Here is a 56,455-nt window from a genome sequence, read left to right on the forward strand (position 1 = left end):
GAAAAGCACCCCGGAAGGGGAGTGAAAGAGATCCTGAAACCGTGTGCCTACAAATAGTCAGAGCCCGTTAATGGGTGATGGCGTGCCTTTTGTAGAATGAACCGGCGAGTTACGATCCCGTGCAAGGTTAAGTTGAAGAGACGGAGCCGCAGCGAAAGCGAGTCTGAATAGGGCGTTTAGTACGTGGTCGTAGACCCGAAACCAGGTGATCTACCCATGTCCAGGGTGAAGTTCAGGTAACACTGAATGGAGGCCCGAACCCACGCACGTTGAAAAGTGCGGGGATGAGGTGTGGGTAGCGGAGAAATTCCAATCGAACCTGGAGATAGCTGGTTCTCCCCGAAATAGCTTTAGGGCTAGCCTTAAGTGTAAGAGTCTTGGAGGTAGAGCACTGATTGAACTAGGGGTCCTCATCGGATTACCGAATTCAGTCAAACTCCGAATGCCAATGACTTATCCTTAGGAGTCAGACTGCGAGTGATAAGATCCGTAGTCAAGAGGGAAACAGCCCAGATCGCCAGCTAAGGTCCCAAAGTGTGTATTAAGTGGAAAAGGATGTGGAGTTGCTTAGACAACTAGGATGTTGGCTTAGAAGCAGCCACCATTTAAAGAGTGCGTAATAGCTCACTAGTCGAGTGACTCTGCGCCGAAAATGTACCGGGGCTAAATACACCACCGAAGCTGCGAATTGATACCAATGGTATCAGTGGTAGGGGAGCGTTCTAAGTGCAGTGAAGTCAGACCGGAAGGACTGGTGGAGCGCTTAGAAGTGAGAATGCCGGTATGAGTAGCGAAAGACGGGTGAGAATCCCGTCCACCGAATGCCTAAGGTTTCCTGAGGAAGGCTCGTCCGCTCAGGGTTAGTCAGGACCTAAGCCGAGGCCGACAGGCGTAGGCGATGGACAACAGGTTGATATTCCTGTACCACCTCTTTATCGTTTGAGCAATGGAGGGACGCAGAAGGATAGAAGAAGCGTGCGATTGGTTGTGCACGTCCAAGCAGTTAGGCTGATAAGTAGGCAAATCCGCTTATCGTGAAGGCTGAGCTGTGATGGGGAAGCTCCTTATGGAGCGAAGTCTTTGATTCCCCGCTGCCAAGAAAAGCTTCTAGCGAGATAAAAGGTGCCTGTACCGCAAACCGACACAGGTAGGCGAGGAGAGAATCCTAAGGTGTGCGAGAGAACTCTGGTTAAGGAACTCGGCAAAATGACCCCGTAACTTCGGGAGAAGGGGTGCTTTCTTAACGGAAAGCCGCAGTGAATAGGCCCAAGCGACTGTTTAGCAAAAACACAGGTCTCTGCGAAGCCGTAAGGCGAAGTATAGGGGCTGACACCTGCCCGGTGCTGGAAGGTTAAGGAGAGGGGTTAGCGTAAGCGAAGCTCTGAACTGAAGCCCCAGTAAACGGCGGCCGTAACTATAACGGTCCTAAGGTAGCGAAATTCCTTGTCGGGTAAGTTCCGACCCGCACGAAAGGTGTAACGATTTGGGCACTGTCTCAACCAGAGACTCGGTGAAATTATAGTACCTGTGAAGATGCAGGTTACCCGCGACAGGACGGAAAGACCCCGTGGAGCTTTACTGTAGCCTGATATTGAATTTTGGTACAGTTTGTACAGGATAGGCGGGAGCCATTGAAACCGGAGCGCTAGCTTCGGTGGAGGCGCTGGTGGGATACCGCCCTGACTGTATTGAAATTCTAACCTACGGGTCTTATCGACCCGGGAGACAGTGTCAGGTGGGCAGTTTGACTGGGGCGGTCGCCTCCTAAAGTGTAACGGAGGCGCCCAAAGGTTCCCTCAGAATGGTTGGAAATCATTCGTAGAGTGCAAAGGCATAAGGGAGCTTGACTGCGAGACCTACAAGTCGAGCAGGGACGAAAGTCGGGCTTAGTGATCCGGTGGTTCCGCATGGAAGGGCCATCGCTCAACGGATAAAAGCTACCCCGGGGATAACAGGCTTATCTCCCCCAAGAGTCCACATCGACGGGGAGGTTTGGCACCTCGATGTCGGCTCATCGCATCCTGGGGCTGTAGTCGGTCCCAAGGGTTGGGCTGTTCGCCCATTAAAGCGGTACGCGAGCTGGGTTCAGAACGTCGTGAGACAGTTCGGTCCCTATCCGTCGTGGGCGTAGGAAATTTGAGAGGAGCTGTCCTTAGTACGAGAGGACCGGGATGGACGCACCGCTGGTGTACCAGTTGTTCTGCCAAGGGCATAGCTGGGTAGCTATGTGCGGAAGGGATAAGTGCTGAAAGCATCTAAGCATGAAGCCCCCCTCAAGATGAGATTTCCCATAGCGTAAGCTAGTAAGATCCCTGAAAGATGATCAGGTTGATAGGTTCGAGGTGGAAGCATGGTGACATGTGGAGCTGACGAATACTAATAGATCGAGGACTTAACCATATAATATGTAGCAAATGTTATCTAGTTTTGAAGGAATATGCCTTCATAGTTTGGTGATGATGGCAGAGAGGTCACACCCGTTCCCATACCGAACACGGAAGTTAAGCTCTCTAGCGCCGATGGTAGTTGGGACCTTGTCCCTGTGAGAGTAGGACGTCGCCAAGCAACTAAGACACGAGTCATTTGACTCGTGTTTTTTCGTGTTTTCTTTTATAATTCATAGTAATTTAAAAAATCTTTACTTAAAGAACCGTCCTTTTGATTAAAGACTGTGAAATGTGGCTAGGATAGTGAATAAGCAAAAGAGTTGCAAATTTTTTTAATACGTATATAATTAAAGTCAAAGATAGTCAAAGTCAATAAAGGTGGCGGATAAATGAGAAATATATCTGATATCATTGAGAAATATCTAAAGCAAGTTATTGACTTAAGTAATAATAATGTGATTGAAATCAAGAGGAATGAGATCGCGGATCGATTCGATTGTGTTCCGTCTCAAATCAACTATGTAATCAATACCCGTTTTACGTTAGAAAGAGGATTCGTAGTAGAAAGTAAACGAGGTGGAGGAGGTTACATTCGCATTATAAAAGTCAAACTGCATGACGATATAGACATTATTGATCAAATGCTTCATATGATTGATCATAGCGTTGCACAAGGAAATGCAGAAAGTATGGTTATACGTTTAATAGAAGAGGGCATCATAACAAATCGTGAAGCTAAACTTATGTTAAGTGTACTAGATCGTTCTGTATTATTAATGGATGTTCCTTCTCGAGATGAACTTAGGGCTCGAATATTATGCGCAATGTTAAGAACACTGAAATATAAATAAATATAACTTTTGTAAAAATGATAACTAAGATAATGCAGTTTAATATTGTAGGGATTTTGAAGGGTAACATGTGCTTTTATTAAATAGATTAAGGCAAGAGAACAATCTAGTAATGTATGAAAAGTATCATGAGATAGATCGTTCCTGTTGTAAAGGTGGGGATAGCGATGACTTGTCAAAATTGTAATATAAGAACAGCAACTTTACATTATACAAAAGTAATCAACGAGAAAAAGGCGGAAGTTCATCTTTGTGAGCAATGTGCAGAACAAAGTGGCTATACGTCTTTCTTTCAATCACAGCACTCTAATTTTTCATTCCATGAACTATTAGCCGGATTATTACATGGTGAATCAGCAATGTTTGAAGAAGGACAAAATACATTTTCGAATATAAATATACTAAGATGTCCAGATTGTAAGATGACATATGAACAATTTACAAAAGTGGGACGCTTTGGTTGTGCTTCTTGTTACGATACATTTAAAGAGCATTTAAAACCACTATTAAAACGTCTACACGGTGGACATACAGATCATTGTGGAAAAATTCCAGAGCGTATAGAAGGAAATATCCACTTAAAGAAAGAATTAGATGAACTAAAACTTACTCTGAAGCAATCTGTGCAAAAAGAGGAGTTTGAGAAAGCAGCTGAAATACGAGATGAAATTCGAGGTCTTGAAAATCGGCTTAGTGAGCATAGAGAGGGGGAATAGTTCTATGTCACTGGACAGAATTATGAACGAAGCAATTAGTCCGTGGATGAAGGGAGATGGCCCTGATTCTGATATTGTTTTAAGTAGTCGAATTCGTTTGGCTCGTAATTTAAAAAAATATCAATTCTCTACTATGCAAAACGAGAAAGAAGCTAAACAGATTCATGAATTATTTAAGAAGAAGTTTGTAAATAAACCGGTAGAACCTTTTGGGAAGTTTGAACTATTAAAAATGGATGAATTAAATCCTCTTCAAAGGAGGGTTTTAGTTGAGAAACATTTAATTAGTCCAAATCTTGCAGGAACAGAATACGGAGCATGTTTACTATCAGAAAGTGAACATATTAGTATCATGCTTAATGAAGAGGATCACGTTAGGATTCAGTGTTTATTTTCAGGGTTACAGTTATCAAAGGCGCTTCAGAGTGCCAATCAAATAGATAATTGGATCGAGGAAGAAGTTGAATACGCTTTTGATGAATCACTTGGATATATTACGAGTTGTCCTACTAACGTTGGTACAGGATTAAGGGCCTCTGTAATGATTCATTTACCGGGACTCGTTTTAACGAAAAGGATTAACCGTATTATACAAGTAATTCAAAAATTAGGGTTAGTAGTAAGAGGAATATACGGTGAAGGTAGCGAAGCGTTAGGTAATATATTTCAAGTGTCCAATCAAATGACACTAGGTAAAGCAGAAGAAGATATTATTGCAGATTTAAAGAGTGTCATTCAACAAATTATACAACAAGAAAAAATAGCTAGAGAATTAATCGTACAAAATTCGAGTGTTGAGCTTGAAGATAAAGTATATCGTTCTTACGGTATACTCTCTAATAGTCGTTTAATCCAATCTGCGGAAGCGGCTACTTGTTTATCCGATGTACGAATTGGTATTGACCTAGGATATATAAAAGGGATATCAAGAAATATTTTGACTGAGTTAATGGTCCTTACTCAGCCAGGCATTTTGCAGCAATATGCAGGAGGACCTTTAGGGCCAGAAGAAAGAGATTATCGAAGAGCAACCTTAATCCGTGAGCGATTACGTATTGAACAAAACTAAGCGCAAGTAGGAGGCGATTTCTATGATGTTTGGAAGATTTACAGAACGAGCACAGAAAGTATTAGCTTTATCTCAAGAGGAAGCAATTCGCATTGGGCATAATAATATTGGTACAGAACATATTTTACTTGGGCTTGTACGCGAAGGCGAAGGGATTGCAGCAAAAGCGTTAATTGCTCTTGGATTAAGTCCAGAGAAAGTTCAAAAAGAGGTAGAAGCATTAATTGGGCGTGGAACAGAAGCTTCACAAACAGTACATTACACACCTCGTGCTAAAAAGGTTATTGAGTTGTCTATGGATGAAGCGCGTAAGCTGGGCCATTCCTACGTGGGAACAGAACATGTTTTACTGGGTTTAATCCGTGAAGGTGAAGGGGTAGCGGCACGTGTTTTAAATAATTTAGGTGTAAGTCTAAACAAGGCAAGACAACAAGTACTGCAACTTCTTGGAAGTAACGAAGCTAGTTCAGGTCACCAAGGTGGTTCATCAACAAATGCAAATACACCGACGCTTGACAGTTTAGCACGTGATTTAACAGTTGTGGCACGTGAAAATCGTTTAGATCCTGTTATTGGACGTAGTAAAGAAATTCAACGCGTAATTGAAGTGTTAAGCCGTAGAACAAAAAACAATCCAGTATTAATTGGAGAACCTGGTGTAGGTAAGACAGCAATTGCAGAAGGGTTAGCACAGCAAATTGTAAATAATGAAGTTCCTGAAACTTTAAGAGATAAGCGTGTTATGACATTAGATATGGGAACAGTTGTAGCTGGAACGAAATATCGTGGTGAATTTGAAGACCGTTTAAAGAAAGTGATGGATGAAATTCGTCAAGCGGGCAATATTATTCTATTTATTGATGAGCTTCATACATTAATTGGTGCAGGTGGAGCAGAAGGTGCAATTGATGCGTCAAATATTTTAAAACCATCTTTAGCTCGTGGTGAATTACAATGTATTGGGGCGACAACTTTAGATGAATATCGTAAATATATTGAAAAAGACGCAGCTTTAGAGAGACGTTTCCAGCCAATCCATGTTGATGAGCCGAGTTTAGAGGAATCAATTCAAATTTTGAAAGGTTTACGTGATCGTTACGAGGCGCATCACCGTGTATCTATTACAGATGATGCAATCGATGCGGCTGTAAAACTTTCAGATCGTTATATTACAGATCGTTTCTTACCTGATAAAGCAATTGATTTAATTGATGAGGCTGCATCAAAAGTACGTTTACGTTCTTACACAACACCACCGAACTTAAAAGAGCTCGAAGTGAAACTTGAGGAAATTAGAAAAGAAAAAGATGCAGCTGTACAAAGTCAAGAATTTGAAAAAGCTGCTTCCTTACGTGATATGGAACAACGTTTACGTGAAAAGTTAGAAGATACAAAACGCCAGTGGAAAGAGCAACAAGGAAAAGAAAATTCAGAAGTAACAGTAGAAGACATTGCAAATGTCGTTTCCACATGGACACGTATCCCAGTTTCTAAACTTGCACAAACAGAGACAGATAAATTATTAAACTTAGAATCAATTTTACATGATCGTTTAATTGGTCAAGATGAAGCAGTCGTAGCTGTGGCAAAAGCTGTTCGTCGTGCAAGAGCAGGATTAAAAGATCCGAAGCGCCCGATTGGTTCATTTATTTTCTTAGGACCAACAGGTGTAGGTAAAACGGAACTTGCAAGAGCGTTAGCAGAATCTATGTTCGGTGATGAGGATGCGATGATTCGTATCGATATGTCTGAATACATGGAGAAGCATTCTACTTCTCGTTTAGTTGGATCTCCTCCAGGATATGTTGGATATGAAGAAGGTGGACAATTAACAGAGAAAGTTCGTCGTAAGCCATATTCGGTTGTCCTATTAGATGAGGTAGAGAAAGCTCATCCTGATGTGTTTAATATTTTACTACAAGTATTAGAAGATGGTCGTTTAACGGATTCTAAAGGGCGTACAGTTGATTTCCGTAATACAATTGTTATTATGACGTCTAACGTCGGTGCAGATGCGTTAAAACGTAATAAACATCTTGGCTTTAACGTACAAGATGAGAGCCGCGATTATTCAGATATGAAAGGTAAAGTAATGGATGAACTGAAAAAGGCATTCCGTCCAGAATTCTTAAACCGTATTGATGAAATTATCGTGTTCCATATGCTTGAGAAAAAACATATTCAAGAGATTGTAACACTTATGGTTAATCAGTTAGTGAAACGCTTAAAAGAACAAGAGATTGAATTACACCTAACAGAAGGAGCGATTGCAGCGATTGCTGATAAAGGGTTTGATCGTGAATACGGTGCTCGTCCACTTCGTAGGGCAATTCAGAAGCACGTGGAAGATAGACTGTCAGAAGAACTGTTAAAAGGCGCTATTGAGAAAGGACAAAAAGTTATCTTTGATGTAGAAGGAGAATCATTTGTCATTCATAGTGCGGAAAAGGTAAAATAAGTATAGACAAACAAAGAGGGCTACGCGATAGCCCTCTTTCTTGTACGAGAAGGATAAACGTTTATAGATGAAAGTGAAGTGAAATATAAAAAGATATGGCTAAAAAGAAAACAAAGTTTACATGTCAAGAATGTGGTTATCAGTCACCAAAATATATGGGGAAATGTCCTGGATGTGGTCAATGGAATACGCTTGTTGAAGAGATGGAACCGGTTGTATCATCAAGACGCCTTAATTATGCCAATGCAATCCAATCAGAAGTAACAAAACCAAGACGCCTAACAGAAGTAGAAACAAAGTCAGAGGCGCGTATTGAAACGAAATTCCAAGAGTTTAACCGTGTACTTGGTGGTGGGATTGTAGATGGGTCCTTAGTACTTATTGGTGGAGACCCTGGGATTGGAAAATCAACATTGCTATTACAGATTTCATCGCAATTAGCAGATTCTTCATATGATGTACTATATATATCGGGTGAGGAGTCGGCAAAGCAGATTAAACTTCGTGCAGATCGTTTGCATGTAAAGGGTAGTAATCTATTTGTTGTAGCAGAGACTGATTTACAGCGAATTGCATCGCACATTGAAGAGATGAATCCAGCTTTTGTTGTTATTGACTCCATTCAAACGATACATTTACCTGAAGTGACGTCAGCACCAGGAAGTGTCGCGCAAGTACGTGAATGTACAGCGGAATTAATGAAACTTGCAAAGACGAAAGGGATTCCTATTTTTATAGTCGGACATGTGACAAAAGAAGGGGCAATTGCAGGACCACGTATGCTAGAACATATGGTTGATGCAGTTCTTTACTTTGAAGGAGATCGTCACCATACATATCGTATTTTGCGAGCTGTGAAAAACCGTTTTGGTTCCACAAATGAAATGGGTATCTTTGAAATGAAGGAGCTAGGTCTTGCAGAAGTACTAAACCCTTCTGAAATTTTCCTTGAAGAACGTCCAGTTGGAGTTGCAGGATCCACAGTGGTTGCTTCAATGGAAGGAACAAGACCGGTTTTAGTAGAAATACAAGCATTAATCTCTCCTACTAGTTTTGGAAATCCTCGAAGAATGGCGACGGGAATTGATCATAACCGCGTTTCACTTATTATGGCAGTGTTAGAAAAAAGAACCGGTTTATTGTTGCAAAATCAAGACGCGTATTTAAAAGTCGCGGGTGGTTTGAAATTAGATGAACCAGCAATCGATTTAGCCGTTGCATTAAGTATTGCTTCAAGTTTCAGAGATAAACCTACTGCACCAACCGATGCGGTAATAGGAGAAGTAGGCCTAACTGGAGAAATAAGAAGAGTATCAAGAATTGAACAACGTGTACAAGAAGCAGCGAAATTAGGATTTCAACGTGCTATTATTCCTAGAAAAAATTTGGGAGGATGGACAATTCCAGATGGGATTGAGGTAGTGGGTGTTTCTAATTTAGGAGAAGCGCTTCGTTTGACATTAGGAGGCTAGGCTATGGAGGAAAACAAGCAACGTGTCAAAAGTATGATTAACATTCTACAGCTCGTTGCCCCAGGAACACCACTACGCGAAGGGATAGATAACGTACTTCGTGCGCAAACTGGAGGGCTAATTGTTCTTGGGTATAATGAGCAGATTAAAAGTATTGTTGATGGAGGATTTCACATTAATTGTGCATTCTCACCGGCTAGTTTATATGAATTAGCAAAAATGGATGGGGCACTTATTTTAAATGAAACTGGGAGCAAAATTTTAATTGCAAATGCACAATTAGTTCCAGATCCATCCATTGATTCTATTGAAACAGGTATGCGTCATCGAACGGCAGAGCGTGTAGCAAAGCAGACGGCTAGCCTTGTTGTGGCTATTTCACAAAGACGTAACGTAATTACACTATATCAAGGTAACTTACGTTATACACTAAAAGATATAGGTGTAATTTTAACGAAGGCAAATCAAGCTATTCAAACGTTAGAAAAATATAAAGCTGTATGGAATGATGGGATTACGAATTTGGGCATTCTAGAATTTGAAGAGGTCGTTACAATGTCCGAGGTAGTTCATGTTTTACATAGTGTTGAAATGGTACTGCGTATTAAAAATGAAATATTGAGCTATATTCATGAGTTAGGAACAGAAGGAAGATTAATTCGTTTACAACTCACAGAATTACTAGCTGATTTAGAAGCAGAGGCAGCGCTATTGATTAAGGATTACTACCAAGAGAAAACGCAAGATCACCATCAAATTTTGAAGAAGTTACAAGATCTTGCAAATACACAACTTCTAGAGGATAGCGATTTAGTTAAGTTGCTTGGTTATCCAGGACAAATGAGCTTAGAGGAAAGTGTGACACCGAGAGGATACCGAATCGCAAGCAAAATTTCTCGCGTTCCACCACTTATCATTGAAAATTTAATTAATCGCTTTAAAACGTTGCAAGGTGTTTGTCGCGCAACTATTAATGAATTGGATGATGTGGAAGGAATTGGAGAAGTTAGAGCGAAGAAAATACGAGAAGGCCTAAAAAGAATTCAAGAGCATCTCTATATGAGTAGACACAATTAAGAATATTACATTGATTCCATAATATAACGACACTAGAACATTTTTGGTATATGATATGGTATATTGGTAAATAAAACTATTTACAAAAAAAACACGTCCGCTTTTGCATTCGGCGTTTTGATTAGCAAAACAATGGTTAATAATGAGTAGGAGGTGGTTGGATGTTAAAACGGATCGTACAGCTCTTCTTTTTAGTGATCGGGGGAGCGTTAGGGATTTTCTTGATCCCAAAAGTTATTAATGTATTGGACATAGGTGCTGTTCCATGGCTTGAAGGATCGTATGTTCGGGCAGTTATTGGTGCAATTATTTTATTTTTAACAACATTTTGGCTTGTAGATTATATTGTTCAACTTATTAAGCATATCGAAGAGGCCCTTGTAAAGGCGCCTGTAGCAGATGTTTTATTTGGTACATTAGGGTTGATCTCTGGTCTTATTGTTGCATATTTAATTTTAATACCAATTCGTGAATTTACAATCCCAGTCATTAGTACAGTATTGCAAGTGTTCTTTACCCTTTTGCTTGGATATTTAGGGTTCCAAGTAGGGTTTAAAAAGAGAAATGAATTGCTAGGATTATTTACATTACCACAACGTGGTGGTAAGAAAAAGAACAATAGTGAGACTGAAGAGGCCGAGGGAGAAGTAGAGAAGTCTACAGCTCACTGGAAGATTCTCGATACGAGTGTAATTATTGATGGACGTATTGCTGATATTTGCCAAACAAAGTTTTTAGAAGGAACAATTGTGATTCCACAATTCGTATTAGAAGAGCTTCAGCATATTGCCGATTCTTCCGATGCGTTAAAGCGTAATCGTGGTCGCAGAGGGTTAGACATTTTAAATCGTATTCAAAAAGAGATGCCAATTCCGGTAGAAATTTATGAAGGCGATTTCGAGGATATCCAAGAGGTGGATAGCAAGCTTGTAAAGTTAGCGAAAATCACCGGTGGAACTGTTGTAACAAATGATTTCAACTTAAATAAGGTTTCTGAATTACAAGGGGTAACAGTGTTAAATATTAACGATTTAGCAAATGCAATTAAACCAGTTGTACTTCCTGGCGAAGAACTAAGTGTTTATGTTGTGAAAGATGGTAAAGAACAAAATCAAGGTGTTGCATATTTAGATGATGGCACGATGATTGTAGTAGAAGACGGTAGAGAATATGTCGGTTCACAACTCAATGTACTTGTTACAAGTGTATTGCAAACATCGGCTGGTCGTATGATATTCGCGAAACGTAAATTTTTAGAAAAAGCATTATAAGTAGAGGATTTTTAATATGTATACATTAATTATTCCAGCAGCGGGTCAAGGAAAACGGATGGGTGCTGGCAAAAATAAGTTGTTCTTACTTATAAATGAAGTGCCGATTATTGTGCATACATTACGTGCTTTTGAAAAAGATAGAGCATGCAAAAGTATTATTATGGCAATTAACGAAGAAGAACGCCCGTATTTTGAGGAGTTAATGCAGAAGTACCCAGTTGAAAAACAGGTGCAATTTATTCAAGGCGGGGCTGAAAGGCAAGATAGCGTATATAATGCGCTTCAGCATGTGAGCGGAGTCGAGTATGTTCTCGTACACGATGGTGCGCGCCCGTTCGTAACGAATAAAATGATTCAAGATGTATTAACTGCAGCAGAAAAATATGGTGCTTCCATTTGTGCAGTACCAGTGAAGGATACAGTTAAGAAAGTAGAACAGAGTGTTGTTGTTGAAACGGTAGAACGTTCTCAGCTTAAAGCAGTTCAAACGCCGCAAGGGTTCTCTGTTCCTCTGTTATTAGAAGCTCATAGAAGTGCAAAGCAGAGTTGTTTCCTTGGTACAGATGATGCAAGTCTCGTAGAACGTATCGGGAAGCGAGTAGGTGTAGTGGAGGGGAGTTACTATAATATTAAGGTGACGACTCCGGAGGATTTGTTAATTGCTGAAAGTTTCCTTCATGTTCAGAAGAAATAGTAGTGATGGCATTATAGTAAAGAAAAGCTCGGCAACGGCCGGGCTTTTCTTTATAGGGATAGCAATATAATATAGAATCATAAAGCTCAGTAGTTTAGCTTGAGGAGGATGCAAAGAATGTTTCGAATTGGACAAGGTTTTGATGTACATGAATTTGCGGAAGGTAGACCATTAATTATCGGCGGAATTACAATTCCTCATGAGAAAGGATTAATCGGTCACTCGGATGCGGATGTATTGTTACATACGATTGCTGACGCGTGTTTAGGAGCAATTGCAGCAGGAGATATTGGAAAGCATTTTCCTGATACAGATCCTGCCTTTAAAGATGCAGATTCAGCTATATTGTTACAGAAAGTTTGGGAATTTGTGCGTGAACAAGGTTACGAGCTAGGGAATCTAGATTGTACAATTATTGCCCAAAAGCCAAAAATGGCACCGCATATTGAAAGCATGCGCAAACGTATTAGTGAACTATTAGAAACGTCTGTTGATAATATTAATGTAAAGGCAACAACAACAGAAAAATTAGGATTTACAGGTAGAGAAGAAGGGATTGCTTCTCAAGCAGTCGTATTATTGCAGAAAAAATAATGGTTTTTAATTCGTAAGATGGATAATCACATTTTTTTGTTGTACAATTATAGAATGTGTAGACATTAAGAATGGAAGGTGTACCAATTATGGAAAAGCAAGTGAGAGTGCGCTATGCGCCAAGTCCAACAGGACACTTACATATCGGAAATGCGCGTACGGCATTATTTAATTATTTATTTGCTCGTCATCAAGATGGTAAGTTTATTATTCGTATTGAAGATACTGATGTAAAACGTAATGTTGCTGGTGGAGAAGAAAGCCAATTAAAATACTTGAAATGGCTCGGTATGGATTGGGATGAAGGTGTTGATGTTGGTGGTGAGTTTGGACCATATCGTCAAACAGAGCGTTTAGATATTTATAAAAAATTATATGTAGATTTATTAGAGCGTGGTTTAGCTTACAAATGTTATATGACAGAAGAAGAGCTAGAAGCAGAGCGTGAAGGTCAAATCGCTCGTGGTGAAACACCGCGTTATGCTGGAAATCACCGTGATTTAACTGAGGAACAAATGAAAGGGTTTGAGGCTGAAGGCCGCATTCCAAGTATTCGTTTCCGTGTACCTGCTGATCGCGACTACACGTTTAAAGATATCGTAAAAGACGAAGTGGCATTCCATTCAAATGATTTTGGCGATTTCGTTATCGTGAAAAAAGATGGTATTCCAACTTATAACTTTGCGGTAGCAGTAGATGATCACTTAATGGAAATTACACACGTACTTCGTGGTGATGATCATATTTCAAACACGCCAAAACAAATGATGATTTACGAAGCTTTCGGTTGGGATATCCCGAGGTTCGGTCATATGACTTTAATTGTAAATGAAAGCCGTAAAAAATTAAGTAAGCGTGATGAATCTATTATTCAATTTATTGAGCAATATAAAGAGCTTGGATATCTTCCAGAAGCAATCTTTAATTTTATTGCACTACTAGGTTGGTCGCCGGTAGGAGAAGATGAAATCTTCTCTCAAGATGAGTTTATCAAAATGTTTGATGCAGCTCGTTTATCGAAATCACCTGCATTGTTTGATTCTCAAAAACTAAAATGGATGAACAACCAATATATGAAAAAGCAAGAATTAGATACGGTTGTTGAACTAAGCTTACCGCATTTAGTGAAGGCTGGTCGCGTAGGTGAAAACTTAAGCGGACAAGAACAAGCTTGGGTTCGTGATGTAATTGCTTTATATCATGACCAAATGAGCTTTGGAGCTGAAATTGTAGAGCTTTCTGAAATGTTCTTTAAAGATCATGTTGATTATGAAGAAGAAGGACAAGAAGTATTGAAAGGTGAACAAGTACCTGAAGTGCTTCGTGCATTTGCTGGTCAATTAGAAGCTCTAGAAGCGCTGGAGCCAGCAGCAGTTAAAGCTTCTATTAAAGCAGTTCAAAAGGAAACAGGACATAAAGGTAAAAACTTATTTATGCCAATCCGTGTTGCTACTACTGGACAAACGCATGGCCCAGAACTTCCTAATGCGATTGCTCTTCTTGGAAAAGAAAAAGTTTTAAATCGTATTCAAAAAGTAATTGGTTAACATTTTCTAGATTTAGAAATATAATAAGTATACTTAAAACCTAATAAGGAAAAGCGACGAGAAGGAGAAGTAGAAAATCAGGCTTTTTACAGAGAGAACCACCTTTAGGCTGGAAGTGGTTTATAAGCGGATTTTTGAAATGCCCCTTCGAGTCTTCTGTTGAACAGCGAATTATTTCGTAGAACGTCTTAGGGCGGAAAGTAAACAGAAGCGGTGTACACCGTTATCATGGATGAGTTTGAGGCTTTCTTTAGCCTAAACAGAGTGGAACCGCGCTTATAAGGCGTCTCTGTCGATATGACAGAGGCGTCTTTTTTTTATACCAAAATAGGGTATGAGTATAAGTTTTATCTCCTTGTATAAAGATTTAGGGGGAAGTGGGGAGTTAAGGGAGTTAGTTCATTCGAAAAAAGCAGCCCATAAAGGGGAGGGAACATCGATGTTTAAGAGGCTTCGGGAAGATATTGGAGTCGTTTTTGAACAGGATCCAGCGGCACGAAGTTATTTCGAAGTCATTTTAACTTACTCTGGATTACATGCAGTTTGGTCCCATCGAATTGCACATGCTTTTTATAAAAGGAATTTTTTCTTTATTGCACGCTGGATTTCACAAGTAAGTCGTTTTTTTACTGGCATTGAGATTCATCCAGGAGCAACTATTGGTCGTCGTTTTTTCATTGATCATGGAATGGGAGTTGTGATTGGAGAAACGTGTGAAATTGGTGATAATGTAACAATTTATCAGGGTGTTACATTAGGTGGCACCGGTAAAGAAAAAGGAAAGAGGCATCCTACAATTCAGGATAATGTATTAATTGCAACAGGTGCTAAAGTACTAGGATCGATTACGGTTGGAGAGAATTCTAAAATTGGAGCAGGATCTGTCGTATTAAAAGAAGTCCCTGCGCATTCTACAGTTGTAGGCATACCTGGTCGAGTCGTTATTCAAAATGGAGTAAAGATTGGTCAAGAATTAAATCATTCTGATCTTCCGGACCCAATTTTTGATAAATTAAAGGTTATGGAAGCAGAACTTGATAAATTGAGAAAGCAACTCGAAGTAAAGGTAGAAAGGAAGGATAAAAATGACTATTCACATTTATAATACGTTAACGCGTCAAAAGGAAGAGTTTATTCCACTAGAAGAAAATAAGGTAAAGATGTATGTGTGCGGACCTACAGTTTATAACTACATTCACATTGGGAATGCAAGACCACCTATGGTATTCGATACGGTACGCCGTTACTTAGAATATAAAGGATATGATGTGCAGTATGTATCTAACTTTACTGACGTGGATGATAAATTAATTAAGGCTGCAAATGAATTAGGCGAAGATGTGCCAACAATTGCGGATCGTTTTGTTGAAGCTTACTTTGAAGATGTAACGGCACTGGGTTGCAAACATGCGACGGTTCATCCGCGTGTAACGGAAAATATGGATATCATTATTGAATTTATTCATGAACTTGTGAATAAAGGGTATGCATATGAATCAGAAGGTGATGTGTACTTTAGAACAAAAGAATTCGAGGGTTACGGTAAATTATCGCATCAACCAATCGCAGACTTACGTCACGGTGCACGTATTGAAGTAGGAGAAAAGAAACAAGACCCTCTTGACTTTGCTTTATGGAAAGCTGCGAAAGAAGGAGAAATCTTCTGGGAAAGCCCATGGGGGAAAGGACGCCCAGGATGGCATATTGAATGCTCAGCGATGGCACGTAAATATTTGGGGGATACAATTGATATTCATGCTGGTGGTCAAGACTTGGCATTTCCTCATCATGAAAATGAAATTGCGCAGTCCGAGGCGTTGACTGGAAAAACATTTGCACGTTACTGGATGCATAATGGATATATTAATATTGATAATGAGAAAATGTCTAAGTCACTTGGGAACTTCATTTTAGTTCACGATATTATTAAGCAATATGATCCACAGTTAATTAGATTCTTTATGTTATCAGTGCATTACCGTCATCCAATTAACTTTAGTGAAGAGTTATTACAAAGTACGAATAATGGGCTAGAAAGAATTAAAACAGCTTACGGTAATTTAAAACATCGTATGGAAAGTAGTACAGATTTAACAGATCATAATGAGAAATGGTTAGCTGAAATGGAAAAATTCCAGGCTGCATTTGAAGAGGCAATGGATGATGATTTCAATACGGCTAATGCGATTACTGAATTATATAATGTAGCAAATCATGCAAATCAATATTTATTAGAAGAACATACTTCTAAAGTTGTAATTGGAGCATACGTGAAACAACTTGAAACATTATTTGATATTTTAGGATTAGAAATAGCGCAAGAAGAATTACTTGATGAAGAAATTGAGGCGCTTATCCAAAAGCGTATTGAAGCTCGTAAAAATCGTGATTTCGCATTATCCGATCAAATTCGCGATGATTTAAAAGAACGTAATATTATTTTAGAAGATACCGCTCAAGGTACAAGATGGAAAAGAGGATAAAAATGATTGATGCAAAGCAATTGAACAGCTTAGCGTTAGCATATATGGGTGATGCGGTATATGAACAATATATCCGCTATCACCTTCTTCAAAAAGGAACAGTTCGCCCTAATCAATTACATCGCTTAGGGACGAGCTTTGTTTCGGCAAAAGCACAGGCGAAAGTTGTTTATCATTTATTAGAGACGGCATTTTTGACAGAGGAAGAAGAGGCAGTACTAAGAAGAGGGCGAAATGCGAATTCGGGTACTGTTCCGAAGAATACGGATGTACAAACATACCGATATAGTACAGCTTTGGAAGCTTTAATCGGTTATCATCACTTATTAAATAATCGTGAAAGATTAGACGAAATTGTATATAAGGCAATTGCTGTTTTAGAAGAAAAGGAAGGGAGCACATCATCATGAGTAGTGAATATATTATCGGACGTAACCCTGTAATTGAAGCGTTACGGTCAGGGAGAGATATTAATAAAATTTGGATCGCAGAAGGTGCTGCCAAAGGGCAAGTACAGATTGTACTGGCATTAGCGAAAGAAAATAAGGTTATTTTGCAACACGCACCAAAGAAGAAATTAGATCAATTAGTTGAGGGAAATCATCAAGGTGTAATTGCTCAAGTAGCTGCATATCAATATGCCGAGCTAGAAGATTTATTTAAAGTAGCAGAAAAACGTAATGAAGATCCGTTCTTCTTAATTTTAGATGAAATTGAAGATCCACATAATCTAGGTTCTATTATGCGTACAGCTGATGCGACGGGAGCTCATGGAATTATTATTCCGAAAAGAAGAGCGGTAGGACTTACAGCGTCAGTTGCGAAAGCGTCGACTGGGGCAATTGAATATATTCCGGTTGCGCGTGTAACAAATCTATCTCGTACAATTGATGAATTAAAAGAACGTGGACTTTGGATTGCTGGTACAGATGCCAAAGGGAAAACAGATTACCGCAATTTAGATGGTAAAATGCCAATCGGATTAGTAATCGGTAGTGAAGGAAAAGGTATGAGTCGTATTATTGGTGAAAAATGTGATTTCCTAATTACTTTACCAATGGTAGGTAAAGTTACATCCTTAAATGCTTCAGTAGCCGCAAGTTTGTTAATGTATGAGGTATATCGTAAACGTCACGAAATTGGTAAATAAAAAATGAACGATATTTTAATCGTTGACGGCTACAACATTATCGGGGCTTGGGGAGACTTGAAGGAACTACGGGATGTAGATTTGCAATCATCAAGAGACGCGCTTATTGATAAGATGGCGGATTATCAAGGTTATACAGGAACGAAAGTAATGATAGTCTTTGATGCCTATACAGTGCATGGTATTGAAAAAAAGATGAAACAATCGCGGGTGGAAGTAATATTCACGCGTAAGAATCAAACTGCGGACGAAAAGATAGAGAAACTTGCAATCGAGCTTAGAAATATTAATACACAAATATATGTTGCGACTTCTGATTATACGGAACAATGGGTTATATTTGCGCAAGGTGCCCTTCGGAAATCTGCGCGTGAATTAGAGTTAGAAGTACAAGCGATGGAGCAACAAGTAAGAAGACGTACGAAAGACACGAAAGAAAAGCAACCAGCCATGCGAAAGATATTTAGTAAAGATGTTACAGAAAAGTTAGAAAAATTAAGAAGAGGAGAGCGTTGAAGCATTGACGCTCTTTATCTTTTTACTGTATAATATTGCTAAATCAATAGCGGTCGGAGGGATCAAGGTGGAAGCAGGCTTCGTAAGTGTAGGCGACGTTACATTTCGTGATTTAGAGGATGAGGCAATTGTTGAGTTAGTTCGAAAAGGTAATACTGACGCTCTAGAATATTTAATTCACAAATATAAGAACTTTGTTCGCGCGAAATCAAGATCTTATTTTTTAGTGGGTGCCGATCGAGAAGATATTGTTCAAGAAGGTATGATTGGATTGTTTAAAGCTATTCGTGATTATAAAGAGGACAAGCTGTCTTCATTCAAAGCATTTGCTGAACTGTGTATCACTCGACAAATTATTACCGCTATTAAAACAGCAACAAGGCAAAAACATATTCCATTAAATTCGTATGTGTCTTTAGATAAGCCAATTTACGATGAGGAATCTGATCGAACACTGTTAGATGTTATTTCGGAAGCGAAAGTAACTGATCCTGAAGAAATGATTATAAGTCAGGAAGAATATAGCGACATAGAATCTAAAATATCTGAATTATTAAGCGATTTAGAAAGAAAAGTACTCTCTTTATACTTAGATGGTCGTTCCTATCAAGAAATTTCAGAACAGTTAAACAGACATGTGAAATCCATTGATAATGCATTGCAGCGTGTGAAAAGGAAGTTGGAACGATATATGGAAATGAGAGAGAGTACAAATTTAAATTCATAGAAAGTACCGCAGGTGTAAATTAATTCACCTGTTTTCTTTTTGTAAAGAGAGTACGAGTCATGACATTGACATTGTCTTTTGTTGTATGATACATTTTTAGGGACATAACGTTACAAGGCTGGTGTAACTAATGAGAAAAAAAGTTGTACTCTCATGTGAAGAGTGTAAAAATCGAAACTACTCTACGATGAAAGATACGAGCTCAGTAGAGCGACTTGAGATAAAGAAGTTTTGTAAAACATGCAATAAGCATACAGTTCACAAGGAAACAAAATAAATAATTGAAATAATACACTGGAGGTCCCGTAGATGCGTTTAACGAACTTTTTCGGCGATGTAGGTCGCGAAATGAAAAAAGTAAGTTGGCCTAAAAAAGATGAATTACTCCGCTCAACAGCGACTGTTATCGCTACAGTTGTGTTCTTTGCGATTTTCTTCGCAGTAGTTGATATGGGCATTTCTTCTTTAATTCGGTTAATTCTTGGTTAATTCTTGAATAAGAAGCACTTATCCATGATATAATGTTATTTATAAGAACTGTGTAAAAGCCCGGTGAACGGGTTTTTTCATTTGCGCAAAAAAATGTACGTCAGGGAGGGAAGGACGCTCGTCCTAAATGAATGGAAAAAAGTTGGTATGTTGTCCATACTTATTCTGGATATGAAAATAAAGTAAAAGCAAACCTAGAGAAACGTGTAGAATCGATGGGTATGCAAGATAAAATTTTCCGTGTTGTTGTCCCGGAAGAAGTAGAAGTAGAAATGAAAAATGGTAAAGAAAAATTAATGAAAAGAAAAGTGTTCCCAGGTTACGTGTTAGTGGAACTAATCATGACTGATGACTCTTGGTATGTTGTTCGTAATACACCGGGTGTAACAGGCTTTGTTGGTTCTTCGGGTTCTGGATCTAAACCATCTCCTCTATTAGAAGAGGAAGTTGTTTCCATTATGAAACATATGGGAATGGACAACGAAGTGGTTGATTTCGACTTTGAACTTCATGAGACAGTACGTGTAAATGAGGGTCCATTCGCAGATTATACAGGTGCTATTGAAGAAATTGATGTGGAGAAGAAGAAAGTTAGTGTACTTGTAGACATGTTTGGTCGCGAGACTCCAGTTGAACTTGACTTCCATCAAATTGAAAAATTATAAAATGAAACTTGAAATGAATTGTAAAAAGTGATAATATCTTTTAAGTCAGTACGTCTTCGTTATCGGAGACGTTTTTTGAAAGATTTTATCGTTACAGATAAAATATGACGTGGGAGGGCAAATCACTGTCCAATTGACCACATCACGGACTTAAGGAGGTGTGTCTCGTGGCTAAAAAGGTAATTAAAATGGTAAAGCTTCAAATTCCTGCAGGTAAAGCTAACCCAGCTCCACCAGTTGGTCCAGCATTAGGACAAGCAGGTGTTAACATCATGGGCTTCTGTAAAGAGTTCAACGCTCGTACAGCAGATCAAGCTGGTCTTATCATCCCTGTTGAAATTACGGTATTTGAGGACCGTTCATTCACTTTCATTACTAAAACTCCTCCTGCTGCTGTTCTTCTTAAGAAAGTAGCTGGTATTGAGTCTGGTTCTGGTGAACCAAACCGTAATAAAGTGGCAACTGTTAAGCGTGATAAAGTACGCGAAATCGCTGAAACTAAAATGCCTGACCTAAACGCTGCTAGTGTAGAAGCTGCAATGCGTATGGTTGAAGGTACTGCACGCAGTATGGGCATCGTTATCGAAGACTAATTCGATTTGTTTTTAAAAAAAGGTTGCGGGTCTGGAATTCCAATTCGCAACCTTTATTATCGTAAATGATTATCGTTTTTTAAATAAAAGGATGGCGCGCATCCTCAGGTGAGCCCTGAAAAAAAGGCGTAAACGTGGGAGGTTATTCCGCTAAAACCACATTCGAGGAGGAAATAAAAATGGCTAAAAGAGGTAAAAAGTACGTAGAAGCTGCGAAGCTTGTTGATCGTGCAGCTGCTTACTCTGCAACAGAAGCAGTAGAATTAGTAAAGAAAACAAACACAGCTAAATTTGATGCGACTGTAGAAGCTGCATTCCGTTTAGGTGTTGACCCTAAGAAAGCTGACCAACAAATTCGTGGCGCAGTTGTTCTTCCACACGGTACTGGTAAAGTACAACGTGTATTAGTATTCGCTAAAGGCGAAAAAGCAAAAGAAGCTGAAGCTGCTGGCGCTGAATTCGTAGGCGATGCTGATTACATCGGTAAAATCCAACAAGGTTGGTTCGATTTCGATGTAGTAGTAGCAACTCCTGACATGATGGGTGAAGTTGGTAAACTTGGTCGCGTATTAGGACCTAAAGGTTTAATGCCAAACCCTAAAACTGGAACAGTTACTTTCGATGTAACTAAAGCTGTTAACGAAATCAAAGCTGGTAAAGTTGAATACCGCGTTGATAAAGCTGGTAACATCCACGTTCCAATCGGTAAAGTATCTTTCGAAGATGCTAAATTAGTAGAAAACTTCAAAACAATTGCTGACACGCTACAAAAAGCTAAGCCAGCTGCTGCAAAAGGTACTTACATGAAGAATGCAACTGTTGCTTCTACAATGGGACCTGGCGTACGCGTAGACGTTTCTACACTTGCGTAAAAATTGGAAGTTGACTTCATAAAGAAGTTTTAATATAATTATTTATGTTGTGAATTTAAATAGTGTACCGTAGACAGTAGGTGTCATTCGACTTAATTTCCTACCTAGGTGTTAATATACGAAGCGGAATCTTTTTTCTGTGACTATATGCCTCCATGTCTACAAGTTGGGCATGGAGGTTTTTAGTGCACTTTCGGTACATCTTCTATATAATCTACAGGAGGTGTAATAACATGAGCAAAGTAATCGAAACTAAACAACAAGTTGTAACTGAAATCGCTGAAAAACTTCGTGAGAGTAAATCTACAATCGTTGTTGACTACCGTGGTTTAACAGTTTCTGAAGTAACAGAATTACGTAAAAACTTACGTGAGGCTGGCGTTGAGTTCAAAGTTTACAAAAACTCTTTAACTCGTCGTGCTGCAGAGTCTGCTGAAATGGCTGAGTTAAACGAATTCTTAACAGGACCAAACGCAATCGCGTTCAGTAACGAGGATGTAGTTGCTCCTGCGAAAGTATTAAACGACTTCGCTACAAAACATGAAGCTTTAGAAATTAAAGCGGGCGTAATCGAAGGTAAACTTGTAACACTTGATGAGGTTAAAGCTATCGCTACTCTTCCATCACGTGAAGGCTTACTTTCTATGCTTCTTAGCGTTCTTCAAGCTCCAATCCGTAACCTTGCACTTGCTACTAAAGCAGTTGCAGAGCAAAAGGAAGAGCAAGGCGCTTAATTTTTTAAAAGATAATTACTTGTTATCTATAAAACAATACAAACCTATTTAAGGGAGGATATTTACAATGACTAAAGAACAAATCATTGAAGCAGTTAAATCTATGACTGTATTAGAACTTAACGACTTAGTAAAAGCTATCGAGGAAGAATTCGGCGTAACTGCTGCTGCTCCTGTAGCTGTAGCTGGTGGCGCTGGTGAAGCTGCTGCTGAGAAAACTGAATTTGACGTAGTACTTGCAAGTGCTGGCGCTCAAAAAATCAAAGTTATCAAAGCTGTACGTGAAATCACTGGTCTTGGCTTAAAAGAAGCTAAAGAATTAGTTGACAACACTCCAAAAGCAATCAAAGAAGGCGTTTCTAAAGAGGAAGCTGAAGAAATGAAAGCTAAACTTGAAGAAGTTGGCGCTGCTGTAGAAGTTAAGTAATTAACTTTTGATGCTTTAAAAAAGCTCGCTCTCATGCGAGCTTTTTTTTTAACTGTAAAGAAAAGAGGTGGCCATATGGCAGACCATTATTTTTCTAACGACCCTTCTAGTAAAAGTGATCGTAAACGATGGGAATTTACACTTCGTGAATCTCGATTTACTTTTTTATCTGACCATGGGGTGTTCTCGAAAAACGAAGTGGACTTTGGTTCTCGTCTTTTAATTGAAGCGTTTCAAATGCCGGATATTAAAGGTGATATATTAGACGTAGGTTGCGGATACGGTCCTATTGGTTTATCGTTAGCGAAAGAGTTTCAAGGTCGTGACGTTCACATGGTGGATGTGAATGAAAGGGCGCTTGGGCTTGCGAAAGAAAACGCCGCTAATAACAGAATCGAGAATATACGTATTTTCCAAAGTAGCGTCTATGAAAATGTAGATGGCAAGTATGCTGCTATTCTATCTAACCCTCCAATTCGTGCTGGTAAAGATGTCGTGCACGAGATTTTAGAAAAGGCTGTGGAGTATTTGGTTTCAGGTGGAGAATTGTGGATTGTTATTCAAAAGAAACAAGGTGCACCATCTGCGCTGAAGAAACTAGAAGAAGTATTTTCTGAAGTTGAAGTTGTAGAAAAGAAAAAAGGATATTATATCATAAAATCAAAAAAGCGTTGACGGTTATTTTTGGCTATGTTAACATTATACAATGCCAATATATGATTTTCTGCGTTGAGAAAGATGTATATTTTTGTTTCTCTTGGAAAAGATAGTAAAATCAGCAGATTATGAAACAGAATGATGGTTTTCTTAAAGAAGCCATTTTTCTTTTTTGAGCAGGTAGAAAGACTCAACGTATCTATCTTTAAGAGAAAAAACTACGCTAATAGCAGTAGTTGTATTTATTTGTGATTTTGCACAAATTTTTTTGTGCATTTATAATACTCATGATTTGAGGGGTGAAGCAGTTGACAGGTCAACTAGTTCAATACGGACGCCACCGCCAACGAAGAAGTTATGCCCGTATTAGTGAAGTATTAGAGTTACCAAATCTTATCGAAATTCAAACCTCTTCTTATCAGTGGTTTCTTGATGAGGGTTTGCGAGAAATGTTCCAGGACATTTCTCCGATCGAAGACTTTACGGGAAATCTATCGCTTGAATTTATCGACTACAGCTTAGGTGAACCTAAATACTCTGTAGACGAATGCAAAGAGCGTGATGTGACGTATGCAGCACCACTTCGTGTAAAAGTGCGTCTAATCAACAAGGAAACTGGTGAAGTAAAAGAACAAGATGTGTTCATGGGAGATTTCCCACTCATGACAGAGACTGGAACATTCGTAATTAACGGTGCAGAACGTGTTATCGTTTCCCAGTTAGTTCGCTCTCCAAGCGTATACTATAGTGGCAAAGTGGATAAAAACGGAAAACGTGGTTTTACTGCTACTGTAATTCCAAACCGCGGAGCTTGGTTAGAGTATGAAACAGATGCTAAGGATGTTGTATATGTGCGTATTGACCGTACGCGTAAACTTCCTGTAACTGTTTTGTTACGCGCATTAGGGTTTGGCTCTGATCAAGAAATCACCGAGCTTTTAGGTGATAACGAATACTTAAGCAATACGTTAGAAAAAGACAACACAGATAGCACAGAAAAAGCATTGCTTGAAATTTATGAGCGTCTACGTCCTGGTGAACCACCAACAGTAGAAAATGCAAAGAGCTTACTTGTGTCTCGTTTCTTTGATCCAAAGCGCTATGATTTAGCAAATGTAGGTCGCTATAAGATCAACAAAAAGCTACACATTAAAAACAGATTGTTTAACCAACGTTTAGCTGAAACATTAGTGGATCCAGAAACTGGTGAAATTTTAGCGGCAGAAGGAACAATCTTAGATCGTCGTACACTGGATCGCATTTTACCTTACTTAGAGAAAAACATTGGATTCAAAACAGCGAAACCAATGGGTGGAGTGGTAGAAGGCGATGTTGAGCTGCAATCTATTAAGATTTATGCTCCAGAATCAGAAGGCGAACGTTCTATCAACGTAATTGGGAATGCAAATATTACTCGCGATGTAAAACACATCACACCAGGTGATATTCTGGCTTCTATTAGTTACTTCTTCAACTTACTATACAAAGTAGGGGATACAGATGATATTGACCACTTAGGAAACCGTCGTCTGCGTTCAGTAGGAGAACTATTACAAAACCAATTCCGTATCGGTCTTTCTCGTATGGAACGTGTTGTTCGTGAGAGAATGTCGATTCAAGATACAAATGCAATTACACCACAGGCATTAATCAATATTCGTCCTGTTATTGCATCTATTAAAGAGTTCTTCGGAAGTTCTCAGTTATCTCAGTTCATGGACCAAACAAACCCATTAGCAGAGTTAACTCACAAACGAAGACTATCTGCATTAGGACCCGGTGGTTTAACGCGTGAGCGCGCAGGCTTTGAAGTACGTGACGTTCACTACTCTCACTATGGTCGTATGTGTCCAATTGAAACACCAGAGGGACCAAACATCGGTTTGATTAACTCATTATCTTCGTTCGCGAAAGTAAATGAGTTTGGTTTCATCGAAACACCATACCGTCGTGTTGACCCAGAAACTGGTCTCGTAACAGGGCATGTTGATTATTTAACAGCAGATGAAGAAGATAATTATGTTGTAGCCCAAGCGAATATGAAATTATCTGAAGAAGGAGAATTCCTTGATGAAGATATCGTAGCTCGTTTCCGTGGTGAAAACATTGTCACAAATAAAGAGCGCATCGACTACATGGATGTATCTCCAAAACAAGTAGTGTCGGCAGCGACAGCTTGTATTCCGTTCTTAGAAAACGATGACTCTAACCGCGCACTTATGGGAGCGAACATGCAACGTCAGGCGGTTCCGTTAATGAATCCGGAATCTCCGATTGTAGGTACAGGTATGGAGTACGTATCAGCAAAAGACTCAGGTGCTGCAGTAATCTGTAAATACCCTGGTGTTGTTGAGCGCGTAGAAGCACGTGAAATTTGGGTACGTCGCTATGTAGAAGTTGACGGTCAAACAGTAAAAGGCGATTTAGATCGCTACAAAATGCAGAAATTCATTCGTTCTAACCAAGGAACTTGTTACAACCAACGTCCAATCGTAAGTGTTGGAAATGAAGTTGTAAAAGGTGAAATCCTTGCGGATGGTCCTTCTATGGAACTAGGCGAATTAGCACTTGGACGTAACGTGCTTGTTGGCTTCATGACATGGGACGGTTATAACTACGAGGATGCGATCATCATGAGTGAGCGCCTTGTAAAAGATGATGTGTACACTTCTATTCATATTGAAGAATATGAGTCAGAAGCTCGTGATACGAAGCTTGGACCAGAAGAAATTACACGTGATATTCCGAATGTTGGAGAAGATGCACTTCGTAACCTTGACGAGCGCGGTATTATTCGCGTCGGTGCTGAAGTAAAAGATGGAGACCTACTTGTTGGTAAAGTAACACCAAAAGGTGTAACAGAATTAACGGCAGAAGAACGTCTATTACATGCAATCTTCGGTGAAAAAGCGCGTGAAGTACGTGATACATCACTACGTGTACCACACGGTGGTGGCGGTATTATCTTAGACGTAAAAGTATTCAACCGTGAAGATGGCGATGAATTGCCACCAGGCGTGAATCAACTTGTACGTGCATATATCGTTCAAAAACGTAAAATTTCTGAAGGTGACAAGATGGCCGGACGTCACGGTAACAAAGGTGTTATCTCTCGTATTTTACCAGAAGAAGATATGCCTTACTTACCAGACGGTACGCCAATCGATATCATGTTAAACCCATTAGGGGTACCATCTCGTATGAATATCGGTCAGGTATTAGAGCTTCATCTTGGTATGGCAGCAAGATATCTTGGTATTCACATTGCAACACCAGTATTCGATGGTGCTCGTGAGGAAGATGTATGGGGCACAATTGAAGAAGCTGGTATGGCAAATGACGCGAAAACAATCCTGTATGACGGACGTACTGGTGAACCATTCGATAACCGCGTATCTGTTGGTGTCATGTATATGATCAAACTTGCGCACATGGTTGACGATAAACTTCATGCTCGTTCTACTGGACCATACTCACTTGTAACGCAGCAACCTCTTGGAGGTAAAGCTCAGTTCGGTGGACAGCGTTTCGGTGAGATGGAGGTTTGGGCACTTGAAGCTTACGGTGCTGCTTATACTCTTCAAGAAATCTTAACAGTGAAGTCTGATGATGTTATTGGACGTGTTAAGACGTATGAAGCAATTGTTAAAGGCGAAAATGTTCCAGAGCCAGGCGTTCCAGAATCATTCAAAGTATTGATTAAAGAACTGCAAAGTTTAGGTATGGACGTTAAAATGATGTCTAGCGACGACACAGAAATTGAAATGCGTGATACGGAAGATGACGATGATCATCAATCAGCAGATAAATTGAATGTCGAAGTTGAGACAACTAAGGAATAATTGGGATAACCTGTAGACTAAAAGGGAGGTAGGCCCCTTGATAGATGTAAATAACTTTGAATATATGAAGATTGGACTTGCTTCACCTGACAAGATTCGTTCTTGGTCATACGGTGAAGTTAAGAAACCAGAAACGATTAATTATCGTACGTTAAAGCCTGAAAAAGACGGCTTGTTCTGTGAGCGTATTTTCGGACCACAAAAGGACTGGGAATGTCATTGCGGAAAATATAAACGTGTACGTTATAAAGGTGTAGTTTGTGATCGATGTGGCGTTGAAGTAACGCGTGCAAAAGTTCGTCGTGAACGTATGGGTCATATCGAATTAGCTGCTCCTGTATCTCATATTTGGTATTTCAAAGGTATCCCGAGCCGCATGGGACTTGTCTTAGACATGTCCCCTCGCGCGCTTGAAGAAGTAATTTATTTCGCTTCTTATGTTGTAACAGAAAGTGGAGATACACCACTTGATAAGAAGCAATTACTTTCTGAAAAAGAATACCGTGCATATCGTGATCGATATGGCAGCACATTCCAGGCTGCTATGGGTGCAGAAGCGATTAAAAAGCTATTACAAGACATCGATTTAGATAAAGAAGTAGACTTCTTAAAGGAAGAATTAAAAACAGCACAAGGACAACGACGTACTCGTGCTATTAAACGTCTAGAAGTATTAGAAGCATTCCGTAACTCTGGAAATCACCCATCTTGGATGATCCTAGATGTTCTTCCAGTTATCCCACCAGAACTACGCCCAATGGTACAGTTGGATGGTGGACGTTTTGCTACTTCTGATTTAAACGACTTATACCGTCGTGTAATTAACCGTAACAACCGTTTAAAACGTCTATTGGACTTAGGTGCACCAAGCATCATCGTTCAAAACGAAAAACGTATGTTACAAGAAGCTGTAGACGCATTAATCGATAATGGTCGCCGTGGCCGTCCAGTTACTGGACCAGGTAACCGTCCATTAAAATCACTATCTCACATGCTTAAAGGTAAACAAGGACGTTTCCGTCAAAACTTACTAGGTAAACGTGTTGACTACTCTGGTCGTTCTGTAATCGTTGTAGGACCGAACTTAAAGATGTACCAATGTGGATTACCGAAAGAAATGGCACTTGAACTGTTCAAACCTTTCGTTATGAAAGAGTTAGTGGAAAAAGGGTTAGCACACAACATTAAGAGTGCGAAACGTAAAATCGAGCGTGTACAACCTGAAGTTTGGGACGTTTTAGAATCTGTGATCAAAGAACATCCAGTACTTCTAAACCGCGCACCAACACTTCACCGTCTTGGTATCCAGGCGTTTGAACCTACATTAGTAGAAGGTCGTGCAATCCGTCTTCACCCACTTGTATGTACTGCATACAATGCGGACTTTGATGGTGACCAAATGGCGGTTCACGTTCCGTTATCATCAGAAGCACAAGCAGAAGCTCGTATTCTTATGTTAGCGGCACAAAACATCTTGAATCCAAAAGACGGAAAACCAGTTGTTACTCCATCTCAGGATATGGTATTAGGTAACTACTACTTAACACTTGAGCGTGAAGGTGCAATCGGTGAAGGTATGGTCTTCAAAGATGCAAACGAAGCAATACTTGCATACCAAAATGGATATGTACATCTGCACACACGTGTTGCAGTTGCTGCAAGTTCAGTAAATAATGTAACATTTACTGAAGAGCAGAAGAGTAAGCTTCTATTAACAACAGTTGGTAAATTAATATTTAACGAGATCTTACCAGAGTCGTTCCCTTATATTAATGAACCAACAAATTCAAACCTTGAAAAAGAAACACCAGCGGAATATTTCGTTGAAAAAGGTGCGAACATTAAAGAAATTATTGCTAGTCGCGAAGAAGTGGCACCATTTAGCAAGAAGATTCTTGGTAACATCATTGCGGAAGTATTCAAGCGTTTCAAAATTACAGAGACGTCTCGCATGCTTGACCGTATGAAGAACCTAGGATTTATGTACTCTACAAAAGCTGGTATTACAGTTGGGGTATCTGACATTCTTGTATTAGGTGAAAAAGATGAAATTCTCCACGAAGCACAAGCAAAAGTAGATAATGTAATTAAACAATTCCGTCGCGGTTTAATCACGGAAGAAGAACGTTACGATCGCGTTATCTCTATTTGGAGTAATGCAAAAGATGTTATCCAAGGAAAACTGATGAAGTCCTTGAATAAACGCAACCCAATCTTCATGATGAGTGATTCCGGTGCCCGTGGTAACGCATCTAACTTCACTCAGCTTGCTGGTATGCGTGGTCTGATGGCCAATCCATCTGGTCGTATCATTGAACTTCCGATCAAATCAAGTTTCCGTGAAGGTTTAACAGTACTTGAGTACTTCATCTCTACGCATGGTGCTCGTAAAGGTCTTGCCGATACAGCACTTAAGACTGCCGATTCTGGTTACTTAACACGTCGTCTTGTAGACGTTGCACAAGATGTAATTGTTCGTGAAGATGATTGTGGAACAGATCGTGGTTTACTAATCGGTGCGATTAAAGAGGGTAATGAAGTAATTGAGTCATTATATGATCGTCTTGTTGGACGTTTTGCAAGAAAAACTGTAAAACATCCTGAAACAGGTGAAGTATTAGTTGCTGAAAATCAATTAATTACTGAAGATATCGCTCATATCGTTGAAAATTCGGGTGTTGAAACTGTAAACATTCGTTCAGCGTTTACGTGTAATACTCGCCATGGTGTATGTAAGAAGTGTTACGGTCGTAACTTAGCAACTGGTACAGACGTAGAAGTAGGAGAAGCGGTAGGTATTATCGCAGCTCAATCTATCGGTGAGCCAGGTACACAGTTAACGATGCGTACGTTCCATACAGGTGGGGTTGCCGGAGATGATATCACACAAGGTTTACCTCGTATCCAAGAGATCTTTGAAGCTCGTAATCCGAAAGGTCAGGCAGTTATCAGTGAAATCGACGGTGTTATCGCAGCGATCAACGATGTTAAAGATCGTCAAGAAGTAGTTGTACAGGGTGAAGTTGAAGCTCGTACGTATGCTATTCCTTACGGTGCTCGTCTGAAAGTAACTCCAGGACAGCCAATTAGCCACGGTAAAGAGTTAACAGAAGGTTCTATTGATCCGAAAGAATTACTAAAAGTAACGGACATTACGGCAGTTCAAGAATACCTATTACGTGAAGTTCAAAAAGTATACCGTATGCAAGGGGTAGAAATTGGCGACAAACACGTAGAAGTAATGGTACGTCAAATGCTACGTAAAGTTCGTGTAAGTGATGCGGGTGAAACAGATGTATTACCAGGAACATTACTAGATATCCATCAGTTTACTGATGCGAATGCGAAGGTGTTACTACAAGGTAAACAACCAGCGACAGCTAGACCTGTTTTACTTGGTATTACAAAAGCTTCACTTGAAACTGATTCATTCTTATCTGCAGCATCATTCCAAGAAACAACTCGTGTCTTAACTGATGCAGCAATTAAAGGTAAACGTGATGAGCTTCTAGGATTGAAAGAGAACGTTATTATCGGTAAACTTGTTCCTGCTGGAACAGGTATGAATCGTTATCGCAAAGTGGACCTTGTAAAAACAACACAAGATGACATGAATGTAGAAAACGATGAGATTTATGTGGAACAGTAAAATTTTCCGTCGTAAATTTTGTATAAAAACATCTAATCCTAGTTGACATTGTATGAGTCAAAATGTTACTATAATCAAGGTTGCTCCTGAACGATGCTTTGGAGGATATTTATATGTCTTATCAAAAAGTGTCAAATGCTGAAAATGTAGTCGTTGGTCATAAACGAACATTGGAAGCAATCAAAAACGGTATAGTTAAAGAAGTTGTTATTGCGGAAGATGCTGATGTGCGGTTAACCCATATTATCATTCGCACTGCTTTGCAACATAACATACCCATAACAAAAGTTGAATCAGTTCGTAAGCTTGGAAAAGTTTCGGGGATTCAAGTAGGAGCTTCAGCAATAGGAATAATAAGTTAAAACTGTTTTTGTGAGGAGAGAGCATTTGCTCTTCCTTGCAAAAACTTTGTTTTCAACTAATAATGAACCACCTGGATATGTGGTCATACAAACATGCGAAGGGAGGATAATCAAATGCCTACTATTAACCAATTAGTGAGAAATGGTCGTACTGATAAAGTATGGAAATCTAAATCACCTGCGTTAAACAAAGGTTTTAACTCTTTAAAGAAAAAATCAACTGATATCTCTGCACCTCAAAAACGTGGTGTATGTACTCGTGTTGGTACAATGACTCCAAAGAAACCTAACTCAGCGTTACGTAAATACGCTCGTGTACGTTTAACAAACGGTATTGAAGTTACAGCTTACATCCCAGGTATCGGTCATAACCTACAAGAGCATAGCGTAGTATTAATTCGCGGTGGTCGAGTAAAGGATTTACCAGGGGTACGTTACCACATCGTTCGTGGAGCGCTTGATACAGCTGGTGTTGACAAACGTATGCAAGGACGTTCTAAATATGGTACTAAGCGACCAAAACCTGCTAAAAAATAATAAACTTATAATGAAAGGAGGAACTCAATATGCCTCGTAAAGGACCTGTTGCGAAACGTGACGTGTTACCAGATCCAATGTACAATTCGAAACTAGTAACACGCCTAATCAACAAAATGATGGTTGACGGTAAAAAAGGTAAATCTCAAACAATTCTTTATAACGCTTTCGATATCGTTCGTGAACGTTCAGATAAAGAACCAATGGAAGTATTCGAGCAAGCTCTTAAGAACATCATGCCTGTTCTTGAAGTACGCGCTCGTCGTGTTGGTGGTGCTAACTACCAAGTTCCAGTTGAGGTTCGTCCAGAACGCCGTACAACTTTAGGTCTTCGCTGGTTAGTAAACTATGCTCGTCTTCGTGGTGAAAAAACTATGGAAGAGCGTCTAGCTTACGAAATCTTAGATGCAGCTAACAATGCTGGTGCATCTGTTAAGAAACGTGAAGACACTCATAAAATGGCAGAAGCTAACAAAGCATTTGCTCATTACCGTTGGTAGGATTCAACGTAAAATAAATGTAAGCATAAACCGCTTTATTTGTCGCTTATGGAAGTGTGGAGAGGGAGAATGCCTCTCCCTTTCGTTGGGCGCTCGTTTTACATAATGAGGGTACAAGACACTGGCATATGTAACAATATAAAGTGGCTTTTTTGCTACTTAAAATAAAATAATCCAATCCATATATGGAAGGAGCAAGACACCAAATGACTAGAGAGTTCTCTTTAGAAAACACTCGTAATATTGGTATCATGGCTCACATCGATGCTGGTAAAACAACAGCAACTGAGCGTATTCTGTATTACACAGGACGTATTCATAAAATCGGTGAAACTCATGAAGGTGCATCTCAGATGGACTGGATGGAGCAAGAGCAAGAGCGTGGTATCACAATTACTTCTGCTGCAACTACAGCTCAATGGAAAGGTCACCGTGTAAACATCATTGACACTCCAGGACACGTAGACTTCACAGTAGAAGTAGAACGTTCTTTACGCGTACTTGATGGTGCGGTAGCAGTACTTGATGCACAATCTGGTGTAGAACCACAAACAGAAACTGTTTGGCGTCAGGCTACTACTTACGGTGTACCTCGTATCGTATTCGTTAACAAAATGGATAAGATTGGTGCAGATTTCTTATACTCTGTAGGAACAATCCACGATCGTTTACAAGCAAACGCACATCCAATTCAGTTACCAATCGGTGCTGAAGACGAGTTCAATGGTATCATTGACCTTGTTGAAGAATGTGCTTACATGTACGGTAACGATTTAGGAACAGACATCGAGCGTGTCGAAATTCCTGAAGAGCACAAAGAATTAGCTGCAGAATACCGTGGAAAACTTATTGAAGCGGTAGCTGAGCTTGATGAAGAAATGATGATGAAGTACCTAGAAGGTGAAGAAATCACTATAGAAGAGCTTAAAGCTGGTATCCGTAAGGCTACAACTTCTGTAGAATTCTTCCCAGTAATCTGTGGTTCTGCATTCAAAAACAAAGGTGTTCAAATTCTGTTAGACGCAGTTATCGACTACCTACCATCTCCATTAGATGTACCAGCTATTAAAGGTACTCTTCCGGATACAGAGGAAGAAATCGAACGTAAGTCTAGCGATGAAGAACCATTCGCAGCTTTAGCATTCAAAATCATGACTGACCCTTATGTTGGTAAGTTAACGTTCTTCCGTGTGTATTCTGGTGTGTTAAACTCTGGATCATACGTGAAAAACTCAACTAAAGGTAAGCGTGAGCGTGTAGGTCGTATCCTACAAATGCACGCTAACAGCCGTGAAGAGATTTCAACAGTTTACGCTGGTGATATCGCTGCTGCTGTAGGTTTAAAAGATACTACTACTGGTGATACTCTTTGTGATGAGAAGAGTCTTGTTATCCTTGAGTCTATGGAATTCCCAGAGCCAGTTATCTCTGTAGCTATCGAACCAAAATCTAAAGCTGACCAAGATAAAATGGGTACAGCACTATCTAAGCTTTCTGAAGAAGATCCAACATTCCGTGCTCACACTGACCAAGAAACTGGCCAAACAATCATCGCTGGTATGGGTGAACTTCACCTTGATATCATCGTTGACCGTATGCGTCGTGAATTCAAAGTGGAAGCAAACGTTGGTGCTCCTCAGGTAGCATACCGTGAGACTTTCCGCGCTGCTGCGAAAGTTGAAGGTAAGTTCGCTCGTCAATCTGGTGGTCGTGGACAATTCGGTCACGTTTGGATTGAGTTTGAACCTAATGAAGAAGGTAAAGGTTTTGAATTCCAAAACAAAATCGTCGGTGGTGTAGTTCCACGTGAATACATCCCAGCTGTTGGAGCGGGTCTTGAAGACTCACTTAAAAATGGTGTACTAGCTGGTTATCCACTAGTTGACATTAAAGCTGCGTTAGTTGACGGTTCTTACCATGATGTCGATTCATCTGAGATGGCGTTCAAAATCGCTGCATCTATGGCACTTAAAGCTGCGGTTTCTAAATGTAGCCCAGTAATTCTTGAGCCAATGATGAAAGTTGAAGTTGTAATTCCTGAAGAGTACATGGGTGACATTATGGGCGACGTAACATCTCGTCGTGGACGTGTAGAAGGTATGGAAGCTCGCGGTAACGCACAAGTTGTTCGCGCTATGGTTCCACTTTCTGAAATGTTCGGTTATGCAACGGCATTACGTTCTAACACTCAAGGACGCGGAACATTCTCAATGACATTTGATCATTATGAAGAAGTACCGAAGTCTGTTTCTGAAGAAATTATTAAAAAAAATAAAGGTGAATAATTGATTTTTATCGATTGTTCAAGTATAACTACTTATGTAAGCTTAGAAAGTGGGACGTAAGTTTCACTTTCTAGTCTAAATATAAAATAACCTATATAAACTAAGGAGGAATTTAGAATGGCTAAAGCTAAATTCGAACGTTCTAAACCCCATGTTAACATCGGTACAATCGGCCACGTTGACCATGGTAAAACTACATTAACTGCTGCGATCACTACAGTTCTTGCAAAAGCTGGTGGTGCTGAAGCACGCGGATACGATCAAATCGACGCTGCTCCAGAAGAAAGAGAGCGCGGAATCACAATCTCAACTGCACACGTTGAGTACGAAACTGAAACTCGTCACTATGCACACGTTGACTGCCCAGGTCACGCTGACTATGTTAAAAACATGATCACTGGTGCTGCTCAAATGGACGGCGGTATCTTAGTAGTATCTGCTGCTGATGGCCCAATGCCTCAAACACGTGAGCACATCCTTCTTTCTCGTCAAGTAGGTGTTCCTTACATCGTTGTATTCTTAAACAAATGCGACATGGTAGACGACGAAGAATTATTAGAATTAGTAGAAATGGAAGTTCGCGACCTATTATCTGAATACGGATTCCCAGGCGACGACATTCCTGTAATCAAAGGTTCTGCTCTTAAAGCTCTTCAAGGAGAAGCTGATTGGGAAGCAAAAATCATTGAATTAATGACTGAAGTTGATGCTTACATCCCAACTCCAGAACGTGAAACTGACAAACCATTCTTAATGCCTATCGAGGATGTATTCTCTATCACAGGTCGTGGTACAGTTGCAACTGGTCGTGTAGAGCGCGGAATCGTTAAAGTTGGTGACGTAGTAGAAATCATCGGTCTTGCTGAAGAGAATGCTTCTACAACTGTAACTGGTGTAGAAATGTTCCGTAAACTTCTTGACCAAGCTCAAGCTGGAGACAACATCGGTGCTCTTCTTCGTGGGGTTGCTCGTGAAGACATCCAACGTGGACAAGTTCTTGCTAAAACTGGCTCTGTAAAAGCTCACGCTAAATTCAAAGCTGAAGTTTTCGTATTATCTAAAGAAGAAGGTGGACGTCATACTCCATTCTTCGCTAACTACCGTCCTCAGTTCTACTTCCGTACAACTGACGTAACTGGTATCATCCAATTACCAGAAGGTACTGAAATGGTAATGCCTGGTGACAACATCGAAATGACTATCGAACTTATCGCTCCAATCGCTATCGAAGAGGGAACTAAATTCTCTATTCGTGAAGGTGGACGTACAGTAGGTTACGGTGTAGTTGCAACTATCGTTGAGTAATCTTAACTGATATAAAAAAACCAAGGGATCTTCCCTTGGTTTTTTTGTTTGGAGAAATGATGCTTTTAAATTTAAAACGAGTTTCTTCTATAGTATATAAAACAAAAACCAACATCCAAAAACTGTAAGTAGAATAAGAACAGATGAAAACTTGAAATTCTTTAAAGTGCCATGTATAATAGCAAAAGTAGAGAAAAGCAGATGCAAACAAAAAGATGCTTGCATCTAGACGAATAACATTGTATAATAGACAATGTTGGTCTTTGACTGCGATGAAGTGGAAGGTTGCTGACACACCCGGCCGCTTTGCCATGGCATGGTGTGGGGAAATTTCCATGGAGAAGGTCTATTTTAGAAATAGGCGAACGAAGGAGGGAAAATAATGGCAAAAGAAAAAATTCGTATCCGTTTAAAAGCTTATGATCACCGTATTCTTGATCAATCAGCTGAGAAAATTGTAGAAACAGCTAAGCGTTCTGGGGCAACAGTTTCTGGTCCGATCCCATTACCAACTGAGAAGACTATTTACACAATTCTTCGTGCTGTTCATAAGTACAAAGATTCTCGTGAGCAATTCGAAATGCGCACACACAAACGTTTAATCGATATCGTGAGTCCTACTCCACAAACAGTAGATTCATTAATGCGTTTAGACTTACCGTCTGGTGTAGATATCGAAATCAAACTATAAATTATATAACTTAAAAATGTAGGAGGTGTAACTCATGACCAAAGGAATCTTAGGAAGAAAGATCGGTATGACTCAAGTATTTGCTGAGAACGGTGAGTTAATCCCAGTAACGGTAATCGCTGCTAATCCAAACGTTGTTCTTCAAAAGAAAACAACTGAAACTGATGGCTACAACGCAATTCAGTTAGGATTTGAAGACAAACGTGAAAAGTTAACTAACAAACCTGAACAAGGCCACACTGCTAAAGCATCTACAACTCCTAAGCGCTTCATTCGCGAAATCCGCGATGCAGACGTGGACGGATTAGAGGTTGGTCAAGAGGTAAAAGTTGAAGTTTTCGCTGCAGGTGAAATCGTTGACGTAACAGGAATTTCTAAAGGTAAAGGTTTCCAAGGTGTTATCAAACGCCACGGACAATCTCGCGGACCTATGTCTCATGGTTCTCGCTATCACCGTCGTCCAGGTTCTATGGGGCCAGTTGCTCCGAACCGTGTATTCAAAGGTAAAAAACTTGCTGGACGTATGGGTGGAGACCAAGTTACTATCCAAAACTTAGAAATCGTTCAAGTTGACACTGAGCGCAACTTATTACTAGTAAAAGGTAACGTTCCAGGTGCTAAGAAATCTCTTGTAGTTGTTCAAGGCGCTGTGAAGGTTAGCAAATAATTCACAATAGGAAGGAGGAATTCCAATGCCAAAAGTTACTGTATATAACCAAACTGGTTCACAGGTTGGTGAAATCGAATTAGCTGAAGCTATTTTCGGTATCGAACCAAATGAAGCTGTACTTTTCGAAGCTGTAATGATGCAACGTGCATCTTTACGTCAAGGTACACACAAAGTAAAAACTCGCTCTGAAGTTCGCGGTGGTGGTCGTAAACCATGGCGTCAAAAAGGAACTGGACGTGCTCGTCAAGGTTCTATCCGCTCTCCTCAATGGCGTGGTGGTGGTACGGTATTCGGACCTACACCAAGAAGCTATGCGTACAAACTTCCTAAGAAAGTTCGTCGTTTAGCGATTAAATCTGCATTAGCTACTAAAGTAGTTGAGAACAACATTGTAGTTCTTGAAGACCTAGTGTTAAATGCACCAAAAACAAAAGACATGGTAGCAGTACTTAAAGGATTAACTGTTGAGAAGAAAGCTCTTATCGTAACTGCTGATGCAAACGAATCTGTAGAGTTATCTGCTCGCAATATCCCTGGAGTAACAGTAATCACTGCTGATGGCGTAAACGTGCTAGATGTGCTTCATCATGATAAGCTAATCATGACAAAAGCGGCAGTGGAAAAAGTAGAGGAGGTGCTTGCATAATGAGAGATCCTCGTGATATCATTAAGCGCCCAGTTATCACTGAACGTTCTATGGAAATGATGGCTGAAAAAAAATACACGTTCGACGTGGACGTTAAATCTAATAAAACAGAGGTTAAAGACGCTATCGAAGCGATCTTTGGTGTTAATGTAGACAAAGTAAACATCATGAACTACAAGCCGAAAGCAAAACGTGTTGGTCGTCACGCTGGTTTTACTAGCCGTCGTCGTAAAGCAATCGTTAAGCTAACTGCTGACAGCAAAGAAATCGAAATCTTCCAAGGCGTTTAATTCTTACTAAAGAAGGAGGGAAATTGAGATGGGAATTAAAAAGTATAATCCAACTACTAACGGTCGTCGTAACATGACTACGAATGATTTCGCTGAAATCACGACTGACAGACCGGAAAAGTCTTTACTTGCTCCTTTAAGCAAAAAGGCTGGTCGTAATAACCAAGGTAAAATTACTGTACGTCATCAAGGTGGCGGACATAAGCGTCAATACCGTATCATCGACTTTAAGCGTAACAAAGATGGAATTCCAGGACGCGTTGCTACGATCGAATACGATCCAAACCGCTCTGCGAATATCGCATTAATTAACTACGTTGACGGTGAAAAACGTTACATTCTTGCTCCTAAAACTTTAGAAGTAGGTATGGAAGTTATGTCTGGCCCTGAAGCTGACATTAAAATCGGTAACGCATTACCATTAATCAACATTCCAGTAGGTACTGTTGTTCATAACATCGAGCTTAAGCCTGGTCGTGGCGGACAATTAGTTCGTTCTGCTGGTACATCTGCTCAAGTACTTGGTAAAGAAGGAAAATACGTACTTGTACGTTTAACTTCTGGTGAAGTACGTCTTGTATTATCTGCTTGTCGCGCTTCAATCGGTCAAGTTGGTAACGAACAACACGAACTTATCAAAATCGGTAAAGCAGGTCGCTCTCGCTGGTTAGGTAAGCGCCCAACAGTTCGTGGTTCTGTAATGAACCCGGTTGATCACCCACACGGTGGTGGTGAAGGACGCTCTCCAATCGGACGTAAGTCTCCAATGTCTCCATGGGGTAAACCAACTCTTGGATTCAAGACTCGTAAGAAAAACAAAGCGTCTGATAAATTTATCGTTCGTCGTCGTAAAAAATAATGGGATTGTAGTACGGTTCGCTTCAAGAACCGTACGCCAATCACGAAGGGAGGCACCAAAATGGCTCGTAGCTTAAAAAAAGGACCATTTGTCGATGATCACTTAATGAGCAAAATGGAAAAATTAGTTGCATCTGAGCAAAAACAAGTTGTTAAAACTTGGTCTCGCCGTTCAACTATCTTCCCTCAGTTCATCGGACACACAATCGCTGTATATGATGGTCGTAAACACGTACCTGTGTACATCACTGAGGATATGGTTGGCCATAAGTTAGGTGAATTCGCACCAACTCGTACGTATAAAGGTCACCTTGCTGACGATAAGAAAACTAGAAGATAATGAGAGGAGGCACTTCAATGCAAGCTAAAGCAGTAGCGAGAACAGTTCGTATTGCTCCTCGTAAAGTTCGTTTAGTAGTAGACTTAATCCGAGGTAAGCAAGTGGGTGAAGCGATTGCTATCCTTAACCACACACCAAAAACTGCTTCTCCAGTTGTAGAAAAAGTTTTAAAATCTGCAATCGCAAATGCAGAGCACAATTATGAGATGGATATTAACAACTTAGTTGTTGAAAAAGTTTTCGTTGACGAAGGTCCAACGTTGAAACGTTTCCGTCCACGTGCAATGGGTCGTGCAAGCCAAATTAACAAACGCACAAGCCACATCACAGTTGTGGTATCAGAAAAGAAGGAGGGATAATCGATGGGTCAGAAGGTTAATCCAATTGGTCTTCGTGTCGGTGTTATCCGTGACTGGGAATCTCGTTGGTTCGCTGAGAAAGATTACGCTACATTATTACATGAAGACATCAAAATCCGTGAGTACATTACTGTACGCTTAAAAGATTCTGCTGTTGCTAAAGTAGAAATCGAACGTGCAGCAAATCGTGTAAATGTTACAATTCACACTGCAAAACCTGGTATGGTAATTGGTAAAGGTGGTACAGAAGTTGAAGCACTTCGTAAAGCTCTTAACCAATTAACAGGCAAGCGTGTACACATCAATATTTTAGAAGTTAAGAGAGCTGATCTTAACGCTAAATTAGTAGGCGAAAACATCGCTCGTCAATTAGAAAACCGTGTATCATTCCGTCGTGCACAAAAGCAAGTTATTCAACGTGCTATGCGTGCAGGTGCTAAAGGTATTAAAACACAGGTTTCTGGTCGTCTTGGCGGAGCTGATATCGCTCGTGCAGAATCTTACAGTGAAGGAACTGTTCCACTTCATACACTTCGCGCTGATATTGACTATGCAGCAGTTGAAGCTGATACAACATACGGTAAATTAGGCGTAAAAGTATGGATCTACCGTGGAGAAGTCCTTCCTACAAAAAAGAAAGCTTCTGAGGAAGGAGGAAAATAATATGTTAATGCCAAAACGCGTAAAATATCGTAGAGAGCATCGTGGTAAAATGCGTGGTCGTGCAAAAGGTGGAACTGAAATTGCTTTCGGTGAATTCGGTTTACAAGCACAAGCTGCTTCATGGATTACAAACCGTCAAATCGAAGCTGCTCGTCGTGCAATGACTCGTTACATGAAACGTGGCGGTAAAGTATGGATTAAAATTTTCCCTTCTAAACCTTACACTGCAAAACCTCTAGAAGTACGTATGGGTTCCGGTAAAGGGGCACCAGAAGGCTGGGTAGCAGTAGTAAAACCTGGGAAAATTATGTTTGAAATCGCGGGTGTATCTGAAGAGGTAGCACGCGAAGCATTACGTCTTGCAGCTCACAAGTTACCTGTGAAATGTAAATTCGTAAAACGTGAAGAAAATGGTGGTGAATCTAATGAAAACTAATGATATTCGTGAACTAACCACTGCCGAAATCGAAACAAAAGTTAAAGCTTTAAAGGAAGAATTATTCAATCTTCGCTTCCAACTTGCTACAGGACAATTAGAGAATCCAACTCGCATCCGTGAAGTGCGTAAAGCGATTGCTCGTATGAAAACTGTAGTTCGTGAAAGAGAGATCGGAATTAATCGATAAATTGAGGGGAGGTTTGCATAGTGAGCGAACGTAACCAACGCAAAGTTTATACTGGTCGTGTTGTGTCTGATAAAATGGACAAAACGATTACAGTTTTAGTTGAAACTTACAAAACTCATTCCTTGTACGGAAAACGTGTTAAGTATTCTAAAAAGTACAAAGCCCATGATGAGCAAAACCAAGCGAAACTTGGCGATATCGTTAAAATCATGGAAACTCGCCCGCTTTCTGCTACTAAGCGTTTCCGTTTAGTTGAAATCGTTGAAGAAGCGGTTATTATCTAAATAGACGAATCGGAATTTTTAGTCCGAAGGGAGGTTTCATAACATGATCCAACAAGAATCTCGTTTGAAAGTTGCTGACAACTCTGGTGCACGTGAACTTTTAACAATTAAAGTATTAGGCGGCTCTGGTCGTAAATATGCTAACATTGGTGATATTATCGTTGCTACGGTAAAACAAGCAACACCAGGTGGCGTTGTTAAAAAAGGTGACGTTGTTAAAGCAGTAGTAGTACGTACGAAGAGCGGAGCTCGTCGTCCGGACGGTTCTTATATCAAATTTGATGAAAACGCAGCGGTTATCATTAAAGACGATAAGAGCCCACGTGGTACTCGTATCTTCGGACCAGTAGCTCGTGAATTACGTGATAGCAACTTCATGAAGATCGTTTCTTTAGCTCCAGAAGTTCTATAATTTAAGGTATTGCCTTGCTAAGGAGGTGCAGAATTAAGATGCATGTAAAAAAAGGTGATAAAGTACAGGTAATCACTGGAAAAGACAAAGGAAAACAAGGCGTTATCCTTGTGGCTTTCCCAAAGCAAAACCGTGTTATCGTTGAGGGTGTTAACATCGTTAAAAAACACTCTAAGCCATCTCAATTAAATCCACAAGGTGGAATTATTACTAAAGAAGCACCTATTCACGTTTCTAACGTTATGATTTTAGATCCGAAAACAGGTGAACCTACTCGCGTAGGCTTCAAAGTAGAAGATGGTAAAAAAGTTCGTATTGCAAAAAAATCTGGTGAATTATTAGATAAATAATTTTCTTAAGAAAGGAGGTCACTTCATTGAATCGCCTTAAAGAGAAGTTCCAAAAGGAAATTACTCCTGCTCTAGTGAGCAAGTTTAACTATAAATCTGTGATGGAAGTACCGAAAATCGAAAAGATCGTAATCAACACTGGTGTTGGTGACGCGGTATCTAACTCAAAAGCTTTAGACAATGCAGTAGAAGAATTAACACAAATCGCAGGTCAAAAGCCTGTTGTAACTCGTGCTAAAAAATCAATCGCTGGTTTCCGTCTTCGTGAAGGTATGCCAATCGGTGCGAAAGTAACTTTACGCGGCGAGCACATGTATGAGTTCTTCGACAAATTAGTATCAGTTTCTTTACCACGTGTACGTGATTTCCGTGGTGTTTCTAAGAAATCATTTGATGGTCGTGGGAACTACACATTAGGTGTTAAAGAGCAACTTATCTTCCCTGAGATTGATTATGATAAAGTAAGCAAAGTCCGCGGTATGGACATCGTAATCGTTACTACAGCGAAAACTGATGAAGAAGCTCGTGAACTTTTAACACAATTCGGTATGCCATTCCAAAAATAATGGAAGCCAACGCTAAGTAGAGGAGGCGAAAACGTGGCTAAAAAATCTATGATAGCGAAACAAAAGCGTACTCCTAAGTTTAAAGTACAAGAGTATACACGTTGCGAACGCTGCGGTCGTCCGCATTCTGTATACCGCAAATTTAAGCTTTGCCGTATTTGTTTCCGTGAACTTGCATATAAAGGTCAAATTCCTGGTGTTAAAAAAGCTAGTTGGTAAAACCCACAAATGGGAAGGAGGTAAAACACATGGTGATGACAGATCCAATTGCAGACATGCTTACTCGCATCCGTAATGCGAACATGGTACGTCATGAGAAATTAGAGGTTCCTGCTTCTAAAATCAAAAAAGAGATCGCTGAACTTTTAAAACGTGAAGGTTTCATTCGTGATGTAGAATACATCGAGGATAACAAACAAGGTATCCTTCGTATTTTCCTGAAATATGGTGCAAACAATGAACGTGTAATCACTGGATTAAAACGTATCAGTAAACCTGGCTTACGCGTTTACGCTAAAGCTGATGAAGTACCACGTGTACTTAACGGATTAGGTATCGCTCTTGTTTCTACATCTAAGGGAGTAATGACAGACAAAGACGCTCGTCAATTACAAACTGGTGGAGAAGTAGTAGCATACGTTTGGTAATATATATTTAAAACGAACGGAGGTGTGACCACATGTCTCGTATTGGTAAAAAGATTCTTGAAATCCCTGCAGGTGTTACTATTACAATTGCAGAAGACAATACTGTAACAGTAAAAGGCCCTAAAGGTGAATTAACTCGTAAATTCAATGCTGATATGTCTATCAAAATTGAAGAAAATACACTAACAGTTGAGCGTCCATCTGAACAGAAGGAACACCGTGCATTACACGGTACAACTCGTGCTTTAATCGGAAACATGGTTGAAGGTGTAACTGCAGGTTTCGCACGCGGACTTGAATTAGTCGGTGTTGGTTACCGTGCTCAAAAACAAGGTGATAAACTTGTTTTAAGCGTAGGTTATTCTCATCCAGTAGAAATGACTCCGGAAGCAGGTCTTGAAGTTGAAGTACCTGCACCAACTAAAATCGTAATCAAAGGTATCGACAAGCAACGTGTTGGCGAATTTGCTGCTAACATCCGTGCTGTACGTGCTCCTGAGCCATATAAAGGTAAAGGTATTCGTTACGAAGGCGAAGTTGTTCGTCGTAAAGAAGGTAAAACTGCTAAGTAAACCCGTTAGGTGAGAGAAAGGAGTGACAAGAATGATCACTAAAGCTGATAAAAATGCGACTCGTAAGAAAAGACATGCACGTGTACGTGCTAAGCTTACTGGTACTGCAGAACGTCCACGTTTAAACGTGTTCCGTTCTAACCAACATATTTACGCTCAAGTTATTGATGATGTAAATGGTGTAACGTTAGTAAGTGCATCTACTCTTGATAAAGACCTTGCTCTTAACGGTACTAGCAATACTGAAGCTGCTACGAAAGTTGGAGAATCAGTTGCTAAGCGTGCTGTAGAGAAAGGCGTTAAAGAAGTAGTATTCGATCGCGGTGGTTACTTATACCATGGCCGTGTTAAAGCTCTAGCTGAAGCTGCTCGTGAGGCTGGATTACAATTTTAATGGTCAAAGGAGGGAAAATTGATGCATCGCATTGACCCAAGTAAATTAGAACTTGAAGAACGTGTAGTTACGATAAATCGTGTCGCGAAAGTTGTTAAGGGTGGTCGTCGTTTCCGCTTTGCTGCACTAGTTGTAGTTGGCGATAAAAACGGTCATGTTGGATTCGGTACTGGTAAAGCACAAGAGGTACCAGACGCAATTCGCAAAGCTATCGAAGACGCTAAGAAAAACTTAATCGCTGTACCATTAGTTGGTACAACAATTCCACACACAATCAACGGTCATTTTGGAGCTGGTGAAGTATTCTTAAAACCTGCTGCTGAAGGTACTGGTGTTATTGCTGGTGGACCTGTTCGTGCGGTACTTGAATTAGCTGGTGTACAAGATATTCTTTCGAAATCTCTTGGTTCTAACACACCAATCAACATGATTCGCGCTACTGTGAACGGATTAAGCGAACTTAAGCGCGCTGAAGATGTTGCAAAATTACGCGGTAAATCTGTAGAAGAGCTACTAGGTTAAGGAGGGAAAACAAATGGCGAAAAAGTTAGAAATTACCCTCACTCGTAGTGTAATTGGTCGTCCACAAGATCAACGTGCGACGGTAGAAGCTTTAGGTCTTAAAAAGTTGAATTCAACTGTAGTTAAGGAAGAAACTCCTGCTATTCTTGGTATGATCAACAAAGTTTCTCACCTTATAACTGTAAAAGAAGCTTAAGGATAACTCATTAATATAAGGAGGTGCCTGGGAATGAAACTTCATGAATTAAAACCTGCAGAAGGTTCTCGTAAAGTACGTAACCGTGTCGGTCGTGGTATCGGTTCTGGTAACGGTAAAACTGCTGGTAAAGGTCATAAAGGACAAAACGCACGTTCTGGCGGCGGTGTTCGTCTTGGCTTCGAAGGTGGTCAAACTCCATTATTCCGTCGTTTACCAAAACGCGGCTTCACAAACATTAACCGTAAAGAGTTTACTATTGTAAACTTATCAACGTTAAATCGTTTTGAAGATGGTACAGAAGTAACACCTGAATTATTGCTGGAAACTGGCGTTATCAGCAAGTTAAACGACGGTGTTAAAATTCTTGCAAGCGGAGCAGTAGAGAAAAAATTAACTGTTAAAGCGCACAAGTTCTCTTCAAGTGCTAAAGAAGCAATTGAAGCAGCTGGCGGATCAGTTGAGGTGATCTAATGTTTCGTACAATCTCCAACTTTATGCGCGTTGCTGAGATAAGACGTAAAATATTATTCACTTTAGCGATGTTAGTCGTATTCAGGATTGGCACGTTTATCCCAGTGCCATTTACAAATGGAGACGTACTGAAAGCACAAGATCAATTAAATGCCTTAGGTATCCTAAATACATTTGGCGGTGGCGCCTTGAAAAACTTCTCCATCTTCGCGATGGGAATCATGCCGTATATTACAGCATCCATCATCGTGCAATTATTGCAGATGGATGTTGTTCCTAAATTTTCGGAATGGTCGAAGCAAGGTGAAATGGGCCGTCGTAAACTAACGCAATTCACGCGTTACTTTACAATTGTTCTTGCGTTTATTCAGGGGTTTGGTATGTCAATCGGTTTTAACGGTATGGTAGGTGGGCAATTAATTTTGAATCCTGGTTGGAGCACTTATTTATACATTGCTACGGTACTGACTGCTGGTACTGCATTTTTAATGTGGTTAGGTGAACAGATTACAGCTAAAGGTGTAGGTAATGGTATTTCCATCCTTATCTTTGGCGGTATTGCCGCAGCGATCCCAAGTGTTATATCTCAAGTGTATCAACAACAGTTTCAAAATATCGGAGATCAATTGTTCATGAGTATCGTTAAAGTTGCATTGATCTTACTAGCTGTGCTAGCAGTTATTGTTGGTGTTATTTTCATTCAACAAGCTGTTAGAAAGATCCCAATTCAATATGCGAAGCGTGTAACAGGAGGAAATGGGAATCATGCTGGAGCACAAAACACACATTTACCGCTTAAGGTAAATAGTGCGGGTGTTATTCCAGTCATTTTTGCTGTTTCATTCTTAATTACGCCTCCAACTATTGCACAGTTCTTCCCGAATCATGATGTATCGCAGTGGATCATTGCAAACTTTAACTATTCTCACCCAGTGGGAATGATCATATATGTTGCGCTCATTGTAGCCTTCACATATTTCTATGCGTTTGTTCAGGTTAATCCAGAGCAAATGTCAGAGAATCTAAACAAACAAGGTGGATATGTTCCAGGTATTCGTCCGGGTAAGAATACGGAACAATATCTAACAAAAATCTTGTATCGTTTGACCTTTGTAGGATCAATTTTCCTAGCAGCGATTGCAATCTTACCAGTTATCTTTACGAAACTGGGAAATCTTCCTCCATCTGCACAGATTGGTGGAACGAGTATGTTAATCGTTGTCGGCGTTGCTTTAGAAACAATGAAGCAGCTAGAAAGCCAACTGGTAAAACGCCATTACAAAGGGTTTATCAAGCAGTGAGTAAGTGGGAAGAATTGTCTTCCCTACATGCTCATGTACTCTGAGGGGGAACAAGGATGAACTTAATTTTAATGGGGCTTCCTGGTGCTGGTAAAGGTACACAAGCCGAACAGATTGTTGCCAAGTATAACATCCCTCACATTTCAACAGGAGATATGTTCCGTGCAGCTATGAAGGCTGAAACTGAAATGGGTTTACAAGCAAAATCTTTTATTGATAAAGGTGCACTTGTTCCAGATGAAGTTACAATCGGAATCGTTCGTGAACGTTTAAGTCAAGAAGACTGCGTAAGAGGTTTCTTATTAGACGGTTTCCCACGAACTGTTGCACAAGCATCAGCTCTTGAAGAGATTATGAAAGATCTTGGCAAAAAAATCGACTATGTTTTAAACATTAATGTGGATTCAGGTTTGTTATTAAAACGCCTTACAGGCCGTCGCATTTGTAAAGAGTGCGGTGCGACTTACCACTTAGAATTCAATCCACCAGCAAAAGCTGATGTGTGCGATAAATGTGGTGGCGAATTATACCAACGCTCTGATGACAATGAAGAAACTGTAGCAAATCGTTTAGATGTAAATATTAAGCAAACAAAACCTTTGCTTGATTTCTACGAGGAGCTTGGTTACTTACAAAGCATTAATGGTGAGCAAGATATCAATAAAGTATTTGCTGATATCGATGTTCTCATCGGAGGCTTAGCGTAATGATCATCTGCAAAACTCCTCGCGAGATAGAAATCATGCGAGAAGCTGGCAGGATCGTTGCTTTAACTCATCAAGAGTTGAAACAGCATATTACTCCAGGAATTACAACGAAAGAGCTCGATCAAATAGCGGAAAAGACGATTCGAAAATATGGTGCTACGCCATCTTTTAAAGGATACAACGGATTTCCGGGGAGCATATGTGCTTCTGTAAATGAAGAGCTTGTACACGGAATTCCAGGGAAGCGCAAGCTCGAAGAGGGCGATATCATCAGTATCGATATTGGTGCGAAATACAATGGGTACCATGGAGATTCTGCATGGACGTATCCAGTTGGAAACATTTCTGAATCTGTTCAAAAGCTACTTGATGTCACAGAAAAATCGTTGTATCTTGGTCTAGAACAAGTAAAACCAGGCGAAAGATTATCAAATGTCTCACATGCGGTTCAAACCCATGCTGAAGAGAATGGATTCTCGATCGTTAGGGAGTATGTTGGTCACGGAATCGGGCAAGACTTACATGAGGACCCTCAAATCCCGCACTATGGTCCACCAAATAGAGGCCCTAGATTAAAGCCGGGAATGGTCATCTGTGTTGAGCCGATGGTGAATCAAGGAAGACGATATGTAAAAACACTATCTGATGACTGGACAGTGGTAACGGTAGATGGTAAATGGTGTGCACATTTTGAGCACACGATTGCTCTTACAGAAGCAGGATACGAAATCCTTACCACTTTATAAGTAGCTGGCTCTCCGGGATTTCAGAGCAGTGTAAAATGTTACTGATTTGAAGAAGGGAGAACTATTGAATGGCTAAAGATGATGTAATTGAAGTCGAAGGTACCGTTCTTGAAACGTTGCCAAATGCTATGTTCAAAGTAGAATTAGAGAATGGGCATGTCGTATTGGCTCACGTTTCTGGTAAAATCCGTATGAACTTCATTCGTATTTTACCAGGAGACAAAGTTACGGTAGAATTATCTCCGTACGATTTAAATCGTGGTCGTATTACGTACCGTTTTAAATAATATAGCACTCCGTAATCTTTAAGGAGGTTCGAGACATGAAAGTAAGACCGTCAGTTAAACCAATCTGCGAAAAATGTAAAGTTATTCGTAGACGTGGAAAAGTAATGGTTATTTGTGAAAACCCTAAACATAAACAAAAACAAGGTTAATCAGAAGGAGGTGCATTCAGAATGGCACGTATCGCAGGTGTAGATATTCCTCGAGACAAACGCGTTGTTATTTCTTTAACTTACGTATTCGGCATTGGTCGCACAACTGCTGAAAAAATTCTTACTGAAGCTGGTATTTCTTCAGAAACACGAGTTCGTGACTTAACGGAAGACGAACTAGGACGTATCCGTGATATCATCGATCGTATTAAAGTTGAGGGAGACCTTCGTCGTGAAGTATCTCTTAACATTAAACGTCTAATGGAGATCGGTTCTTACCGTGGTCTTCGTCACCGTCGTGGTTTACCAGTTCGTGGTCAAAACTCTAAAAACAATGCTCGTACGCGTAAAGGTCCACGTCGTACAGTAGCAAATAAAAAGAAATAATAAGTAAAGGAGGTTGAACTAACAATGGCACGTAAAACAAACACTCGTAAAAAACGTGTGAAAAAGAATATTGAAGCTGGTATAGCTCATATTCGTTCTACTTTCAACAACACAATCGTAACACTTACAGATACTCATGGTAACGCACTTTCTTGGTCTAGTGCTGGTGCACTTGGTTTCCGTGGATCTCGTAAGTCTACTCCATTCGCTGCGCAAATGGCTGCTGAAGCTGCTGCTAAAGTTGCAATGGAGCACGGTTTAAAAACTTTAGAGGTTACTGTTAAAGGTCCTGGTGCTGGTCGTGAAGCTGCAATTCGTGCTCTTCAAGCTGCAGGTCTAGAAGTAACAGCAATTAGAGATGTTACTCCAGTTCCTCATAATGGATGTCGTCCACCAAAACGTCGTCGTGTGTAATTTTTCTGTATAGAATTTTCCCTTTTGTCTATAATGGATATGATGCATTATCGAGAAATTTCGTACAGAAACATCGCTTGTTGTGCACAATCGGGAACTGCCTAAGGGGGACTTTCGGTTAGACAGGGGGTATCCCTTTGTTTAACCGGGGTTTCGACGTTTTGAAGGAGGGTTTAGTTAATGATTGAAATCGAAAAGCCGAAAATCGAAACGGTTGAACTTAACGAAGATGCTAAATATGGTAAATTCGTAATTGAACCGCTTGAGCGTGGATATGGTACTACTTTGGGTAACTCCTTACGTCGTATTCTTTTATCCTCACTCCCTGGTGCCGCTGTTACTGCTATCCAAATCGATGGCGTATTACATGAATTTTCAACAGTTGAGGGCGTAGTAGAAGACGTTACGACGATCATCTTAAACTTGAAAAAGTTAGCTCTTAAAATCTACTCTGAAGAAGAGAAGACGTTGGAAATTGATGTACAGGGCGAAGGTATTGTCACAGCTGCTGATATTACTCATGATAGTGATGTAGAAATCTTAAATCCAGATTTACACATTGCAACGTTAGCAAAAAATGCGCATTTCCGCATGCGTTTAACTGCAAAGCGTGGCCGTGGGTATACGCCAGCTGATGCAAATAAAAGCGAAGATCAACCAATAGGAGTAATTCCTATTGATTCTATTTATACTCCAGTATCACGTGTAACTTACCAAGTGGAAAAGACACGTGTCGGACAAGTGGCTAATTATGATAAGCTTACGCTTGATGTATGGACGGATGGAAGCATCGGGCCAAAAGAAGCTATCTCTTTAGGTGCCAAAATCTTAACTGAGCATTTAAATATCTTTGTTGGTTTAACTGATGAAGCACAAAATGCTGAGATTATGGTCGAGAAGGAAGAAGATCAAAAAGAGAAAGTTCTTGAGATGACTATCGAGGAACTAGATCTTTCTGTTCGTTCTTATAATTGCCTAAAACGTGCAGGAATTAATACTGTACAAGAGCTTGCGAACAAAACAGAAGAAGATATGATGAAAGTTCGTAACTTAGGACGTAAATCCTTAGAAGAAGTTAAACATAAACTTGAGGAATTAGGTTTAGGTTTACGTAAAGACGACTGAGGATTTAAACCCATCAACAAAGGAGGGAACTACGAATGGCATACAGAAAATTAGGCCGTACAAGTGCGCAACGTAAAGCTATGTTACGTGATTTAGCTACTGATTTAATTATCAACGAGCGCATCCAAACGACAGAAACTCGTGCAAAAGAACTTCGTTCTGTAGTGGAAAAAATGATCACTTTAGGTAAACGCGGAGATCTTCATGCTCGTCGTCAAGCAGCAGCTTTCATTCGCAATGAAGTTGCTAACGCTGAGACTGGTCAAGATGCACTTCAAAAATTATTCGCTGATGTAGCTCCACGCTATGCTGAGCGCCAAGGCGGATACACTCGTATTGCAAAAATTGGTCCACGTCGCGGAGACGCAGCACCAATGGTAATTATCGAGTTAGTATAATGATGATTAAAAGGGCAGGACAGTTCTTTTCAAGTAACTGGTCATGGCCCTTTTTTTTTAAATATAAAAAATAGGCTAACTTGGCGAAGGAAAGGGTGCCTTGTATTGAAAAAAGAGAAACTTCGGACAGAAAATATATCATTTCAATATCCTGGGGCAGCCTCTTATGCATTAAAAGATGTTTCATTTTCCTTATATGAAGGAGAATGGGTATCTGTTATTGGACAAAATGGTTCAGGTAAATCTACACTTGCAAAATTATTGAATGGTTTGTTTTTACCGGAATCAGGGACCATTACTGTAAATGATACAGTGGTTTTATCAGAGGAAACGGTATGGGATGTTCGAAAACAAATTGGGATGGTATTTCAAAATCCTGATAATCAATTTGTTGGAACGACAGTACAAGATGACGTTGTATTTGGTCTAGAAAATATCGGAATGCCAAGGGAGCAGATGATAGAAAGACTAGAACAAGCCCTGCAACTGGTCCGTATGGAAGATTTTCTTAATGATGAACCCCATTCGTTATCTGGCGGACAAAAACAGCGAGTCGCAATAGCAGGTGTTTTAGCACTTCAGCCATCTATTTTAATACTAGATGAAGCAACTTCAATGTTAGACCCTCAGGGGAGACTTGAAGTAGTAGAAACGGTTAGACAACTTGTTAATCAAAAGGGTATTACGGTGTTATCGATTACGCACGATTTAGAAGAAGCGGCACAATCAGACCGTATTATTATTTTGAACAAGGGAGAAATATTAGAGGAAGGTACTCCAGAGCAAATTTTCAAATCCTCTCATATGCTCCAAGAGATTGGATTAGATGTACCTTTTTCGGTGAAAATAGCAGAATTATTAAAAAGAAATGAAATTCACTTGCACAATACGCATCTTACAATGGAAAGCTTGGTGAACGAACTTTGGAGATTACATTCCAAAAAGTAGAACATCGTTATCAATATAAAACTCCATTTGAAAGACGCGCACTTTACGATGTAGACGTGTCGTTTCCAAGTGGGGGCTATTATGCCATTATTGGTCATACTGGTTCAGGAAAGTCGACGATGATTCAACATTTAAATGGTTTATTACAGCCGACAAATGGTACGGTTCAAATTGGCGAACATTTAATTTCAGCAGGGAAGAAAGAAAAGAAACTTAAACCACTACGAAAAAAAGTAGGGGTTGTCTTTCAGTTCCCAGAACATCAGCTATTTGAAGAGACAGTTGAGAAGGATATTTGTTTTGGTCCTACTAATTTTGGTGTATCTGAAGAAGAGGCAAAACAAAAGGCGAAAGATGCAATCCAGCTTGTTGGATTGGACATAGAGTTATTAGCACGTTCTCCGTTTGAGCTAAGCGGTGGGCAAATGAGGCGCGTTGCAATAGCAGGTGTACTTGCGATGGAACCCGAAGTGCTTGTATTAGATGAACCTACAGCAGGGCTTGATCCTAAAGGACAGCACGAGCTCATGGGGATGTTTTACAAGCTTCATAAGGAACAGGGGCTTACAGTCATTCTTGTCACCCACAATATGGAGGATGCCGCTAAGTATGCAGATCAAATTGTGGTTATGCATAAAGGAACGGTCTTTTTGCAAGGAAGAGCAGAGGAAGTATTTTCACACGCAGATGAATTAGAGAAAATTGGTGTGGATCTTCCGATGTCTTTAAAGTATAAACGTGCAATTGAAGAAAAGTTTGGTATTTCAATTTCGAAGGCTACCTTATCTTTAGAGGATCTTACTCATGAAGTTGTACAGGTGTTACGAAAAGGTGGTCATGAATCATGCAGCAGTTGATCATTGGGAGATACATTCCAGGTCAGTCAGTCATTCATAAACTTGATCCTCGTACGAAGCTGTTGATTGTCTTTTTATATGTATTTGTTGTTTTTTTAGCAAATAATGCGATTTCATATGGATTTTTATTTTTGTATGCACTCATTGCTTTATTTTTTGCAAAAGTGCCGATTCGTTATGTACTTTCGGGCTTAAAACCAATTCTATGGATTTTTCTTTTTACATTTTTCCTGCATATTTTTACAAATAAAGAAGGGGAAGTACTATTCCAGCTTGGTTGGTTTTCGATACATGAAAAAGGATTAGAGCAAGGGATATACATTTCTATACGATTCTTCGTTATTATTTTAATGACGACATTATTAACGTTAACGACGACACCTATTGAAATTACAGATGGGTTGGAGACGTTATTAAAGCCGTTGAAGCGTATAAAAGTTCCTGTTCATGAAATCGCATTAATGATGTCAATTTCACTACGTTTTATCCCGACATTAATGGATGAAACGAGTAAAATTATGAAAGCACAAGCGTCACGTGGCATTGATTTCGCCGGGGGACCGATAAAAGATAGGATGAAAGCTATTATTTCACTACTCGTTCCGCTATTTATTAGTGCTTTTAAGCGTGCAGAGGACTTAGCGATTGCGATGGAAGCTCGTGGATATCAAAGTGGCGAAGGACGCACTAAATTTAGGCAACTACGCTGGAAAACAAGTGATACAGTAACGATTATAAGCTTACTTTGTTTAGCTTGTATTTTGGCATGGGTGCGATCGTAATGGAGAATAAAGAAATGGATAGAATAAAATGTACGGTTGCATATGATGGCATGCATTTTTGTGGTTATCAAATTCAGCCGCAGCATCGTACTGTTCAACAAGAGATAGAGAAAGCATTGCAGAAATTGCATAAAGGAGAACTTGTTCGTGTTCAAGCATCGGGCAGAACAGATTCTACCGTTCATGCAAAAGGACAAGTGATACACTTTGATACCCCTTTGTCTCTTGCAGAGTGGCAATGGAGTAATGCTTTAAACACAATGTTGCCAGATGATATTGTTATCAGACAGGTAGAGAAAAAAACAGAAGAATTTCATGCGCGTTACGGTGTCGAGAAAAAAGAATATCGTTATCGTGTATTATTATCAAAGACTGCGGATGTATTCCGTAGAAATTACGTATATCAATATCCATATCCACTTGAAATAAACTCTATAAGAAAAGCGATTCCTTATTTTATTGGAACGCATGATTTCACTTCTTTTTGTTCGGCAAAAACTGACAAAAAAGATAAAGTGCGAACAATTTATGAAATTGAGTTAATTGAGCAAGACGACGAATTAATTTTTCGTTTTGTAGGTAATGGATTTTTATATAATATGGTCAGAATTATTGTTGGTACGTTACTGAACGTAGGGCAAGGAAAGCTTGATCCTGATAGCATTCCAGAGATTTTAGCGAAACAAAATCGCCAGTTTGCTGGAAAGATGGCTCCAGGTCATGGACTTTACTTATGGCAGGTAAACTATAACAACTAATCCTGGTGTAACATTTGCTTGACATTAGAAACTCAAAAGTATATCATAACATATGGTATTGTTTCTAAAACCACGATTAGCCCCGGAAGGAAATCGTGTTTAAGATAAACAATAGATTTTTTCTATGGAAAAGATAACGAGGAGGGAAACACATGCGTACGACTTTTATGGCAAAAGCTAACGAAGTTGAGCGTAAATGGTATGTGGTTGATGCTGAAGGTCAAACTTTAGGTCGCCTATCTACTGAAGTAGCATCCATTTTACGTGGTAAAAACAAACCTACATTTACACCACACGTTGACACGGGTGATCATGTAATTATTATTAACGCTGAGAAAATTCATTTAACAGGTAATAAATTAAACGATAAAATTTACTACCGTCACACTAACCACCCAGGTGGACTTAAGCAAAGAACAGCTCTAGAAATGCGTACAAACTACCCTGTACAAATGTTAGAGCTTGCAATTAAAGGGATGCTTCCAAAAGGACGTTTAGGACGTCAAGTATCTAAGAAATTAAACGTGTATGCTGGAGCAGAGCATCCACACCAAGCACAAAAACCAGAAGTTTACGAACTTCGCGGATAATCAATTAAAGGAGGGCTTACTTTGGCACAGGTTCAATACTATGGCACTGGACGTCGTAAGAGTTCAGTAGCGCGCGTGCGCCTAGTTCCAGGCGAAGGACGCGTTATCATTAACGGTCGTGATTTTGAAAACTATATCCCATTTGCTGCATTACGTGAAGTAGTGAAACAACCTCTAGTTGCAACAGAAACTTTAGGTAACTACGATGTACTTGTAAACGTAAATGGTGGTGGATACACTGGTCAAGCTGGTGCTATTCGTCACGGTATTTCTCGCGCTTTATTAAAAGCTGATCCAGAATACCGTCTAACACTAAAACGTGCAGGTCTATTAACTCGTGACGCACGTATGAAAGAGCGTAAAAAATACGGTCTTAAAGGCGCACGTCGTGCACCTCAGTTCTCAAAACGTTAATTTTTGCGAACTACAAACCCCAACCATTTTGGTTGGGGTTTTTTTATGTTTAATTCCTCTTTTGCAATTTTTTTAGCTTGGAATATTTTAGTGCTACGGCCTCGCGTATGCTTCTTCTTTAGAAGTTTAGACTAATAAGTATTAGGGAGGTTTATACGTACTATGAATGTCATTGTCAGCTTACAAGAAAAGCAAAAAGAAAAGCAGTTAAAATACGAGCGTAAGATGCTGCGAGAATTATCATTAAAAACATTGCGCTCAAATATTCGTGATGCCTTTCAGATGCAAGAACTTCATCGTCAGTATGAAGATTATTGTATTGAACTAGGGATAGAATCTTATTTATTAGGAGCGAGATACAGTAAATTTGGTTATTATGGTGAATCATTTTTTGATGTGAAATATAGAGCCTTAGAAGAAGAGCAACAATTAACTGAAACATTATTTCAATTTTTAACAAGTATGACTATGCGTGAAATTAAATTGCAAGACGAGGAATTACTTTTTGAATCTTGCCAGCAGTTTATCGGCCTGTGGTGGCAGGAAGGGTATGAAAAAGGTGAACGAAGATATCGATTAAAGCTACACTAAGACAAGCATAAACTTTCCTCTTGTCCCATATAAGTAATTAGAGGGACTAGCTGGAGGAGGAAAGGTATGAAGAGAATTCGAATTATCTCTTTTGCGCTCGCTGCGGTTGTTTTGTTTTTTTTAGTCAAACAAGAATTTCAAATTACAAAATCGTGGCGAGCTTGGAATTTGCCCTTATCAGGGAAAGTGATCGTGCTAGACGCTGGGCATGGTGGTCCAGACGGAGGGGCTGTTGGTGGAAAGGATATTGTAGAAAAAGATATTACGCTCGAGATTACAAAAAAAGTACAAGATTATTTACAAGAACAAGGTGCGTTAGTTATTTTAACTCGTGAAGGAGATTATGATTTAGCTAACAAAGATACAAAGTCATATAGTAGGCGTAAAGCAGAGGACTTAAAAAAGCGTGTAGAGATTATTAATAAGCCTGATGTAGACTTTTTTGCAAGCATTCATTTAAACGCTCTAACTAGCGGTGGATCTAAAGGCGCACAAACGTTCTATTACCG

At 39.8% G+C, this 56,455-nt stretch carries 69 protein-coding genes, 2 rRNA genes and 2 other annotated features (2 of these 73 running past the window's edge); all 71 genes read left to right on the forward strand.

The window, feature by feature from the left end; translation table 11 throughout:
• A 23S ribosomal RNA gene (locus LUS72_RS00500) occupies positions 1-2,400 on the forward strand; it begins 522 nt to the left of the window's first position.
• A 49-nt stretch (positions 2,401-2,449) separates the two neighbouring features.
• Positions 2,450-2,565, forward strand: a 5S ribosomal RNA gene (rrf, locus tag LUS72_RS00505).
• A 211-nt stretch (positions 2,566-2,776) separates the two neighbouring features.
• Entirely contained in the window at positions 2,777-3,238 is a 462-nt protein-coding gene (gene ctsR / locus LUS72_RS00510) for a transcriptional regulator CtsR (RefSeq protein WP_001244553.1), read from the forward strand.
• A gap of 167 nt (positions 3,239-3,405) precedes the next feature.
• On the forward strand, positions 3,406-3,954 hold the full coding sequence (locus LUS72_RS00515) for a protein-arginine kinase activator protein McsA (protein ID WP_097833019.1): 549 nt from the start codon (positions 3,406-3,408) through the stop codon (positions 3,952-3,954).
• 4 nt (positions 3,955-3,958) lie between these two features.
• Entirely contained in the window at positions 3,959-5,023 is a 1,065-nt protein-coding gene (locus tag LUS72_RS00520; protein WP_097833018.1) for a protein-arginine kinase McsB, read from the forward strand.
• Between the two features lie 22 nt (positions 5,024-5,045).
• Positions 5,046-7,481: an ATP-dependent protease ATP-binding subunit ClpC gene (clpC, locus tag LUS72_RS00525; protein ID WP_000971190.1), complete on the forward strand. Its 2,436-nt coding sequence runs from the start codon at positions 5,046-5,048 to the stop codon at positions 7,479-7,481.
• A 95-nt stretch (positions 7,482-7,576) separates the two neighbouring features.
• On the forward strand, positions 7,577-8,953 hold the full coding sequence (radA, locus tag LUS72_RS00530) for a DNA repair protein RadA (protein WP_001085206.1): 1,377 nt from the start codon (positions 7,577-7,579) through the stop codon (positions 8,951-8,953).
• Between the two features lie 3 nt (positions 8,954-8,956).
• Positions 8,957-10,030 carry a DNA integrity scanning diadenylate cyclase DisA gene (disA, locus tag LUS72_RS00535; RefSeq protein WP_000392161.1) on the forward strand — a complete coding sequence of 358 codons (1,074 nt, stop codon included), beginning with the start codon at positions 8,957-8,959 and terminating at the stop codon, positions 10,028-10,030.
• Between the two features lie 161 nt (positions 10,031-10,191).
• Positions 10,192-11,301, forward strand: a complete 1,110-nt coding sequence (locus tag LUS72_RS00540; RefSeq protein WP_097833017.1) for a PIN/TRAM domain-containing protein — start codon at positions 10,192-10,194, stop codon at positions 11,299-11,301.
• Positions 11,302-11,317: 16 nt separating this feature from the next.
• On the forward strand, positions 11,318-11,998 hold the full coding sequence (gene ispD / locus LUS72_RS00545; protein ID WP_097833016.1) for a 2-C-methyl-D-erythritol 4-phosphate cytidylyltransferase: 681 nt from the start codon (positions 11,318-11,320) through the stop codon (positions 11,996-11,998).
• A gap of 117 nt (positions 11,999-12,115) precedes the next feature.
• Positions 12,116-12,592, forward strand: coding sequence for a 2-C-methyl-D-erythritol 2,4-cyclodiphosphate synthase (ispF, locus tag LUS72_RS00550; protein WP_000488381.1), 477 nt, complete (start codon positions 12,116-12,118; stop codon positions 12,590-12,592).
• Positions 12,593-12,681: 89 nt separating this feature from the next.
• A complete protein-coding gene (gene gltX / locus LUS72_RS00555) occupies positions 12,682-14,139 on the forward strand; it encodes a glutamate--tRNA ligase (protein WP_264448502.1) in 1,458 nt (485 codons plus the stop codon).
• Between the two features lie 47 nt (positions 14,140-14,186).
• Positions 14,187-14,433: a binding site (T-box leader), on the forward strand.
• A 145-nt stretch (positions 14,434-14,578) separates the two neighbouring features.
• Positions 14,579-15,244 (forward strand): serine O-acetyltransferase, encoded by a 666-nt coding sequence (gene cysE, locus LUS72_RS00560; RefSeq protein WP_000476504.1) that lies wholly within the window; start codon positions 14,579-14,581, stop codon positions 15,242-15,244.
• The gene (gene cysS / locus LUS72_RS00565; protein ID WP_097833014.1) at positions 15,225-16,622 is read left to right on the forward strand and encodes a cysteine--tRNA ligase; all 1,398 of its coding nucleotides are present in this window, start codon (positions 15,225-15,227) and stop codon (positions 16,620-16,622) included. Before cysE ends, cysS begins: the two co-directional genes overlap by 20 nt.
• A 2-nt stretch (positions 16,623-16,624) precedes the next feature.
• Positions 16,625-17,032: a Mini-ribonuclease 3 gene (locus LUS72_RS00570; RefSeq protein WP_000564269.1), complete on the forward strand. Its 408-nt coding sequence runs from the start codon at positions 16,625-16,627 to the stop codon at positions 17,030-17,032.
• A complete protein-coding gene (rlmB, locus tag LUS72_RS00575; RefSeq protein ID WP_000093762.1) occupies positions 17,029-17,772 on the forward strand; it encodes a 23S rRNA (guanosine(2251)-2'-O)-methyltransferase RlmB in 744 nt (247 codons plus the stop codon). The genes LUS72_RS00570 and rlmB overlap by 4 nt, the downstream gene beginning before the upstream one ends.
• Positions 17,773-17,775: 3 nt before the next feature.
• Positions 17,776-18,288: an NYN domain-containing protein gene (locus LUS72_RS00580; RefSeq protein WP_097833013.1), complete on the forward strand. Its 513-nt coding sequence runs from the start codon at positions 17,776-17,778 to the stop codon at positions 18,286-18,288.
• Positions 18,289-18,355: 67 nt separating this feature from the next.
• Positions 18,356-19,015 (forward strand): RNA polymerase factor sigma-70, encoded by a 660-nt coding sequence (locus tag LUS72_RS00585; protein WP_097833012.1) that lies wholly within the window; start codon positions 18,356-18,358, stop codon positions 19,013-19,015.
• Between the two features lie 130 nt (positions 19,016-19,145).
• Complete coding sequence (gene rpmG / locus LUS72_RS00590) at positions 19,146-19,292, forward strand: 50S ribosomal protein L33 (RefSeq protein ID WP_012260172.1); 147 nt, start codon at positions 19,146-19,148, stop codon at positions 19,290-19,292.
• Between the two features lie 32 nt (positions 19,293-19,324).
• Positions 19,325-19,504: a preprotein translocase subunit SecE gene (secE, locus tag LUS72_RS00595; RefSeq protein WP_001241321.1), complete on the forward strand. Its 180-nt coding sequence runs from the start codon at positions 19,325-19,327 to the stop codon at positions 19,502-19,504.
• A gap of 131 nt (positions 19,505-19,635) precedes the next feature.
• Positions 19,636-20,169 (forward strand): transcription termination/antitermination protein NusG, encoded by a 534-nt coding sequence (nusG, locus tag LUS72_RS00600; protein ID WP_097833011.1) that lies wholly within the window; start codon positions 19,636-19,638, stop codon positions 20,167-20,169.
• 167 nt (positions 20,170-20,336) lie between these two features.
• Complete coding sequence (gene rplK / locus LUS72_RS00605) at positions 20,337-20,762, forward strand: 50S ribosomal protein L11 (RefSeq protein ID WP_001085872.1); 426 nt, start codon at positions 20,337-20,339, stop codon at positions 20,760-20,762.
• A gap of 179 nt (positions 20,763-20,941) precedes the next feature.
• The gene (gene rplA / locus LUS72_RS00610; protein ID WP_002074134.1) at positions 20,942-21,634 is read left to right on the forward strand and encodes a 50S ribosomal protein L1; all 693 of its coding nucleotides are present in this window, start codon (positions 20,942-20,944) and stop codon (positions 21,632-21,634) included.
• Positions 21,635-21,683: 49 nt separating this feature from the next.
• Positions 21,684-21,828, forward strand: a sequence feature (ribosomal protein L10 leader region).
• Between the two features lie 39 nt (positions 21,829-21,867).
• Positions 21,868-22,368, forward strand: a complete 501-nt coding sequence (gene rplJ / locus LUS72_RS00615; RefSeq protein ID WP_000048724.1) for a 50S ribosomal protein L10 — start codon at positions 21,868-21,870, stop codon at positions 22,366-22,368.
• 67 nt (positions 22,369-22,435) lie between these two features.
• Positions 22,436-22,795 carry a 50S ribosomal protein L7/L12 gene (gene rplL, locus LUS72_RS00620; protein ID WP_000159737.1) on the forward strand — a complete coding sequence of 120 codons (360 nt, stop codon included), beginning with the start codon at positions 22,436-22,438 and terminating at the stop codon, positions 22,793-22,795.
• Between the two features lie 75 nt (positions 22,796-22,870).
• The gene (locus LUS72_RS00625; RefSeq protein WP_071747342.1) at positions 22,871-23,470 is read left to right on the forward strand and encodes a class I SAM-dependent methyltransferase; all 600 of its coding nucleotides are present in this window, start codon (positions 22,871-22,873) and stop codon (positions 23,468-23,470) included.
• A gap of 290 nt (positions 23,471-23,760) precedes the next feature.
• On the forward strand, positions 23,761-27,294 hold the full coding sequence (gene rpoB, locus LUS72_RS00630) for a DNA-directed RNA polymerase subunit beta (protein WP_097833010.1): 3,534 nt from the start codon (positions 23,761-23,763) through the stop codon (positions 27,292-27,294).
• 37 nt (positions 27,295-27,331) lie between these two features.
• A complete protein-coding gene (rpoC, locus tag LUS72_RS00635) occupies positions 27,332-30,943 on the forward strand; it encodes a DNA-directed RNA polymerase subunit beta' (RefSeq protein WP_097833009.1) in 3,612 nt (1,203 codons plus the stop codon).
• A gap of 113 nt (positions 30,944-31,056) precedes the next feature.
• Positions 31,057-31,305 (forward strand): 50S ribosomal protein L7ae-like protein, encoded by a 249-nt coding sequence (locus LUS72_RS00640; protein ID WP_000121831.1) that lies wholly within the window; start codon positions 31,057-31,059, stop codon positions 31,303-31,305.
• 114 nt (positions 31,306-31,419) lie between these two features.
• Positions 31,420-31,842 carry a 30S ribosomal protein S12 gene (gene rpsL, locus LUS72_RS00645; RefSeq protein ID WP_001142341.1) on the forward strand — a complete coding sequence of 141 codons (423 nt, stop codon included), beginning with the start codon at positions 31,420-31,422 and terminating at the stop codon, positions 31,840-31,842.
• 29 nt (positions 31,843-31,871) lie between these two features.
• On the forward strand, positions 31,872-32,342 hold the full coding sequence (gene rpsG, locus LUS72_RS00650) for a 30S ribosomal protein S7 (RefSeq protein WP_001137492.1): 471 nt from the start codon (positions 31,872-31,874) through the stop codon (positions 32,340-32,342).
• 206 nt (positions 32,343-32,548) lie between these two features.
• Entirely contained in the window at positions 32,549-34,627 is a 2,079-nt protein-coding gene (gene fusA / locus LUS72_RS00655; RefSeq protein ID WP_000196380.1) for an elongation factor G, read from the forward strand.
• Between the two features lie 117 nt (positions 34,628-34,744).
• Positions 34,745-35,932: an elongation factor Tu gene (tuf, locus tag LUS72_RS00660; protein WP_001029617.1), complete on the forward strand. Its 1,188-nt coding sequence runs from the start codon at positions 34,745-34,747 to the stop codon at positions 35,930-35,932.
• A 382-nt stretch (positions 35,933-36,314) separates the two neighbouring features.
• The gene (gene rpsJ, locus LUS72_RS00665; protein WP_001040595.1) at positions 36,315-36,623 is read left to right on the forward strand and encodes a 30S ribosomal protein S10; all 309 of its coding nucleotides are present in this window, start codon (positions 36,315-36,317) and stop codon (positions 36,621-36,623) included.
• Between the two features lie 34 nt (positions 36,624-36,657).
• Positions 36,658-37,290 (forward strand): 50S ribosomal protein L3, encoded by a 633-nt coding sequence (rplC, locus tag LUS72_RS00670; protein WP_000160209.1) that lies wholly within the window; start codon positions 36,658-36,660, stop codon positions 37,288-37,290.
• Between the two features lie 25 nt (positions 37,291-37,315).
• The gene (rplD, locus tag LUS72_RS00675; RefSeq protein WP_001127261.1) at positions 37,316-37,939 is read left to right on the forward strand and encodes a 50S ribosomal protein L4; all 624 of its coding nucleotides are present in this window, start codon (positions 37,316-37,318) and stop codon (positions 37,937-37,939) included.
• On the forward strand, positions 37,939-38,229 hold the full coding sequence (gene rplW, locus LUS72_RS00680) for a 50S ribosomal protein L23 (protein ID WP_001205557.1): 291 nt from the start codon (positions 37,939-37,941) through the stop codon (positions 38,227-38,229). Before rplD ends, rplW begins: the two co-directional genes overlap by 1 nt.
• Before the next feature lie 28 nt (positions 38,230-38,257).
• A complete protein-coding gene (gene rplB, locus LUS72_RS00685) occupies positions 38,258-39,088 on the forward strand; it encodes a 50S ribosomal protein L2 (protein WP_000511584.1) in 831 nt (276 codons plus the stop codon).
• A gap of 60 nt (positions 39,089-39,148) precedes the next feature.
• Complete coding sequence (gene rpsS, locus LUS72_RS00690; RefSeq protein ID WP_000124454.1) at positions 39,149-39,427, forward strand: 30S ribosomal protein S19; 279 nt, start codon at positions 39,149-39,151, stop codon at positions 39,425-39,427.
• Positions 39,428-39,444: 17 nt separating this feature from the next.
• Positions 39,445-39,786 carry a 50S ribosomal protein L22 gene (rplV, locus tag LUS72_RS00695; protein WP_001148024.1) on the forward strand — a complete coding sequence of 114 codons (342 nt, stop codon included), beginning with the start codon at positions 39,445-39,447 and terminating at the stop codon, positions 39,784-39,786.
• Positions 39,787-39,789: 3 nt separating this feature from the next.
• A complete protein-coding gene (gene rpsC, locus LUS72_RS00700; protein WP_000529958.1) occupies positions 39,790-40,449 on the forward strand; it encodes a 30S ribosomal protein S3 in 660 nt (219 codons plus the stop codon).
• A gap of 1 nt (position 40,450) precedes the next feature.
• Positions 40,451-40,885 (forward strand): 50S ribosomal protein L16, encoded by a 435-nt coding sequence (gene rplP / locus LUS72_RS00705; protein WP_000928969.1) that lies wholly within the window; start codon positions 40,451-40,453, stop codon positions 40,883-40,885.
• Positions 40,875-41,075: a 50S ribosomal protein L29 gene (rpmC, locus tag LUS72_RS00710; RefSeq protein WP_000855718.1), complete on the forward strand. Its 201-nt coding sequence runs from the start codon at positions 40,875-40,877 to the stop codon at positions 41,073-41,075. The genes rplP and rpmC overlap by 11 nt, the downstream gene beginning before the upstream one ends.
• Before the next feature lie 20 nt (positions 41,076-41,095).
• Positions 41,096-41,359 (forward strand): 30S ribosomal protein S17, encoded by a 264-nt coding sequence (gene rpsQ, locus LUS72_RS00715; RefSeq protein ID WP_000004106.1) that lies wholly within the window; start codon positions 41,096-41,098, stop codon positions 41,357-41,359.
• Between the two features lie 43 nt (positions 41,360-41,402).
• Positions 41,403-41,771, forward strand: a complete 369-nt coding sequence (gene rplN / locus LUS72_RS00720; protein ID WP_000615912.1) for a 50S ribosomal protein L14 — start codon at positions 41,403-41,405, stop codon at positions 41,769-41,771.
• 38 nt (positions 41,772-41,809) lie between these two features.
• Positions 41,810-42,121 (forward strand): 50S ribosomal protein L24, encoded by a 312-nt coding sequence (gene rplX / locus LUS72_RS00725; RefSeq protein ID WP_000558200.1) that lies wholly within the window; start codon positions 41,810-41,812, stop codon positions 42,119-42,121.
• A gap of 26 nt (positions 42,122-42,147) precedes the next feature.
• Positions 42,148-42,687: a 50S ribosomal protein L5 gene (gene rplE / locus LUS72_RS00730; RefSeq protein WP_071747340.1), complete on the forward strand. Its 540-nt coding sequence runs from the start codon at positions 42,148-42,150 to the stop codon at positions 42,685-42,687.
• 33 nt (positions 42,688-42,720) lie between these two features.
• A complete protein-coding gene (gene rpsN, locus LUS72_RS00735; protein WP_001085700.1) occupies positions 42,721-42,906 on the forward strand; it encodes a 30S ribosomal protein S14 in 186 nt (61 codons plus the stop codon).
• 29 nt (positions 42,907-42,935) lie between these two features.
• The gene (gene rpsH, locus LUS72_RS00740) at positions 42,936-43,334 is read left to right on the forward strand and encodes a 30S ribosomal protein S8 (protein WP_000245511.1); all 399 of its coding nucleotides are present in this window, start codon (positions 42,936-42,938) and stop codon (positions 43,332-43,334) included.
• Between the two features lie 32 nt (positions 43,335-43,366).
• Entirely contained in the window at positions 43,367-43,906 is a 540-nt protein-coding gene (gene rplF, locus LUS72_RS00745) for a 50S ribosomal protein L6 (protein WP_000086551.1), read from the forward strand.
• A gap of 31 nt (positions 43,907-43,937) precedes the next feature.
• Positions 43,938-44,300, forward strand: coding sequence for a 50S ribosomal protein L18 (rplR, locus tag LUS72_RS00750; protein ID WP_000628818.1), 363 nt, complete (start codon positions 43,938-43,940; stop codon positions 44,298-44,300).
• Positions 44,301-44,321: 21 nt separating this feature from the next.
• Positions 44,322-44,822, forward strand: a complete 501-nt coding sequence (gene rpsE / locus LUS72_RS00755; protein WP_000554646.1) for a 30S ribosomal protein S5 — start codon at positions 44,322-44,324, stop codon at positions 44,820-44,822.
• A gap of 13 nt (positions 44,823-44,835) precedes the next feature.
• On the forward strand, positions 44,836-45,018 hold the full coding sequence (rpmD, locus tag LUS72_RS00760) for a 50S ribosomal protein L30 (protein ID WP_001085231.1): 183 nt from the start codon (positions 44,836-44,838) through the stop codon (positions 45,016-45,018).
• A gap of 33 nt (positions 45,019-45,051) precedes the next feature.
• Positions 45,052-45,492: a 50S ribosomal protein L15 gene (gene rplO, locus LUS72_RS00765; protein ID WP_000766083.1), complete on the forward strand. Its 441-nt coding sequence runs from the start codon at positions 45,052-45,054 to the stop codon at positions 45,490-45,492.
• On the forward strand, positions 45,492-46,793 hold the full coding sequence (gene secY, locus LUS72_RS00770) for a preprotein translocase subunit SecY (RefSeq protein WP_000490151.1): 1,302 nt from the start codon (positions 45,492-45,494) through the stop codon (positions 46,791-46,793). The genes rplO and secY overlap by 1 nt, the downstream gene beginning before the upstream one ends.
• 56 nt (positions 46,794-46,849) lie before the next feature.
• Positions 46,850-47,500 (forward strand): adenylate kinase, encoded by a 651-nt coding sequence (locus tag LUS72_RS00775; RefSeq protein ID WP_001048996.1) that lies wholly within the window; start codon positions 46,850-46,852, stop codon positions 47,498-47,500.
• Positions 47,500-48,246 (forward strand): type I methionyl aminopeptidase, encoded by a 747-nt coding sequence (gene map, locus LUS72_RS00780; RefSeq protein WP_097833008.1) that lies wholly within the window; start codon positions 47,500-47,502, stop codon positions 48,244-48,246. The genes LUS72_RS00775 and map overlap by 1 nt, the downstream gene beginning before the upstream one ends.
• A 68-nt stretch (positions 48,247-48,314) precedes the next feature.
• Positions 48,315-48,533, forward strand: a complete 219-nt coding sequence (gene infA, locus LUS72_RS00785) for a translation initiation factor IF-1 (RefSeq protein ID WP_001029884.1) — start codon at positions 48,315-48,317, stop codon at positions 48,531-48,533.
• A gap of 35 nt (positions 48,534-48,568) precedes the next feature.
• Positions 48,569-48,682: a 50S ribosomal protein L36 gene (gene rpmJ, locus LUS72_RS00790; RefSeq protein ID WP_000868344.1), complete on the forward strand. Its 114-nt coding sequence runs from the start codon at positions 48,569-48,571 to the stop codon at positions 48,680-48,682.
• Positions 48,683-48,703: 21 nt separating this feature from the next.
• Positions 48,704-49,069 (forward strand): 30S ribosomal protein S13, encoded by a 366-nt coding sequence (gene rpsM, locus LUS72_RS00795; protein ID WP_000090790.1) that lies wholly within the window; start codon positions 48,704-48,706, stop codon positions 49,067-49,069.
• A gap of 24 nt (positions 49,070-49,093) precedes the next feature.
• Entirely contained in the window at positions 49,094-49,483 is a 390-nt protein-coding gene (rpsK, locus tag LUS72_RS00800; RefSeq protein WP_000101797.1) for a 30S ribosomal protein S11, read from the forward strand.
• A gap of 180 nt (positions 49,484-49,663) precedes the next feature.
• Positions 49,664-50,608: a DNA-directed RNA polymerase subunit alpha gene (locus tag LUS72_RS00805; protein WP_000569644.1), complete on the forward strand. Its 945-nt coding sequence runs from the start codon at positions 49,664-49,666 to the stop codon at positions 50,606-50,608.
• 35 nt (positions 50,609-50,643) lie between these two features.
• A complete protein-coding gene (gene rplQ / locus LUS72_RS00810) occupies positions 50,644-51,006 on the forward strand; it encodes a 50S ribosomal protein L17 (RefSeq protein WP_000331490.1) in 363 nt (120 codons plus the stop codon).
• 105 nt (positions 51,007-51,111) lie between these two features.
• Positions 51,112-51,954, forward strand: a complete 843-nt coding sequence (locus LUS72_RS00815; RefSeq protein WP_097833007.1) for an energy-coupling factor ABC transporter ATP-binding protein — start codon at positions 51,112-51,114, stop codon at positions 51,952-51,954.
• On the forward strand, positions 51,930-52,811 hold the full coding sequence (locus LUS72_RS00820; RefSeq protein WP_097833006.1) for an energy-coupling factor ABC transporter ATP-binding protein: 882 nt from the start codon (positions 51,930-51,932) through the stop codon (positions 52,809-52,811). Before LUS72_RS00815 ends, LUS72_RS00820 begins: the two co-directional genes overlap by 25 nt.
• Entirely contained in the window at positions 52,799-53,593 is a 795-nt protein-coding gene (locus LUS72_RS00825) for an energy-coupling factor transporter transmembrane component T family protein (RefSeq protein WP_001186537.1), read from the forward strand. The genes LUS72_RS00820 and LUS72_RS00825 overlap by 13 nt, the downstream gene beginning before the upstream one ends.
• A 14-nt stretch (positions 53,594-53,607) precedes the next feature.
• The gene (gene truA / locus LUS72_RS00830; protein ID WP_002094769.1) at positions 53,608-54,351 is read left to right on the forward strand and encodes a tRNA pseudouridine(38-40) synthase TruA; all 744 of its coding nucleotides are present in this window, start codon (positions 53,608-53,610) and stop codon (positions 54,349-54,351) included.
• A gap of 152 nt (positions 54,352-54,503) precedes the next feature.
• Complete coding sequence (rplM, locus tag LUS72_RS00835) at positions 54,504-54,941, forward strand: 50S ribosomal protein L13 (RefSeq protein ID WP_001260795.1); 438 nt, start codon at positions 54,504-54,506, stop codon at positions 54,939-54,941.
• Between the two features lie 21 nt (positions 54,942-54,962).
• Entirely contained in the window at positions 54,963-55,355 is a 393-nt protein-coding gene (gene rpsI, locus LUS72_RS00840) for a 30S ribosomal protein S9 (RefSeq protein ID WP_000079986.1), read from the forward strand.
• 162 nt (positions 55,356-55,517) lie between these two features.
• On the forward strand, positions 55,518-55,946 hold the full coding sequence (locus LUS72_RS00845; RefSeq protein ID WP_001101006.1) for a YbaK family protein: 429 nt from the start codon (positions 55,518-55,520) through the stop codon (positions 55,944-55,946).
• A gap of 66 nt (positions 55,947-56,012) precedes the next feature.
• Positions 56,013-56,455, forward strand: partial view of an N-acetylmuramoyl-L-alanine amidase CwlD gene (gene cwlD / locus LUS72_RS00850; protein ID WP_097833005.1) — the 5' portion only. The gene runs 271 nt beyond the window's last position; 443 of the gene's 714 nt are visible here — the first part of the coding sequence; the start codon lies at positions 56,013-56,015; its stop codon lies beyond the right edge, outside the window.

The sequence above is a fragment of the Bacillus cereus genome (assembly GCF_025917685.1).
GTDB lineage: Bacteria > Bacillota > Bacilli > Bacillales > Bacillaceae_G > Bacillus_A > Bacillus_A cereus_AT.

Excerpts from the sequence above, each read along its gene's own strand:
- ctsR (WP_001244553.1), top strand. The coding sequence starts at position 2,777 with ATGAGAAATATATCTGATATCATTGAGAAATATCTAAAGCAAGTTATT.
- LUS72_RS00515 (WP_097833019.1), top strand. The coding sequence starts at position 3,406 with ATGACTTGTCAAAATTGTAATATAAGAACAGCAACTTTACATTATACA.
- LUS72_RS00520 (WP_097833018.1), top strand. The coding sequence starts at position 3,959 with ATGTCACTGGACAGAATTATGAACGAAGCAATTAGTCCGTGGATGAAG.
- clpC (WP_000971190.1), top strand. The coding sequence starts at position 5,046 with ATGATGTTTGGAAGATTTACAGAACGAGCACAGAAAGTATTAGCTTTA.
- radA (WP_001085206.1), top strand. The coding sequence starts at position 7,577 with ATGGCTAAAAAGAAAACAAAGTTTACATGTCAAGAATGTGGTTATCAG.
- disA (WP_000392161.1), top strand. The coding sequence starts at position 8,957 with ATGGAGGAAAACAAGCAACGTGTCAAAAGTATGATTAACATTCTACAG.
- LUS72_RS00540 (WP_097833017.1), top strand. The coding sequence starts at position 10,192 with ATGTTAAAACGGATCGTACAGCTCTTCTTTTTAGTGATCGGGGGAGCG.
- ispD (WP_097833016.1), top strand. The coding sequence starts at position 11,318 with ATGTATACATTAATTATTCCAGCAGCGGGTCAAGGAAAACGGATGGGT.
- ispF (WP_000488381.1), top strand. The coding sequence starts at position 12,116 with ATGTTTCGAATTGGACAAGGTTTTGATGTACATGAATTTGCGGAAGGT.
- gltX (WP_264448502.1), top strand. The coding sequence starts at position 12,682 with ATGGAAAAGCAAGTGAGAGTGCGCTATGCGCCAAGTCCAACAGGACAC.
- cysE (WP_000476504.1), top strand. The coding sequence starts at position 14,579 with ATGTTTAAGAGGCTTCGGGAAGATATTGGAGTCGTTTTTGAACAGGAT.
- cysS (WP_097833014.1), top strand. The coding sequence starts at position 15,225 with ATGACTATTCACATTTATAATACGTTAACGCGTCAAAAGGAAGAGTTT.
- LUS72_RS00570 (WP_000564269.1), top strand. The coding sequence starts at position 16,625 with ATGATTGATGCAAAGCAATTGAACAGCTTAGCGTTAGCATATATGGGT.
- rlmB (WP_000093762.1), top strand. The coding sequence starts at position 17,029 with ATGAGTAGTGAATATATTATCGGACGTAACCCTGTAATTGAAGCGTTA.
- LUS72_RS00580 (WP_097833013.1), top strand. The coding sequence starts at position 17,776 with ATGAACGATATTTTAATCGTTGACGGCTACAACATTATCGGGGCTTGG.
- rpmG (WP_012260172.1), top strand. The coding sequence starts at position 19,146 with ATGAGAAAAAAAGTTGTACTCTCATGTGAAGAGTGTAAAAATCGAAAC.
- secE (WP_001241321.1), top strand. The coding sequence starts at position 19,325 with ATGCGTTTAACGAACTTTTTCGGCGATGTAGGTCGCGAAATGAAAAAA.
- nusG (WP_097833011.1), top strand. The coding sequence starts at position 19,636 with ATGGAAAAAAGTTGGTATGTTGTCCATACTTATTCTGGATATGAAAAT.
- rplA (WP_002074134.1), top strand. The coding sequence starts at position 20,942 with ATGGCTAAAAGAGGTAAAAAGTACGTAGAAGCTGCGAAGCTTGTTGAT.
- rplJ (WP_000048724.1), top strand. The coding sequence starts at position 21,868 with ATGAGCAAAGTAATCGAAACTAAACAACAAGTTGTAACTGAAATCGCT.
- rplL (WP_000159737.1), top strand. The coding sequence starts at position 22,436 with ATGACTAAAGAACAAATCATTGAAGCAGTTAAATCTATGACTGTATTA.
- LUS72_RS00625 (WP_071747342.1), top strand. The coding sequence starts at position 22,871 with ATGGCAGACCATTATTTTTCTAACGACCCTTCTAGTAAAAGTGATCGT.
- LUS72_RS00640 (WP_000121831.1), top strand. The coding sequence starts at position 31,057 with ATGTCTTATCAAAAAGTGTCAAATGCTGAAAATGTAGTCGTTGGTCAT.
- rpsL (WP_001142341.1), top strand. The coding sequence starts at position 31,420 with ATGCCTACTATTAACCAATTAGTGAGAAATGGTCGTACTGATAAAGTA.
- rpsG (WP_001137492.1), top strand. The coding sequence starts at position 31,872 with ATGCCTCGTAAAGGACCTGTTGCGAAACGTGACGTGTTACCAGATCCA.
- fusA (WP_000196380.1), top strand. The coding sequence starts at position 32,549 with ATGACTAGAGAGTTCTCTTTAGAAAACACTCGTAATATTGGTATCATG.
- tuf (WP_001029617.1), top strand. The coding sequence starts at position 34,745 with ATGGCTAAAGCTAAATTCGAACGTTCTAAACCCCATGTTAACATCGGT.
- rpsJ (WP_001040595.1), top strand. The coding sequence starts at position 36,315 with ATGGCAAAAGAAAAAATTCGTATCCGTTTAAAAGCTTATGATCACCGT.
- rplC (WP_000160209.1), top strand. The coding sequence starts at position 36,658 with ATGACCAAAGGAATCTTAGGAAGAAAGATCGGTATGACTCAAGTATTT.
- rplD (WP_001127261.1), top strand. The coding sequence starts at position 37,316 with ATGCCAAAAGTTACTGTATATAACCAAACTGGTTCACAGGTTGGTGAA.
- rplW (WP_001205557.1), top strand. The coding sequence starts at position 37,939 with ATGAGAGATCCTCGTGATATCATTAAGCGCCCAGTTATCACTGAACGT.
- rplB (WP_000511584.1), top strand. The coding sequence starts at position 38,258 with ATGGGAATTAAAAAGTATAATCCAACTACTAACGGTCGTCGTAACATG.
- rpsS (WP_000124454.1), top strand. The coding sequence starts at position 39,149 with ATGGCTCGTAGCTTAAAAAAAGGACCATTTGTCGATGATCACTTAATG.
- rplV (WP_001148024.1), top strand. The coding sequence starts at position 39,445 with ATGCAAGCTAAAGCAGTAGCGAGAACAGTTCGTATTGCTCCTCGTAAA.
- rpsC (WP_000529958.1), top strand. The coding sequence starts at position 39,790 with ATGGGTCAGAAGGTTAATCCAATTGGTCTTCGTGTCGGTGTTATCCGT.
- rplP (WP_000928969.1), top strand. The coding sequence starts at position 40,451 with ATGTTAATGCCAAAACGCGTAAAATATCGTAGAGAGCATCGTGGTAAA.
- rpmC (WP_000855718.1), top strand. The coding sequence starts at position 40,875 with ATGAAAACTAATGATATTCGTGAACTAACCACTGCCGAAATCGAAACA.
- rplN (WP_000615912.1), top strand. The coding sequence starts at position 41,403 with ATGATCCAACAAGAATCTCGTTTGAAAGTTGCTGACAACTCTGGTGCA.
- rplX (WP_000558200.1), top strand. The coding sequence starts at position 41,810 with ATGCATGTAAAAAAAGGTGATAAAGTACAGGTAATCACTGGAAAAGAC.
- rpsH (WP_000245511.1), top strand. The coding sequence starts at position 42,936 with ATGGTGATGACAGATCCAATTGCAGACATGCTTACTCGCATCCGTAAT.
- rplF (WP_000086551.1), top strand. The coding sequence starts at position 43,367 with ATGTCTCGTATTGGTAAAAAGATTCTTGAAATCCCTGCAGGTGTTACT.
- rplR (WP_000628818.1), top strand. The coding sequence starts at position 43,938 with ATGATCACTAAAGCTGATAAAAATGCGACTCGTAAGAAAAGACATGCA.
- rpsE (WP_000554646.1), top strand. The coding sequence starts at position 44,322 with ATGCATCGCATTGACCCAAGTAAATTAGAACTTGAAGAACGTGTAGTT.
- rpmD (WP_001085231.1), top strand. The coding sequence starts at position 44,836 with ATGGCGAAAAAGTTAGAAATTACCCTCACTCGTAGTGTAATTGGTCGT.
- rplO (WP_000766083.1), top strand. The coding sequence starts at position 45,052 with ATGAAACTTCATGAATTAAAACCTGCAGAAGGTTCTCGTAAAGTACGT.
- secY (WP_000490151.1), top strand. The coding sequence starts at position 45,492 with ATGTTTCGTACAATCTCCAACTTTATGCGCGTTGCTGAGATAAGACGT.
- LUS72_RS00775 (WP_001048996.1), top strand. The coding sequence starts at position 46,850 with ATGAACTTAATTTTAATGGGGCTTCCTGGTGCTGGTAAAGGTACACAA.
- map (WP_097833008.1), top strand. The coding sequence starts at position 47,500 with ATGATCATCTGCAAAACTCCTCGCGAGATAGAAATCATGCGAGAAGCT.
- infA (WP_001029884.1), top strand. The coding sequence starts at position 48,315 with ATGGCTAAAGATGATGTAATTGAAGTCGAAGGTACCGTTCTTGAAACG.
- rpmJ (WP_000868344.1), top strand. The coding sequence starts at position 48,569 with ATGAAAGTAAGACCGTCAGTTAAACCAATCTGCGAAAAATGTAAAGTT.
- rpsM (WP_000090790.1), top strand. The coding sequence starts at position 48,704 with ATGGCACGTATCGCAGGTGTAGATATTCCTCGAGACAAACGCGTTGTT.
- rpsK (WP_000101797.1), top strand. The coding sequence starts at position 49,094 with ATGGCACGTAAAACAAACACTCGTAAAAAACGTGTGAAAAAGAATATT.
- LUS72_RS00805 (WP_000569644.1), top strand. The coding sequence starts at position 49,664 with ATGATTGAAATCGAAAAGCCGAAAATCGAAACGGTTGAACTTAACGAA.
- rplQ (WP_000331490.1), top strand. The coding sequence starts at position 50,644 with ATGGCATACAGAAAATTAGGCCGTACAAGTGCGCAACGTAAAGCTATG.
- LUS72_RS00825 (WP_001186537.1), top strand. The coding sequence starts at position 52,799 with ATGCAGCAGTTGATCATTGGGAGATACATTCCAGGTCAGTCAGTCATT.
- truA (WP_002094769.1), top strand. The coding sequence starts at position 53,608 with ATGGATAGAATAAAATGTACGGTTGCATATGATGGCATGCATTTTTGT.
- rplM (WP_001260795.1), top strand. The coding sequence starts at position 54,504 with ATGCGTACGACTTTTATGGCAAAAGCTAACGAAGTTGAGCGTAAATGG.
- LUS72_RS00845 (WP_001101006.1), top strand. The coding sequence starts at position 55,518 with ATGAATGTCATTGTCAGCTTACAAGAAAAGCAAAAAGAAAAGCAGTTA.